At 67.5% G+C, this 57,671-nt stretch carries 46 protein-coding genes (1 of these 46 running past the window's edge); 27 read left to right on the top strand and 19 right to left on the bottom strand.

Going from position 1 to position 57,671, the window contains the following annotated elements; translation table 11 throughout:
• The 4 genes in view from N5D91_RS14395 to leuB are tightly spaced (at most 60 nt apart) and all read left to right on the top strand, a layout consistent with a single transcriptional unit that may run on beyond the window.
• Nucleotides 1–579, top strand: the 3' portion of a protein-coding gene (locus tag N5D91_RS14395; RefSeq protein WP_110713567.1) for a class I SAM-dependent methyltransferase. 201 nt of this gene lie to the left of the window's left edge; only the last 579 of its 780 coding nucleotides appear in the window; its start codon lies off the left edge, out of view; the stop codon is at nucleotides 577–579.
• A 60-nt stretch (nucleotides 580–639) separates the two neighbouring features.
• Nucleotides 640–2,058, top strand: coding sequence for a 3-isopropylmalate dehydratase large subunit (gene leuC, locus N5D91_RS14390; protein ID WP_110713569.1), 1,419 nt, complete (start codon nucleotides 640–642; stop codon nucleotides 2,056–2,058).
• On the top strand, nucleotides 2,058–2,636 hold the full coding sequence (leuD, locus tag N5D91_RS14385) for a 3-isopropylmalate dehydratase small subunit (RefSeq protein WP_005410953.1): 579 nt from the start codon (nucleotides 2,058–2,060) through the stop codon (nucleotides 2,634–2,636). The genes leuC and leuD overlap by 1 nt, the downstream gene beginning before the upstream one ends.
• Nucleotides 2,626–3,687 carry a 3-isopropylmalate dehydrogenase gene (leuB, locus tag N5D91_RS14380; protein WP_180854343.1) on the top strand — a complete coding sequence of 354 codons (1,062 nt, stop codon included), beginning with the start codon at nucleotides 2,626–2,628 and terminating at the stop codon, nucleotides 3,685–3,687. The genes leuD and leuB overlap by 11 nt, the downstream gene beginning before the upstream one ends.
• 107 nt (nucleotides 3,688–3,794) lie before the next feature.
• Here the strand turns inward: leuB and N5D91_RS14375 are convergent, their stop codons facing one another.
• Nucleotides 3,795–4,568, bottom strand: coding sequence for an SDR family oxidoreductase (locus N5D91_RS14375; protein ID WP_100473855.1), 774 nt, complete (start codon nucleotides 4,566–4,568; stop codon nucleotides 3,795–3,797).
• A 117-nt stretch (nucleotides 4,569–4,685) separates the two neighbouring features.
• Between N5D91_RS14375 and N5D91_RS14370 the strand changes: the two genes are divergently transcribed.
• A complete protein-coding gene (locus tag N5D91_RS14370) occupies nucleotides 4,686–5,591 on the top strand; it encodes a LysR family transcriptional regulator (RefSeq protein ID WP_180854344.1) in 906 nt (301 codons plus the stop codon).
• A gap of 158 nt (nucleotides 5,592–5,749) precedes the next feature.
• Here N5D91_RS14370 and N5D91_RS14365 read toward each other — a convergent pair whose 3' ends face one another.
• Nucleotides 5,750–8,911 carry an efflux RND transporter permease subunit gene (locus N5D91_RS14365; protein ID WP_180854345.1) on the bottom strand — a complete coding sequence of 1,054 codons (3,162 nt, stop codon included), beginning with the start codon at nucleotides 8,909–8,911 and terminating at the stop codon, nucleotides 5,750–5,752.
• Between the two features lie 4 nt (nucleotides 8,912–8,915).
• Nucleotides 8,916–10,046, bottom strand: a complete 1,131-nt coding sequence (locus N5D91_RS14360) for an efflux RND transporter periplasmic adaptor subunit (RefSeq protein ID WP_180854346.1) — start codon at nucleotides 10,044–10,046, stop codon at nucleotides 8,916–8,918.
• Nucleotides 10,047–10,165: 119 nt separating this feature from the next.
• On the opposite strand from N5D91_RS14360, the gene N5D91_RS14355 reads away from it, so the two are divergent.
• From N5D91_RS14355 to N5D91_RS14345, 3 genes are all read left to right on the top strand, one after another.
• Entirely contained in the window at nucleotides 10,166–10,843 is a 678-nt protein-coding gene (locus N5D91_RS14355) for a TetR/AcrR family transcriptional regulator (RefSeq protein ID WP_153854477.1), read from the top strand.
• A 140-nt stretch (nucleotides 10,844–10,983) separates the two neighbouring features.
• Nucleotides 10,984–11,631 (top strand): protein-L-isoaspartate O-methyltransferase, encoded by a 648-nt coding sequence (locus N5D91_RS14350; RefSeq protein WP_005414414.1) that lies wholly within the window; start codon nucleotides 10,984–10,986, stop codon nucleotides 11,629–11,631.
• A gap of 16 nt (nucleotides 11,632–11,647) precedes the next feature.
• Nucleotides 11,648–13,006: a TolC family outer membrane protein gene (locus N5D91_RS14345; RefSeq protein ID WP_110713581.1), complete on the top strand. Its 1,359-nt coding sequence runs from the start codon at nucleotides 11,648–11,650 to the stop codon at nucleotides 13,004–13,006.
• Nucleotides 13,007–13,074: 68 nt separating this feature from the next.
• On the opposite strand, the gene N5D91_RS14340 is transcribed toward N5D91_RS14345, so the two are convergent.
• Entirely contained in the window at nucleotides 13,075–14,295 is a 1,221-nt protein-coding gene (locus N5D91_RS14340) for an APC family permease (RefSeq protein ID WP_180854347.1), read from the bottom strand.
• 215 nt (nucleotides 14,296–14,510) lie between these two features.
• Entirely contained in the window at nucleotides 14,511–15,809 is a 1,299-nt protein-coding gene (waaA, locus tag N5D91_RS14335) for a lipid IV(A) 3-deoxy-D-manno-octulosonic acid transferase (RefSeq protein ID WP_110713584.1), read from the bottom strand.
• A gap of 60 nt (nucleotides 15,810–15,869) precedes the next feature.
• Between waaA and N5D91_RS14330 the strand changes: the two genes are divergently transcribed.
• Complete coding sequence (locus N5D91_RS14330) at nucleotides 15,870–16,787, top strand: LpxL/LpxP family Kdo(2)-lipid IV(A) lauroyl/palmitoleoyl acyltransferase (RefSeq protein WP_110713586.1); 918 nt, start codon at nucleotides 15,870–15,872, stop codon at nucleotides 16,785–16,787.
• A gap of 100 nt (nucleotides 16,788–16,887) precedes the next feature.
• On the opposite strand, the gene N5D91_RS14325 is transcribed toward N5D91_RS14330, so the two are convergent.
• Genes N5D91_RS14325 through N5D91_RS14315 form a run of 3 tightly spaced genes read right to left on the bottom strand, consistent with a single transcriptional unit; the run spans nucleotide 16,888 to nucleotide 19,528 of the window.
• Complete coding sequence (locus N5D91_RS14325; RefSeq protein ID WP_164162356.1) at nucleotides 16,888–18,219, bottom strand: O-antigen ligase family protein; 1,332 nt, start codon at nucleotides 18,217–18,219, stop codon at nucleotides 16,888–16,890.
• A complete protein-coding gene (locus tag N5D91_RS14320) occupies nucleotides 18,200–19,315 on the bottom strand; it encodes a glycosyltransferase (protein WP_110713589.1) in 1,116 nt (371 codons plus the stop codon). Before N5D91_RS14320 ends, N5D91_RS14325 begins: the two co-directional genes overlap by 20 nt.
• A 15-nt stretch (nucleotides 19,316–19,330) precedes the next feature.
• The gene (locus tag N5D91_RS14315) at nucleotides 19,331–19,528 is read right to left on the bottom strand and encodes a zinc-finger domain-containing protein (RefSeq protein WP_005410967.1); all 198 of its coding nucleotides are present in this window, start codon (nucleotides 19,526–19,528) and stop codon (nucleotides 19,331–19,333) included.
• Between the two features lie 422 nt (nucleotides 19,529–19,950).
• Between N5D91_RS14315 and N5D91_RS14310 the strand changes: the two genes are divergently transcribed.
• Entirely contained in the window at nucleotides 19,951–23,295 is a 3,345-nt protein-coding gene (locus N5D91_RS14310) for a GH92 family glycosyl hydrolase (protein ID WP_180854348.1), read from the top strand.
• A 481-nt stretch (nucleotides 23,296–23,776) separates the two neighbouring features.
• Here the strand turns inward: N5D91_RS14310 and N5D91_RS14305 are convergent, their stop codons facing one another.
• Entirely contained in the window at nucleotides 23,777–26,068 is a 2,292-nt protein-coding gene (locus N5D91_RS14305) for an NADP-dependent malic enzyme (RefSeq protein WP_032959490.1), read from the bottom strand.
• Between the two features lie 230 nt (nucleotides 26,069–26,298).
• Nucleotides 26,299–27,642 (bottom strand): dicarboxylate/amino acid:cation symporter, encoded by a 1,344-nt coding sequence (locus N5D91_RS14300; RefSeq protein WP_110713592.1) that lies wholly within the window; start codon nucleotides 27,640–27,642, stop codon nucleotides 26,299–26,301.
• Between the two features lie 332 nt (nucleotides 27,643–27,974).
• On the opposite strand from N5D91_RS14300, the gene N5D91_RS14295 reads away from it, so the two are divergent.
• The gene (locus N5D91_RS14295; protein ID WP_180847767.1) at nucleotides 27,975–29,144 is read left to right on the top strand and encodes a porin; all 1,170 of its coding nucleotides are present in this window, start codon (nucleotides 27,975–27,977) and stop codon (nucleotides 29,142–29,144) included.
• Between the two features lie 66 nt (nucleotides 29,145–29,210).
• The gene (locus N5D91_RS14290; RefSeq protein WP_180854349.1) at nucleotides 29,211–31,853 is read left to right on the top strand and encodes a PAS-domain containing protein; all 2,643 of its coding nucleotides are present in this window, start codon (nucleotides 29,211–29,213) and stop codon (nucleotides 31,851–31,853) included.
• Nucleotides 31,854–32,491: 638 nt separating this feature from the next.
• Here N5D91_RS14290 and N5D91_RS14285 read toward each other — a convergent pair.
• From N5D91_RS14285 to N5D91_RS14270, 4 genes are read right to left on the bottom strand one after another with little or no spacing between them, the layout of a single operon-like run.
• Nucleotides 32,492–33,142, bottom strand: a complete 651-nt coding sequence (locus N5D91_RS14285; protein WP_049421862.1) for a response regulator transcription factor — start codon at nucleotides 33,140–33,142, stop codon at nucleotides 32,492–32,494.
• 28 nt (nucleotides 33,143–33,170) lie between these two features.
• Entirely contained in the window at nucleotides 33,171–34,226 is a 1,056-nt protein-coding gene (locus N5D91_RS14280) for an ABC transporter substrate-binding protein (RefSeq protein WP_110713599.1), read from the bottom strand.
• Complete coding sequence (locus N5D91_RS14275) at nucleotides 34,223–35,614, bottom strand: sensor histidine kinase (RefSeq protein ID WP_164162877.1); 1,392 nt, start codon at nucleotides 35,612–35,614, stop codon at nucleotides 34,223–34,225. Before N5D91_RS14275 ends, N5D91_RS14280 begins: the two co-directional genes overlap by 4 nt.
• Nucleotides 35,607–36,296: a response regulator transcription factor gene (locus tag N5D91_RS14270; protein ID WP_110713600.1), complete on the bottom strand. Its 690-nt coding sequence runs from the start codon at nucleotides 36,294–36,296 to the stop codon at nucleotides 35,607–35,609. Before N5D91_RS14270 ends, N5D91_RS14275 begins: the two co-directional genes overlap by 8 nt.
• A gap of 242 nt (nucleotides 36,297–36,538) precedes the next feature.
• Between N5D91_RS14270 and N5D91_RS14265 the strand changes: the two genes are divergently transcribed.
• The 6 genes from N5D91_RS14265 (at nucleotide 36,539) to N5D91_RS14240 (ending at nucleotide 43,651) form a co-directional block, all read left to right on the top strand.
• A complete protein-coding gene (locus N5D91_RS14265) occupies nucleotides 36,539–37,678 on the top strand; it encodes a porin (protein WP_153854486.1) in 1,140 nt (379 codons plus the stop codon).
• 75 nt (nucleotides 37,679–37,753) lie between these two features.
• Complete coding sequence (locus N5D91_RS14260; RefSeq protein WP_012481220.1) at nucleotides 37,754–39,082, top strand: CitMHS family transporter; 1,329 nt, start codon at nucleotides 37,754–37,756, stop codon at nucleotides 39,080–39,082.
• Nucleotides 39,083–39,107: 25 nt separating this feature from the next.
• Nucleotides 39,108–39,848: an acetoacetyl-CoA reductase gene (gene phbB / locus N5D91_RS14255; RefSeq protein WP_005419193.1), complete on the top strand. Its 741-nt coding sequence runs from the start codon at nucleotides 39,108–39,110 to the stop codon at nucleotides 39,846–39,848.
• A gap of 207 nt (nucleotides 39,849–40,055) precedes the next feature.
• Nucleotides 40,056–40,676 (top strand): hypothetical protein, encoded by a 621-nt coding sequence (locus tag N5D91_RS14250; protein WP_228756285.1) that lies wholly within the window; start codon nucleotides 40,056–40,058, stop codon nucleotides 40,674–40,676.
• The gene (locus N5D91_RS14245; RefSeq protein WP_110713604.1) at nucleotides 40,651–41,193 is read left to right on the top strand and encodes a hypothetical protein; all 543 of its coding nucleotides are present in this window, start codon (nucleotides 40,651–40,653) and stop codon (nucleotides 41,191–41,193) included. Before N5D91_RS14250 ends, N5D91_RS14245 begins: the two co-directional genes overlap by 26 nt.
• A 160-nt stretch (nucleotides 41,194–41,353) precedes the next feature.
• Nucleotides 41,354–43,651: a TonB-dependent receptor gene (locus tag N5D91_RS14240; protein WP_164162879.1), complete on the top strand. Its 2,298-nt coding sequence runs from the start codon at nucleotides 41,354–41,356 to the stop codon at nucleotides 43,649–43,651.
• Between the two features lie 440 nt (nucleotides 43,652–44,091).
• Here N5D91_RS14240 and N5D91_RS14235 read toward each other — a convergent pair whose 3' ends face one another.
• Both N5D91_RS14235 and rsgA read right to left on the bottom strand, forming a co-directional pair.
• Entirely contained in the window at nucleotides 44,092–45,345 is a 1,254-nt protein-coding gene (locus N5D91_RS14235; protein WP_110713608.1) for a flavohemoglobin expression-modulating QEGLA motif protein, read from the bottom strand.
• A gap of 209 nt (nucleotides 45,346–45,554) precedes the next feature.
• On the bottom strand, nucleotides 45,555–46,664 hold the full coding sequence (rsgA, locus tag N5D91_RS14230; protein WP_110713610.1) for a ribosome small subunit-dependent GTPase A: 1,110 nt from the start codon (nucleotides 46,662–46,664) through the stop codon (nucleotides 45,555–45,557).
• A 114-nt stretch (nucleotides 46,665–46,778) separates the two neighbouring features.
• On the opposite strand from rsgA, the gene N5D91_RS14225 reads away from it, so the two are divergent.
• From N5D91_RS14225 to N5D91_RS14215, 3 genes are read left to right on the top strand one after another with little or no spacing between them, the layout of a single operon-like run.
• The gene (locus N5D91_RS14225) at nucleotides 46,779–48,053 is read left to right on the top strand and encodes a pyridoxal phosphate-dependent aminotransferase (RefSeq protein ID WP_110713611.1); all 1,275 of its coding nucleotides are present in this window, start codon (nucleotides 46,779–46,781) and stop codon (nucleotides 48,051–48,053) included.
• A gap of 3 nt (nucleotides 48,054–48,056) precedes the next feature.
• Entirely contained in the window at nucleotides 48,057–48,674 is a 618-nt protein-coding gene (locus N5D91_RS14220; protein WP_180854350.1) for an SGNH/GDSL hydrolase family protein, read from the top strand.
• A gap of 4 nt (nucleotides 48,675–48,678) precedes the next feature.
• A complete protein-coding gene (locus N5D91_RS14215; protein ID WP_153854489.1) occupies nucleotides 48,679–49,398 on the top strand; it encodes a class I SAM-dependent methyltransferase in 720 nt (239 codons plus the stop codon).
• Nucleotides 49,399–49,543: 145 nt separating this feature from the next.
• Here the strand turns inward: N5D91_RS14215 and N5D91_RS14210 are convergent, their stop codons facing one another.
• Nucleotides 49,544–50,323, bottom strand: a complete 780-nt coding sequence (locus N5D91_RS14210) for a polysaccharide deacetylase family protein (protein WP_180854351.1) — start codon at nucleotides 50,321–50,323, stop codon at nucleotides 49,544–49,546.
• A gap of 59 nt (nucleotides 50,324–50,382) precedes the next feature.
• Between N5D91_RS14210 and grxD the strand changes: the two genes are divergently transcribed.
• On the top strand, nucleotides 50,383–51,309 hold the full coding sequence (gene grxD / locus N5D91_RS14205; protein ID WP_049421809.1) for a Grx4 family monothiol glutaredoxin: 927 nt from the start codon (nucleotides 50,383–50,385) through the stop codon (nucleotides 51,307–51,309).
• 77 nt (nucleotides 51,310–51,386) lie between these two features.
• Here the strand turns inward: grxD and N5D91_RS14200 are convergent, their stop codons facing one another.
• Nucleotides 51,387–51,926, bottom strand: coding sequence for a DUF924 family protein (locus N5D91_RS14200; RefSeq protein ID WP_110713615.1), 540 nt, complete (start codon nucleotides 51,924–51,926; stop codon nucleotides 51,387–51,389).
• Between the two features lie 43 nt (nucleotides 51,927–51,969).
• Nucleotides 51,970–52,746, bottom strand: coding sequence for an AMP nucleosidase (locus N5D91_RS14195; RefSeq protein WP_005414446.1), 777 nt, complete (start codon nucleotides 52,744–52,746; stop codon nucleotides 51,970–51,972).
• A 154-nt stretch (nucleotides 52,747–52,900) separates the two neighbouring features.
• Here N5D91_RS14195 and N5D91_RS14190 point away from each other — a divergent pair, with 154 nt between their 5' ends.
• The 5 genes from N5D91_RS14190 to N5D91_RS14170 all read left to right on the top strand — a co-directional run.
• Complete coding sequence (locus tag N5D91_RS14190; protein WP_153854492.1) at nucleotides 52,901–54,310, top strand: amidohydrolase; 1,410 nt, start codon at nucleotides 52,901–52,903, stop codon at nucleotides 54,308–54,310.
• Nucleotides 54,310–55,593 (top strand): amidohydrolase family protein, encoded by a 1,284-nt coding sequence (locus N5D91_RS14185; RefSeq protein WP_180854352.1) that lies wholly within the window; start codon nucleotides 54,310–54,312, stop codon nucleotides 55,591–55,593. Before N5D91_RS14190 ends, N5D91_RS14185 begins: the two co-directional genes overlap by 1 nt.
• A 20-nt stretch (nucleotides 55,594–55,613) precedes the next feature.
• Entirely contained in the window at nucleotides 55,614–56,246 is a 633-nt protein-coding gene (locus N5D91_RS14180) for a 2-hydroxychromene-2-carboxylate isomerase (protein WP_110713620.1), read from the top strand.
• Between the two features lie 95 nt (nucleotides 56,247–56,341).
• Entirely contained in the window at nucleotides 56,342–57,283 is a 942-nt protein-coding gene (locus tag N5D91_RS14175; RefSeq protein ID WP_164162269.1) for a DegV family protein, read from the top strand.
• 77 nt (nucleotides 57,284–57,360) lie between these two features.
• Nucleotides 57,361–57,671 (top strand): hypothetical protein (locus tag N5D91_RS14170; RefSeq protein ID WP_279922696.1); only part of this gene is annotated, 311 nt, incomplete at its 3' end.

Raw genomic sequence — 57,671 nt, 5'->3', positions numbered from 1 at the left:
CACATCCACGGCGTGGATGCCTCACCGGAACTGGTGATCGCCGCGCGTGCGCGCGGCGTCGATGCGCAGGTGATGGATGGCCACGCACTGACCTTCAACGCCGAGTTCGATGCGGTGTTCAGCAATGCGGCGCTGCACTGGATGGGCACCCCGGACCGCGTGCTGGAAGGTGTGCGCCGCGCCCTGCGCCCCGGTGGCCGCTTCGTCGCCGAATTCGGCGGCCATGGCAACGTGGCCACCATCATCGCGGCGGTGCAGGCCGCGCGCGCGGCCCACGGCCACGGCGCCAGTGCCTTCCAGTGGTACTTCCCCACTGCCGATGCCTATGCCGACCGCCTGCGCCAGCATGGCTTCCAGGTTCAACTGATCGAGTGCACACCGCGCCCGACCGCACTGCCGACCGGCGTGGCCGGCTGGCTGCGGGTATTCGCTGCGCCGCTGCTGGACGACCTGCCGGCCGAGGCACGCGCCACCGTGCGCGAGGCCGCCACCGCATTGCTGGCCGAGCTGCCGCGCAATGCCGCCGGCCAGCCGCTGGCCGACTACGTGCGGCTGCGGGTGCTCGCCCGCCGTCGCTGACATGACCTTTTCGCTATCTTTCCTGATGTCCGCTATTTCGTACTTCTGCCAGGCATACGCATGACTTCCGCACCCCGCACCCTGTACGACAAACTGTGGGACGCCCACGTGGTGGTTCCCGAATCCGACAGCGCGCCCGCCGTGCTGTACATCGACCTGCACCTGATCCACGAGGTCACTTCGCCGCAGGCGTTCACCGAACTGCGCGAGCGCGGCCTGTCGCCGCGCCGCCCGGATCGCACCAAGGCGACGATGGACCACTCCACGCCGACCCTGCCGGCCGCCGCCGATGGCACGCTGCCCTATGCCAGCGCCGCCTCCGAAGCCCAGGTCGCCACGCTGGCACGCAACTGCGCCGAGCACGGCATCGAGCTGTTCGACATGGCCTCGGACAATCGCGGCATCGTCCACGTGATCGCGCCGGAACAAGGCTTCACCCAGCCGGGCATGACCATCGTCTGTGGCGACAGCCACACCTCCACCCATGGTGCGTTCGGTTCGCTGGCGTTCGGCATTGGTACCAGCGAGGTCGGCCACGTGCTGGCCACGCAATGCCTGCTGCAGCGCAAGGCGAAGACGTTCGCGATCACCGTTGACGGCGCGCTGGCGCCGGGCGTCGGTGCCAAGGACGTGGTCCTGCACATCATCGGCGTGATCGGCGTCAACGGAGGCACCGGCCACGTGATCGAATTCCGTGGCAGCACCATCGAAGCGATGGACATGGAACAGCGCATGACCCTGTGCAACATGTCGATCGAGGCCGGCGCACGCGCCGGTATGGTGGCGCCGGACCAGGTCACCTTCGACTTCGTCGCCGCGACCCCACGTGGTCCCAAGGGCGCCGACTTCGACGCTGCCGTGGCGCGCTGGCAGCAGCTGCGCAGCGATGAGGGCGCGCGTTTCGACAGTGAAGTGCACATCGACGCTGCCGATATCCGCCCGACCCTGACCTGGGGCACCCATCCGGGCACCGCCATCGCAGTGGATGCGCCGATTCCGGCGGCCAACGATGCTGCCGCACAGAAAGGCCTGGACTACATGCATTTCCAGGCCGGCAAGGCGCTGGCCGGAACACCGGTGGACGTGGTGTTCGTCGGCTCGTGCACCAACGGCCGCCTGAGCGACATGCGCGAAGTGGCGCAGGTGCTGCGCGGTCGCCGCGTCGCCGAGCGGGTGCGCATGCTGGTGGTGCCAGGCTCGGAGATCGTCAAGCGCGAAGCCGAAGCCGAAGGCATCCATGAGATCGTGCGCGCGGCCGGTGCCGAATGGCGCGAGCCGGGCTGTTCGATGTGCATCGCCATGAATGGCGATCTGGTCGCACCCGGCCAGCTGGCCGTGAGCACCAGCAACCGCAATTTCGAGGGGCGCCAGGGCCCCGGTTCGCGCACGCTGCTGGCCTCGCCGATGAGCGCGGCGTGGGCCGCGGTGAACGGGCACGTCGCCGATACCCGCGAACTGTTCGCACAGGAGGTGGCGTGATGGCTGGTTTCCGTACCCTGACCTCGGCCAGCGTGGTGCTGCGCCAGACCAACATCGACACCGACCAGATCATCCCGGCGCGGTTCCTGTCCACCACCGAGCGCGCCGGCCTGGGCCGCAACGCGTTCAATGACTGGCGCTGGCAGGCCGATGGTTCGCCGGTGGCCGACTTCGCCTTCAACCAGCCGCACAACGCCGGCCGCAGCATCCTGCTGGCCGGCCGCAACTTCGGCTGCGGTTCCTCGCGCGAGCATGCACCGTGGGCGCTGACCGACCTCGGCCTGCGCGCCATCGTCAGCAGCGAGATCGCCGACATCTTCCGCGGCAACTCGCTGAAGAACGGCCTGCTGCCGATCGTGCTGGACGAGGCCGATGTACAGGCGCTGATGCAGCGCCCGGACGACGAGCTGACCATCGACGTGGCCGCGCGCGAACTGCGCACGCCCGATGGTCGCGTCTATTCCTTCCCGCTGGATGGCTTCTCGCAGACCTGCCTGCTGGAAGGTGTCGACCAGTTGGGGTATCTGTTGGGCCGTGTCCCTGAAATTGAACGTTACGAGAGTGAGCATGCACGCTGAAATTGTTGTCCTGCCCGGTGATGGCATCGGCCCGGAAGTCGCCGCCGCCGCGGTTGCGGTCCTGAAGACCGTCGCCGAACGCTTCAACCACACCTTCACCTTCAGCGAGCACGACATCGGTGGCATCGCCATCGACCGCCACGGTGAACCGCTGCCGGCGTCGACCCTGGCGGCCTGCCAGGCCGCGAACGCGGTGCTGCTGGGCGCGGTCGGTGGCCCGAAGTGGTCCGACCCGAACGCCAAGGTGCGCCCGGAGCAGGGCCTGCTGGCGATCCGCAAGGCGCTGGGGCTGTATGCCAACCTGCGCCCGGTGCGTACCCATGAAGCCGCCCTGCACGCCTCGCCGATCAAGGCCGAGCTGCTGCAGGGGGTGGACTTCGTGGTGGTGCGTGAACTGACCGGCGGCATCTACTTCGGCGACAAGACCCGCGATGCCGACAGCGCCAGCGACCTGTGCCGCTATACCGTGGCCGAGATCGAACGCGTGCTGCGCAGTGCGTTCCGCCTGGCGCAACAGCGTCGCGGCAAGGTCACCTCGGTGGACAAGGCCAACGTGCTGGAAACCTCGCGCCTGTGGCGTAACGTGGCCGCGCGCATCGGCCGCGAGGAGTTCCCGGACGTGGCGCTGGAACACCAGCTGGTCGATTCGATGGCGATGCACCTGCTGGCCAAGCCGCGCGAGTACGACGTGATCGTCACCGAGAACATGTTCGGTGACATCCTCACCGACGAAGCCTCGATGCTGGCCGGCTCGCTCGGCCTGCTGCCGTCGGCCTCGCTGGGCGAGCCCGGTGCGGTCGGTATCTACGAGCCGATCCACGGTTCGGCCCCGGACATCGCCGGCAAGGGCATCGCCAATCCCTACGCAACGATCTTCAGTGCGGCGATGCTGCTGCGCCATTCACTGGGGCTGGAAGCCGAAGCCGCCGCGGTGGAAGCCGCCGTGCACGTCGTGCTGGACGACGGCGTGTTCACCGCCGACCTCGCGGCGAAGGGAACGGCAGTGAGTACCGCAGCCGCCACGGATGCGGTGCTGGCGAAGCTGGGCTGACCTATCCGGCAACACTTGTAGAGTCGAGCCATGCTCGACTGCTGTTGCCTGAGTCGAGCATGGCTCGACTCTACAGGGACCTCGCGGCCACGCCCTGCGTGGCTGCGTTACTTGGTGGTGTACCCACCATTGACCAGAATCGTCTGCCCGGTCATCCACCAGCCGTCGGTGACCAGGAAGCGGATCCACGGCACGATGTCGGCGATGTCGGTCAGTCCGGTACGGGTGAACGCCGACAGTGCGGCCGCGGTCTTGTGATACGCCTGCGCATCGGCACTCTCGGCGGGATAGAAGAACGGCGTGTCCATCGGACCCGGGCCGATCGCGGTCACCGAGATGCCACGCTCACCGAACTCCTTGGACGCCGCGCGGGTGAAATGCTCGACCGGTGCCTTGGTGCCTGCATAGCTGGAATAGAACGGGGTGAACGCCCCCAGCAGCGAGGTGACCAGCGTGCAGATGCGGCCACCGTCGTTGACGTGGCGGCCGGCCTCCTTCAGGAAGAAGAACGCAGCCTTGGCATTGACCGCACTCATCTCGTCGTACTCGGCTTCACTGATCTCAAGCAGCGGCTTCTTCAGTACCTTGCCGACCGTATTGATCGCGATGTCAGGGCGACCGACTGCAGCCACGGCATCGGCGAACAGGCGCTCCATCGCTGCGGCCGACGTCAGGTCGCCCTGCAGCGCCACCGCCGTGCTGCCAGCGGCCTGCACGGCGGCGACGGTCGCCTCTGCATCGGCCTGGGTGGCGGCGCTGTTGTAGTGGATGACGATGGCTTTGGCGCCCTGGCTGGCGAAGTCGCGGGCGATCAGTCCGCCGAGGTTCTTGGCGCCACCGGCGATCAGCACGGTCTTGCCCTTGAGGGAATGGTCGGTCATGGCGTTTGTCTCGGGAGGGGGCTGCCCGGGGTGGCAACCCTGCCCTGACGACGATATCGTGCAGAAAAAGCGGATAAAGCCCGCCACATTGACTTAACTTTCCAGAGCCAACGAACAATGGACCGGATCGATCGCTTCCGCATCTTCACCCGGGTGGTGGAGTGCGCCAGCTTCACCCGCGCCGCCGACCAGCTCGGCCTGCCCCGCTCCACCGTCTCGGCGGCCATTGCGGAGCTGGAGCAGCGGCTCGGCACCCGCCTGCTGCAGCGCTCGACCCGGCGGGTCTCCACCACCCACGACGGCGACGTGTTCCATGCCCGCTGCCTGCGCCTGATCGCAGAGGTTGAAGACGCCGAATCGTTGTTCCGACAGGATGACGCACAGCCGGTGGGCCTGCTGAAGATCGACGTGCCCAGCCGCATCGGCCGCCGCATCCTCGCCCCGGCCCTGCCCGACTTCTTCGCGCGCCATCCGCAGGTTGAAGTGGACCTGGGCATGACCGACCGCGCGGTGAACCTGATCGAAGACGGCTGTGATGCGGTGCTGCGGGTCGGCCAGCTGGGTGACTCCAGCCTGGTCGCGCGCATGCTGGGACAGCTCGACTTCGTCAACGTCGCCGCGCCGGCCTACCTGCGCGAGCACGGCATGCCACAGCATCCTGCCGACCTGCAGCAGCATCGCGCGGTGAACTATGCATCGCCGACGACAGCGCGGGTGGAAGCGTGGGAGTGGCAGGACGGCAGCCAGCTGCGCACGTTGCCGATGCCCGGCTGGGTGCGGGTCAACAGTGCCGAGGCCTCGATCGCCTGCTGCGTGGCCGGACTGGGGCTGCTGCAGATTCCGCGCTACGACGTACAGGCTGAACTGCAGTCAGGCGCATTGGTGGAGGTGATGCCGCAGTACGTGGCGCAGCCGTTACCGGTGACCCTGCTGCAGCCGCACCGGCAACACCGCGCGCAACGCGTGCAGGTGTTCATCGAATGGCTGCTGCCGGTGCTGCGGAACGGCCTGCAGCTGCAGTAGATCGGCGCCATGCGTGGATGCACGCATCAGTGCCAACCAAGGTTGGCACCTACCAGGGCCAAGACCCGCTGCGGTAAATCCCCGCCATGCGTGGATGCGTGCAACAGTGCCAACCAAGGTTGGCACCTACCAGGGCAGTGGCCGCCGAACCCGGGGCGTTACGCCCCGGATTCGTCCGGCTTGACCCGGAACCACGCGGCGTACAGCGCCGGCAGGAACACCAGGGTCAGCACAGTGCCCACGATCAGGCCACCCATGATCGAGATCGCCATCGAGCCATAGAACGCACTGCGCGAGAGCGGAATCATCGCCAGCACCGCCGCCAGCGCGGTCAGCACGATCGGGCGGAAACGGCGCACCGTGGCATCGATGATCGAATGCCAGCGGTCATGCCCGGCATCGATGTCCTGCTGGATCTGGTCGATCAGGATCACCGAGTTACGCATGATCATGCCCGCCAGCGCGATCGTGCCCAGCAGCGCCACGAAGCCGAACGGCGCGCGGAACAGCAGCAGGAACAGGGTCGCACCGATGATGCCCAGCGGCGCGGTCACCAGCACCATCGCCGCACGCGAGAAGCTGCGCAGCTGCAGCATCAGCAGCGTGGCCACCACCACCAGGAACAGCGGCATGCCGGCCTTGATCGAGTTCTGGCCACGTGCCGAATCTTCCACGGTACCGCCGGTTTCCAGCAGGTAGCCGCTGGGCAGCTCGGCGCGGATGCCGTCGAGCGTCGGCAGGATCTGGTGCACCACGTCCAGCGGCTGCATGCCATCACTGATGTCGGCGCGCACGGTCACCGTCGGCAGGCGGTTGCGGTGCCAGATGATGCCGTCCTCGAAGCCGTACTCCATCGTCGCCACCTGCGACAGCGTGATGCTGCCGCCGTTGGCGGTCGGCATCGACAGGCTCGACAGCAGCTCCAGCTGGTTGCGTTCATCGGCCGGCCCACGCAGCAGCATCTCGATCTGGCGGTTGCCTTCGCGATACACACTCACCGACTGCCCGGCCAGCGAGCTGGACAGGAACTGGCTGACCTGGGCACTGCTCACGCCCAGCGCGCGGGCACGCTCCTGGTCGATCACCAGCCGCACCACCTTGCTCGGCTCGCTCCAGTCCAGGTTGACGTTCATCACGTGCGGGTTTTCACGCACCTTGGCCTCGACCTGGCGTGCGATCGCCTGCACCTTCTCGATGTGCTCGCCGGAGATGCGCATCTGCACCGGGTAACCGACCGGCGGACCATTCTCCAGGCGGGTCACGCGCATCTGCACGTCCGGGAACTTCGGGATCACCTCATGCAGCAGCCAGTCACGGGTGCTTTCGCGCGACTTGATGTCCTTGGCCAGCACCACGAACTGGGCGAAGTTGGTGGCCGGCAGCTGCTGGTCCAGCGGCAGGTAGAAGCGCGGCGAACCGGTGCCCACGTAGGACACATAGTTGGCGATGCCCTCGCGGTTGGACAGCAGTTTCTCCAGCTTCTCGGCCTGGGCCTGGGTCGAGCGCAGCGACGCGCCCTCGGCCAGCTCGATGTCCACCATCAGTTCCGGCCGGGTCGAATCCGGGAAGAACTGCTGCGGCACGAAGCGGAACATCATCAGCGAGAACACGAACAGGCCGATGGTCGCGGCGATCACCCACCAGCGATGACGCAGGCAGGCATCCAGGAAGCGGCGGAAGCTGCGGTAGAACGGGCGCTGGTACGGATCATGGTCGTGCCCGTGCTGTGGCGGTGCGATCAGGTTGGCCAGCGCCGGATAGCGGTCGGCCCACTGCTGGCGCTTGGCCAGCCAGCGCGCGGACAGGCTGCCCGGCTTCGGCGGCTGCGGATTGAAGAGGTCCGGCAGCATCTTGTCGCCCAGATACGGGATGAACAGCACTGCGGCAATCCACGACACCACCAGTGCGATGGTCACCACCTGGAACAGCGAGCGGGTGTATTCACCGGTGCTCGATGCGGCCGTGGCGATCGGCAGGAAGCCGGCCGCCGTGATCAGGGTGCCGGTCAGCATCGGGAACGCGGTCGATTCCCAGGCGAAACTGGCCGCACGCAGGCGGTCGTAGCCCTGTTCCATCTTGGTGGCCATCATCTCCACCGCGATGATCGCATCGTCCACCAGCAGGCCCAGCGCCAGCACCAGCGCGCCCAGCGAGATCTTGTGCAGGCCGATGTCGAAGTAGTGCATGACGAAGAAGGTCATCGCCAGCACCAGCGGGATGGTCACACCTACCACCAGGCCGGTGCGCAGGCCCAGCGAGAAGAAGCTGACCAGCAGCACGATCACCACCGCTTCGGTCAGCACCTGCACGAACTCGCCGACCGACTCCTCCACCGATTGCGGCTGGTCGGACACCTTGCGCAGCTGCATGCCGGCCGGCAGGGTCTTCTGCAGGCGTTCGAACTCGGCATCAAGGTTGGCGCCAAGCTTGAGAATGTCACCGCCGTCCTTCATTGCCACGGCCAGGCCGATCGCCTCCTCGCCCATGAAGCGCATCTTCGGCGACGCCGGGTCGGCGAAGCCGCGCTTGACCTCGGCGATGTCGCCCAGGTGCACGGTGCGGTCGCCAGCGCGGATCGGGAACTGGCGGATGGCGTCGATGTCATTGAACTGGCCGGTCACGCGCAGCTGCACGCGATCGGTGGCGGTCTCGAAGAAGCTGGTGCCGGTGACCGCGTTCTGGTCGGCCAGTGCCTGCTGCACCTGCTGCATCGACACGCCCAGCGTGGCCAGGCGGGTGTTGGACAGCTCGATCCACACCTTCTCGTCCTGCAGGCCGACCAGGTCGATCTTGCCGACGTCGGGCACGCGCTGCAGCTCCAGCTGGATGCGGTCGGCGTAATCACGCATCACCGCGTAGTCGAAGCCCTTGCCGGTCAGCGCATAGATGTTGCCGTAGGTGTCGCCGAACTCATCGTTGAAGAACGGGCCGACGATCTCGCGCGGCAGCGTCGGGCGGATGTCGCCCACGCGCTTGCGCACCTGGTACCACAGATCCGGAATCTGCTTGGAGCGCAGGCTGTCGCGCGCCATGAAGATGACCTGCGATTCACCCGGGCGCGAATACGAGCGGATGAACTCGTACTCGCCGGTGTTCATCAGCGCCTTCTCGATCGGCTCGGTCACCTGCCGCGAGACCTGCTCGGCGGTAGCACCCGGCCACAGCGTACGCACCACCATCGCCTTGAAGGTGAACGGTGGATCCTCGGACTGGCCCAGATGCTTGTACGACCACGCGCCGATCAAGGCGAAGGCGAGCATCGCGAACAGCACCAGGGGTCGGTTGGCCAGCGCCCACTCGGATAGATTGAAGCGGCGCACCGGCTTACTCCTTGGCCTTGGCGGCAGCCGCCGGCGCGGTCGGCTTCAGCACCGGGCGGTTCTGCCGATCCACGGCGATCACCGGCTGGCCCGCCCGCAACAGGTGGCCACCGGCGGCAACCACCCAGTCACCCGCGTTCACGCCGGACAGCACCGGCACGCTCTCGCTGCCAAACGCACCGGTGGTGACCACTGCGGCCTTCAGCGTGCTGTTGGCCGGATCGACCACCCACACGCTAGCGGCACCATTGGCACCGCGCTGCAGTGCGCCCAGCGGCAGCTGCAGGGTGCCGTGGCGGCCGGCGCTGCTGTAGACGCGTGCACTCTGGCCCAGCTCGACATCGGCCAGCGCATCGGCTGCCAGGCTGACCCGGGTTGCATAGGTGCGTGCCTGCGGATCGGCAGCGGCAGCGATCTCGCGGATCGTGCCCGGCAGGCGCTGGCCCGGGCGGTTCCACAACTCCACCTCGACCGGCTGGCCAACCGCATAGTCGCGGATGGTGGCTTCGGGCAGGTCGATCAGCACTTCGCGGCCACCGTCGGCGGCCAGATTGAAGATGGTCTGGCCGGCGGACACCACCTGCCCGGCCTCGGCCTCGCGGCTGGCGATCACGCCGTCGGCCGGTGCGCGCAGCTGCGCGTAGTCGGCCTGGTTGCGCAGCACATCGAGGTTGGCGCGGGCGGCGTTGGCCTGGCCCTGTGCCGCTTTGAACGCGGCCGACTGCTGGTCCAGCTGCGAACGGCTGACCAGTTGCTGGTCGGCCAGCACCTGGTAACGCTTGAGGTCATCGCGGGCACGCACCAGATCAGCTTCCGCCGCAGCCAGCTGCGCCTGCGAGGCGCGGGCCTGCAGCGCGAAGTCGGCCACGTCCAGCTCGGCCAGCACGTCGCCCTTCTTCACCCGTTGGCCGGCATCGACGTGGCGCTTGACCAGGTTGCCGCCAACGCGGAACGACAACGGGCTTTCCTGGCGTGCACGCACCGTGCCCGGGAACGCCGCAGGCGTCTGCCCGGCCTGCTCGCCCGGGTGAACCACCAGCACCGGCACGGCGGCCTGAGGCGCCTGTTCCTGTCCCGAACAGGCTGCCAGCGCAGCCACCCACACCATACCGCCCATCCAGCGCACGATCTTCATCGGTCAACGTCCTGAAAACGCAGGGTTGCAACTAAGGGGGGAGCCGCGACTGCCGGCCCAATTTAATAAACCGGCCGGTATAGTATAAATATCGAACCGCTTGGTCTAGTATTGTTGCGATGAGTTCTCCCACTTCCCGAAAGCCGTCGGCCAAGCCCGCTGCCAAGGCCGCCGGACCCGGGCGCCCCAAGGACCTCGGCAAGCGCGCGGCGATCCTTGAAGCAGCCAAGGCACTGTTCATCGAACAGGGCTATACCGGCGTGAGCATGGACGCCATCGCCGCTCAGGCCGGCGTCTCGAAGCTGACCGTGTACAGCCACTTCGGCGACAAGGAGACCCTGTTCTCCGAGGCCGTGCAGTCCAAATGCATTGAAATGCTGCCCGATGCCCTGTTCGTGGCCGACGCGGACGGCCCGCTGCGCGACCAGCTGATCGGCATCGGCCTGGCCTTCTTCGAGCTGATCACCTCCGATGCGGCGATCTCGATCCAGCGCATGATGATGGCGCCGGAGACCGATGAGCGCCTGCGCGAGCTGTTCTGGCGGGCCGGCCCCGAGCGCACCTGCGAGGCCCTGGCCGACTTCCTGCGCGCCCGCGGCGAACGCGGCGAGCTGGAGATCCCCGACTATTACCTGGCCGGCCAGCAGTTCCTGACCCTGGTCAAGGGCGAAGTGCACATGCATATGATGTGCGGCATGCCACTGTCACCGGTGGAGTGCGACCCTCTCACCCACGTGACCGCCAGCATCGACTTCTTTCTGCGCGCCTATGCGCCGCGAGGGGCCGGAACCGGCTGAAACGGCAAACCTGAATGAACCGGAGGTCGCGATGACTTCCGGCACTGCGACCCCGGCCACCCTGCAGCTGATGCTCTGGGCGCGCCGCCGGCCTCCGGCACCGGTAAAATGGCCGGCCCACTGCGCTGGATTTGAACCTCATGACGATTGATTACGCCCACGCCCGCGAACTGATGGTGGAACAGCAGATCCGTCCCTGGGACGTGCTGGACATCAAGGTGCTCGACGTCCTGGCCCGCCTGCCGCGCGAGGCCTTTGTCGCCGACGCGCACCGGGCACTGGCCTACGCCGATGTCGAACTGCCGATCGGCCATGGCCAGAAGATGATGAAGCCGGTCATCGAGGGCCGTACCCTGCAGGCACTGGATCTGCAGCCGGGTGACGAAGTGCTGGAAATCGGCACCGGCAGCGGCTTCCTGTCGGCCTGCATCGGCGCGCTGGCGCGCGACGTGCTGAGCCTGGAGATCGACCCGGAACTGGCCGCCGCCGCGCGTGCCCGCCTGGACGCCTCCGGCCTGGGCACCAACGTCCGCGTGGAAGTGGCCGATGCCCTGTCCTGGCAGACCGAACGCCGCTTTGACGTGATCTGTGTCACTGGTGCGGTCGACGTGGTGCCGTCACAGTTCGCCTCGTGGCTGCGTCCGGGTGGTCGCCTGTTCGTGATCCATGGCCGTTCGCCGGCGATGGAGGCCCTGCTGGTCAAGGCCGACGGCAGCACCGAGTCCCTGTTCGAGACCGATATCGATTACCTGCGTGGTGCCGCCCCGGCCCCCCAGTTCCACCTCTGAGTCCAAGGAAGCCGCAATGATCCGCCGATCCCTCGCTGTTGCGCTGGCCACTGCCCTGCTGCCGTTGTCCGCCCATGCCGCCGACCTGCTGCAGGTCTACGAAATGGCGCGCAATGGCGATCCGCAGCTGTCCGCCGCCGAATCCACCCGGCTGTACGACAAGGAAGGCGCCGTGCAGGCCCGCGCTGCCCTGCTGCCGCAGATCAACGGCCAGGCCACGCTGAACCGCTCGCGCAGCGAGGCGGACCATGACGCCAACTCCGGCACCGTGACCAGCAAGCGCCGCAACTACACGATCGAAGGGAGCCAGACGCTGTTCAACTGGACCCAGATCAACAACCTGCGTTCGCAGCGCGAGCTGAGCAAGGCGGCGGACTTCACCCTCGATTCGGCCAACGACAGCCTGATCGTGCGCACCTCGGCGGCCTACTTCAACGTGCTGGTGGCAATCGAATCGCTGAACGCCGCACAGACCAATGAAGCGGCTGCGAAGAAGCAGTTCGACTTCGCCGACAAGCGCCTGGAAGTGGGCCTGGCGCCGATCACCGACGTGCACGAAGCACGCGCCCAGTACGACCAGGCGCGCGCCAACACCATCGTTGCGCAGAACACCCTGGCCGATAACTACCAGGCCCTGACCGAACTGACCGGCCAGCCGGTGACCAACCTGCGTGGGCTGCCGGCCGACTTCCGCCCGGAAGTGCCGGCCAACCGTGGCAACATCGACGAGCTGGTGCACCAGGCCACCAACCAGAATCCGGCGCTGAAGGCCCAGGAACTGAAGGTCAGCGCCGCCGAGGCTGGCGTGCAGGCCGCTCGTGGCGGCCATTACCCGACCCTGTCGCTGGGCGGCAGCTGGGGCAAGAGCGCAACCTGGGGTGACAGCACCGGTGCCGGCTCGTTGTCGCCGGATGCACGCACCAACAGCATCGGGCTGACCCTGAGCGTGCCGATCTTCGCCGGTGGCGCCACCCAGTCCGGCGTCCGCCAGGCACTGGCCCAGCGTGACATCGCCCAGGATGGCTACGAGCAGCAGAAGCGTGCCCTCGACCGCAACACCCGCAATGCCTACCAGACCCTGGTGCAGGGCATCAGCGAAGTGGAAGCCCGCCGCCTGGCGGTGGTCTCGGCGCAGAGCGCGTACGACGCCTCGCAGGTCGGCCTGGAAGTCGGTACCCGCACCGTGCTGGACGTGATCCAGAACCAGCGCATCCTGTTCTCGGCGCAGCTGGACTACGCCCAGGCCCGCTACACCTTCCTGCAGAACCGCCTGCTGCTGAGCCAGTCGCTGGGTGCGCTGGACGTGGCCGAGCTGCAGGACGTCAACCGCCTGCTGACCCAGGACGCGGGCAACCCGGCAACGACCACGCACTGAGTCGTCGCCCTGCCGGCAATGAAGAAGCCACCCGCGAGGGTGGCTTTTTTGTTGCCTTTGCACGGCCGTCAGCCAGGCCAGGCGCGCATCCGCTCCACTGCGGCCAACAGGCACAGTACGGCGGCCATGGGCGCAAGCACCGGCAGGACGCGCGAGGGTGGCACCTGCACGTGAAGCACGGCCAGGCACAAGGCCGCCATCACCAGCAGGGTGGCCGGACCCGGCAGCACCGGCAGCGCACCGATGGGTGCCAGCAGCGCCAGCAGTGCCGCCGACAGGACCACCGCGACCCACGTCAGTCGCACCTGGAAGCCGGGCGCTGCTGGGCAGGCTGCAGACCGCAGCTGCGTCGCCAGGCGCGCGGCCAACATCATCAGTACCAGCAGCAGGGCCGCCAACCCTGCCGCGCCGGCCAGTGGCAGCAACGGCATCATCCAGTGCAGCTGCGGGTGCTGCTGCAGCGCCACCGACAACGGTCGCGTGCTGGCCAATGCCGGGAACTCCACTAGGCCCGCCTGCAACGCAGCAAGTACGATCAACAGCAGCATGGCCAACAGCAGCATCCCCGCCAGCAGCAGCGGCTGTCGTGCCCTCGCCTGCCGGCCCATGCCGGGAAATCCCAGCGCAAGGCCGACGCTGGCGAACACGCCGAGCAGCGGCACGCTCGCCGCCAGTACCCCACCCAGCCCGTAGCGATACGGCGCCGTGGCTTCCGGCAACCATGGAATCCAAAGTGCGTAGTGCACGTAACGGGCCGCCAGTGCCAGCAGCAGCAGGCCAATGCCGATCTTCACCGTCAGCAGCGCACAGACAATCAATGCGACGTGACGTGGCGGCAGCAGCACGACCATGCCAAGCAGCCATAGACCGGTGGCGGCCAGCAGCTGAACCGGCATCCCGTTTCCGGCCTCGATACCGCAGCGGGCCAGCAGCACCTGCAGGTGGCTGGCGATGGACTGCGCCACGCCCGCACTGGTCACCACCAGTTCCAGCAGCAACACGCCGCTGAGTACGCCCGCTCCCGCCCTGCCCCAGCTGGCCTGCAGCACGCCATGCAGGCCCCCGCCGGCGGGTCGCTGCTGGTTCAGGACATGCAGGCAATACAGCACCGGCGCAGTACCCAGCGCGGCCAATACCAGGCTCAGTACGATGGCCGGCCCCGCCCGCGCGGCGGTGTGCTGGCCGACCAGGGCGATCACGCTGCCTCCCAGCAGCAGCGCCAGTGCCAGCGCCGCGACATGATCCATGCCAAGGCAGGCATCCCGGTCGCGGCCGTTGTCGCTGTCCATCGCAAGTTCCCTTGATATCCGCCCAAGTGCGGTCGACAGCAGGCTGGCAGCCTGCGCCGAGGGGCGGTATCAGAAACCGTACCGGGGGCGCTGCGATGTGATCGAAGACACGATGAAAGGCCCGTACCCGGCCCTGCTGCGACAGGATTCCGATCGCTAAGCAGAATTGATGCAGTCGATCACGTCAGTCGACGCGCCGGCTGCCGGCGCCCGTCTCAGCTGCGCGGTGGCGGCAGATGCGGCGCGACCAGCGCCAGCGTGCGCTGCAGGGCGCCGCGGCCATTGCTCACCAGCGTGCAGCCAGCGCGCGCCATGTCTTCGCGTGCCTGTGCATCGTCGAGCAGGTGCTGCAACAGGTCACCGACCGCCTGCACGTCCTCACCGATCAGCAGTGCACCCGCCTCACGCATGCGGCGCGAGATCTCGGCGAAGTTGTGCAGGTGCGGGCCGGTCACGGCAGCGGTGCCCATCGCTGCCGGCTCCAGCAGGTTGTGGCCGCCGATCGGCTGCAGGCTGCCGCCGACAAAGGCGACCTGGGCACAGGCGTAGAACGGCATCAGTTCACCGAGGGTGTCGATGACGAACACGTCGGTGCCCGCTTCCGGCCACTGCTTCGCGCGCCGGGTGGCCACGTTCCAGCCCTGCTCGCGCGCCAGCGCCTCCACCTTCGGGAAGCGCTCGGGATGCCGCGGCGCCCACAGCAGCAGCAGGTCGGGATGCTGCTGGCGCAGGCGGCGGTGCAGGTCGACCACTGCCTGTTCTTCGCCATCGTGGGTACTGGCGGCGATCCACACCGGACGCCCGGCTGGCACCCGGGCATGAAACTGCTCGACGAAGCCCTGCACCTCCGGCGTGGTGATGTCGAACTTCAGGTTGCCCAGCGCCTGCACCTGCTCCGGGGCAGCGCCGAGCTGCACGAAGCGGTCCGCATCGTCCTGCGACTGCGCGGCCACGCAGGTGACGGTGCGCAGAGCGCGCCGGATCAGCGCCGCCAGCAGCCGGTAGCCGCGCAGCGAACGTGCCGACAGGCGCGCATTGAGGATGTAGACCGGAATCCCACGGTCACGGCAGCCGAACAGCATGTTCGGCCACAGCTCGGTTTCCAGGATCAGTGCCAGGCTGGGCCGGAAATGGCCGAGGAAGCGGTTGACGCTGCCCGGCACGTCGTACGGCAGGTAGACGTGGTCCAGCGCATCGCCCCACAGCGCGCGCACGCGCTCCGAACCGGTCGGGGTGATGGTGGTGATCACCCAGCGGATGTCCGGGCGCTGCTCGCGCAGGGCGTTCACCAGTGGTGCGGCGGCATTGACCTCGCCCACCGACACCGCGTGCAGCCAGACCCGTGGCTGGCCGGTCGGCTGTGGATAGGAGGCGTAGCGCTCGTCCCAGCGCCGGAAATACTCGCGAACCCGGAAGCCGCGCCAGACCAGGTGGTACACGGTGATCGGCAGCAGGATGTAGAGCACAGCCGAGTACAGGCCGCGCAGGATCCATTCGACAGGGTCTTTACGCATGCGGCAAGGATACGGGAGCCCCCCGGGAAAGACACGCGGCCGCCTTGGTAGAATGGCCCCATGTCAGATGCCTCCACCGCCGTCCGCCCGTCGCTGCGCGATCCGCGCAACTGGCCGATGTTCGCCGCCATGTTCGGCGCCTTCGCCATCGCCCGCCTGCCGTGGATGCTGCAGCGCGCGCTGGGCCGGGGCGTCGGCTGGATCACCTGGCGCCTGCTCGGCAGCCGCCGCCGCGCCGCCGAGGTCAACCTGCAACTGTGCTTCCCCGAGAAGGACGAAGCCTGGCGCCAGCGCCTGGTGCGCGACAGCTTCGATGCGCTGGGCGTGGGCGTGTTCGAGTGCATCCGCGCCTGGTGGGGCAGCATCGACAGCATCCGCCCGCAGGTGCGGATCGAAGGCCTGGAACACCTGCGGCAGATGCAGGCCGAAGGACGTGGCGTGCTGCTGGTCTCCGGCCACTTCATGACCCTGGAGATGTGCGGCCGCCTGCTGTGCGACTACGTCGACCTGTCCGGCATGTACCGCAAGCACAAGAACCCGGTATACGAGTGGGCGGTGAAGTTCGGCCGCCTGCGCTATGCCAAGGCGATGTTCGCCAACGAGGACATCCGCGCCACCGTGCGCCACCTGAAGAAGGGCGGCTTCCTCTGGTATGCGCCGGACCAGGACATGCGTGGCAAGGACACCGTGTTCGTGCCGTTCTTCGGCCACACCGCTTCCACCATCACCGCCACCCACCAGCTGGCGCGGATGACCGGTTGCGCGGTGATCCCCTATTTCCACCGCCGCGAAGGTGGGAAGTACATCCTGAAGATTGGTGCACCGCTGGAGAATTTCCCCAGCGAGGATGTGGAAGCCGATACCACGCGGGTCAACCAGGCCATCGAGGAAATGGTGCGCGAGGCGCCCGACCAGTACCTGTGGATCCACCGCCGTTTCAAGCGCCAGCCCGGCGGCCGGAGCGATTTCTACAAATAACCGGATGCGGTGGAAGGGCCGGCGTGCACATGGTAGTCGCCAACCTTGGTTGGCGCCGATGAACCGAGGCCGGTCCCGGGGAGCCAACCAAGGTTGGCAGCTACTGCATCGGCGGGGAATCGTCTGCGTCGCGGGCCAGCAGGCTGCCGGCGAACAGGGCCGCCAGCAGCACGGTCAGACCACCCCAGAACGCGGAATAGAACGCCAGGTGCGTGTTGAGCGGGAACACCGTGACTGCCAGCGCCAGCATCGCCGGCCGCGCACGCTCACGGGCGGCGGCCGGCGCGTAGCGCCATGCCCGCCAGGCCTGGGCGACCGCCGCCAGCCACAGCAGCAGGCCGAGCACACCGGTCTCCGCCAGGATCTCCAGCACGATCTGATGGGCGTGCAATGCCGGCGCACTGCCCCACACCGCCGGGTCTTCATCGGCCACGCAGGCCGGATAGGCATCGCGGAAGCCACGCGCGCCGACACCGTTGATCGGGTGCTCCTCGATCATGCAGACAGCCGCTTCCCAGATCCTCGCACGGCCGGACAGCGCCTCGTCGACACCACGGTCGCCGCCCTCCCAGGCCATCGCCGTACGTGCGAAGCGCTCACGCAGCTGCGGCACGCTGGCGGTCAGCACGCCAGCTCCGAGAACGGCCACCAGTGCCAGCACCGCCAACCGCTTCCAGCCGAACTGGCGCACGCCGCTGTAGGCCAGCACCAGTGCGAAGGTGATCCACGAGGCGCGCGAGCCGGCCAGCAGCAGCACACTTCCCAGCGTGGCGGCCGCCAGCAGCCAGCCCGGATTACCGAAGCGGCGCGCCACCGGCAGCAACAGGAACGGCGACAGGCTGGCCAGCACCTGGCCGAATTTCAGGTTGCACGGCCCCAGGGCGCCACTGAGCCGGTCGGCCAATGCGGCCTCATCTGCCGGGCACAGTGCACGACCGCTCACCGCAAGCTTCAGGTGTTCCAGCGACCAGAACCACGGGCTGGTACCCCCTGCCGCCTGCACCAGCGCATCCAGCGTCCACGCAGCGGTGATCAACGCAAGGCCACCGAAGGTCAGGCGTCGCCGTTCCGGCGTGGCCACCGCAATCGCCACCAGCCACATGAAGGGCAGGTAGCGCAGACCCGCAGCAGCCTTGGTCCAGGACGCCGCCGGATCAATGGCATCGATGGCCGAGAACGCCTGCGGCAGCCAGTAGCCGAGGAACAGGATCGAGGTCAGTGCCCAGGCTGCCGTGCTCAGCAGGTGCGGGCGGCGCTGCAGCCGGCGCATGACCATGCGCGCGGCGGCGTACAGCGCGCCAAGCCCGAGCACGGTTTCAGCGATGCCCGGCAGCGGCCACAGCGCCACGTACGCCAGCACCCACCAGGGCGCCCAGCGCCCGGCGCGGTCGTCGCGCAGGATGACGGCGGGATCAGCCGGCGAGATCGGCATAGAGGCGGAGGGTATCGCGCTGCATGGCCTGCAGGGTAAACGGGATGCGGGTCGGCAACGACGGTGGCTGCGCCAGCAGGGCCAGCGCACGTTCACCCAGCGCGCGTGCATCACCGAGCGGCACCGCGCCGCTGGGTTGCAGCTGCCGAAGCAGTTCGCCGACGCCACCATGGTCCCAGCCCAGCACCGGGCGGCCGACCGACAGCGCCTCGACCACGGTGCGGCCGAACGCTTCGGGCTTGTCCGACAGCTGCAGCACCAGGTCGCTGGCCGCATAGGCCTGGGCGATGCGCGCGGTCGGCGAGCTGATCTGCACGGCATCGGTCACGCCCAAAGCAGCGGCCTGCCGGCGCAGGTCGGCCACGTAGGCTTCACGGCCGGGTTCATCGGTGCCCAGCATCCACAGCTGTGCCGGCACGCCGGCGGCACGCACATCCGCCAGCAGCTGCAATGCATGTGCGTGGCCCTTCAGCCGGGTGCCGCGCCCCGGCAGCAGCAGCAGCGGGCCTTCAACCTGCGCCAGCCATGGGTAATCGGCCGCAAGCGCCAGCCGCGGACGGCGATCGGCACGCGCCACGCGTGGGAACTGGCCGACATCGACGCCACGCGGAATCACCTGCAGGGTCGCCTCGGGAACGGTCGGGTAATGCCGCTGCACGTAGTCGCGTACGGTATTGGATACGCAGATCACGCGTTCACCGCTGGTCATCACCGCGCTGTAGCGGCTGGGCGAGTTCAACCCGTGCACGGTAGTCACCCAATGCGGGCGCTGCGCGGCGGGCATCGCACGGATCGCGTACAGGCCCAGCCAGGCTGGCAGCCGCGAACGGGCATGCACGATGTCGGCGCCAACCTCGGCGAACAGGCGGCGCAGGGTCGGCAGGTGGCGCAGGGTCAGCAGCGACTTGCGGCCGATGTCGAGCGTGAGATGCTCGGCACCGCTGTCGAGCAGTGGCTGCACCAGGCGGCCACCGGCAGAGACCACCAGCGCACGATGGCCGGCGGCGACCAGGGCCGCAGCAATTTCCAGGGTCGAGCGCTCGACACCGCCGGAGTGCAGCGCCGGCAGCAACTGCACCACGGTCAATCGGCGCATCGAAGGGGCGGCCGCTTAGTCGGCCAGCACGAACACGGAACCGCAGTACGGGCACTGCGCTTCGCCGTTGGGCTCGTCTTCGATCGGCAGGTACACGCGCGGATGCGAGTTCCACAGCGCCATTTCCGGGGTCGGGCAGCTCAGCGGCAGATCGCTGCGGTGCACGGTGTAGCGCTTCTCGGCGTTGGCGGGCGCGGTGGCGGTATGGCTCATGGCGGATGTCGATGAACGGGTTGCGAGGCCTGTGATTCTAGCATCCGGGCCGCCTCGACATTGCGCCGCAACAGGCCTTTGCGTGCCGCCGGGCATTTCCTCGCAGCGATGCATGGCAGATCCAAGGCCGGGCACGGGCGGAAATTCTCCCATCGATCCTGCAGGTTCCCCCCGAAAACCTCTCGACCACGATATTTCCCGCATTTGGATCGAACTAAATGGCACTTGTCAGGCCGCTGCGGCTGTTGCAGGATCGGGCCAGGTCGCAGCCCGACCTGCCCAATCCGACCCGATCGCATGGCCCGCCCCCACCGGACCAGCATCGCCTCTTCCACTGCCATCCAGGCGGGCGGAGCGATGCTGCCCGTGGTGTCTGCCGATGCGGGTTCTGCCCGCCGCCTGCCCTCCCGGGAGACCCTTGCATGACCCTGTCCGATCCACGCCGCGCCCTGCTTCCGCTCGCCCTGGCCCTTGCCTGTGCGACCACTGCGATGCCGGTACTGGCACAGGGGCTGCAGACCTCGTTCGAACCGGGCCAGCCGGCTCCGGCACCGGCCACAGGCGCATTGCAGGTCACGATCGGCAACGGCCCCGCGGCGCCCTACGCCGCCAAGCGCAATGCCGGCTACAGCGGCCTGCACGCACTGCGCTACAGCAGCGAAGGCGGCAGCGCGCGGCGCGAGCTGTTCAAGGCGGACATGACCATCGAGGCCGATACCACCCTGTCGTGGCTGGTGCTGCCGGAGATCGTCGGCAAGGACACCGTGGCCTCGACCTATGTATCACTGGACCTGCTGCTGGACGATGGCAGTCGGGTTTCGGCCGGCACTGCACGCGACCAGCACGGCGTAGCCATCGGCGCACGCGCGCAGGGTGACTCGAAGACGCTGTACCCGCAGCAATGGGCACGCAAGGCGGTGCGGCTGGGCGATGTGCCCGCGCTGAAGGGCCGCCGCGTGGTGGCGATCGAACTGGAGGTGGCCAGTGCCGACGGCGCACCGGTCTCCGGCTGGATTGATGACGTGCGCCTGGACACAGTGCCACGTCAGCAGCCAGCGCGCGTCTCCGACTGGGTGCTGACCACCCGCGGCACCCAGGCCAACGGCACCTTCTCGCGCGGCAACAATTTCCCGGCCACGGCGGTGCCGCACGGGTTCAACTTCTGGACCCCGGTCACCGATGCCGGTGCGCTGAACTGGCTGTACCGCTGGAACGAGCAGAACGACGCGCAGAACCGCCCGCAGCTGCAGGCGCTTGCGCTGAGCCATCAGCCCAGCCCGTGGATGGGCGACCGCCAGACCTTCCAGGTGATGCCCTCGGCCAGTCGTGGTGTGCCGGAGGCCGACCGCCGCAAGCGCGCGCTGTCGTTCGACCGCAGCCATGAAAGCGCGCGCCCGTATCGCTACGACGTTCGCTTCGACAACGGCATCGCGGCCGCCATCGCGCCGACCGATCATGCCGCGCTGTTCCGCTTTGATTTCCCCGAAGGCGGCGACGCCAACCTGCTGTTCGACAATGTCGATGCACGCGGTGGCCTGACCCTGGACGCTGCCACGCAGACACTGTCCGGCTACACCGATACGCGCAGCGGGCTGTCCAACGGCGCCAGCCGCATGTACGTGGCAGCCAGCTTCGACAGGCCGTGGCGCAGCAGTGGGCGCCTCAACACCGGCCGACCGACCGGTTACATCAAGTTCGATGCCGGCAGCGACCGGCGGGTGACCATGCGCATCGCCACCTCGCTGATCTCGGTGGAGCAGGCACGGCACAACCTGGCCCTGGAAATCGCCGCAGTCGATACGCTGGAAAGCGTGGCCGGCCGTGCGCAGGATGCATGGGATGCGCGCCTGGCCCGTTTCGACATCGGCGATGCCAGCGACGACCAGAAGACCACGCTGTATTCCAGCCTGTATCGGCTGTTCCTGTACCCCAATTCCGGCCACGAGAACGTGGGCAGCGCCGCCGCACCGGAGTGGCGCTACGCCAACCAGGCCAGCGCCAGCGATGACAACACCGAGGGCAGCGCGACCCGCAGCTATGCCGCCGTGCGCGACGGCAAGGTATTCGTCAACAACGGCTTCTGGGACACCTTCCGCACCACCTGGCCGGCCTATGCGCTGTTCACTCCGGAGGATGCCGGGCAGCTGGTACAGGGCTTCATCGAGCAGTACCGTGCCGGCGGCTGGATCGCGCGCTGGTCGTCGCCGGGCTACGCCGACCTGATGGTCGGCACCAGCTCTGACGTGGCGTTCGCCGATGCCTGGCTGAAGGGCATCGGCGGTTTCGATCCGGCCGAGGCCTATGCCGCCGCGCTGAAGAACGCGACCGTGGTACCACCCGACCGCCATGTCGGCCGCAAGGGCATGGACCGTTCGACCTTCCGGGGCTACGCCAGCGCCGACGTGCATGAGGGCATGTCGTGGACGATGGAAGGCGCACTCAATGACTTCGGCATCGCCAACATGGCCGATGCCCTGGCCAAGCGCGCGACCGCACCTGCCGCACGCGAGCGCTACAGCACCGAGGCCGACTACTTCCGCCACCGCGCCGCCAGCTACGCGACGATGTTCGACCCTGCCGCCGGCTTCTTCCAGGGCCGCAAGGCCGATGGCCGCTGGCGCGTGGACGCCAAGGACTACGACCCGCGCGTGTGGGGCCACGATTACACCGAATCCAACGGCTGGACCTTCGCCTTCACCGCCGCCCATGACGGCGAAGGCCTGGCCGCGCTGTACGGTGGCCGCGAAAAGCTGGCGGCGAAGCTGGATACCTTCTTCGCCACGCCGGAAACCGCGGATCCGGCACTTGCGGGCTCCTACGGCGGCACCATCCACGAGATGACCGAAGCACGCGACGTGCGCATGGGCATGTACGCGCACAGCAACCAGCCTGCGCACCACATCCCGTGGATGTACCTGTATGCCGGGCAGCCGTGGAAGACCCAGCAACACGTGCGCGAGATCCTGTCGCGGCTGTACGTCGGCAGCGAGATCGGCCAGGGCTATCCGGGCGATGAGGACAACGGCGAAACCTCGGCATGGTACGTGCTGGCCTCGCTGGGCCTGTACCCGCTGCGCATGGGCGCCCCGGAGTACGTGATCGGCTCGCCGGCATTCGAGCACGCACGGGTGGAGCTGCAGGGTGGCGCAGTGCTGACCGTGAACGCGGCCAACAACTCGCGCGAGAACGTCTACGTGCAGTCGCTGAAGATCAACGGTACGCCGTGGACGAAGACCTGGGTGCCGCACGACCTGATCGCCAAGGGCGCGACCCTCGACTTCGTGATGGGACCCCGTCCCTCGCGCTGGGGCAGCGGCGTGGACGATGTGCCGCGCTCGTTGACCGCGCGCGGCCAGCGCCCGCAGCTGCTGCACGACCTGCTCGGCAGCGGCGCGAAGGCGACGCTGGCCGATGGCCGTGCCCTGCCCGCACTGGTCGATGACGATGCGAGCACCACCGTGGGCCTGGGCGGCGGCGCAACCATCGCGCTGACCGGACTGAGCGACGGCACGCCGACGATGTACACGCTCTCCAGCGGTGACGGCCGCATCCAGGGCGGTGAGTGGACGCTGGAGGCGCGCAACGGCGGCGGCAGCTGGACCGTGCTCGACCAGCGCAGCGGCGAAGACTTCGCGTCTGCCCGCCAGACCCGTCCGTTCCGCATCGCCAAACCCGGCCGCTACAGCGAATACCGACTGCGCCTGGTCGCACCGGGCCGGATGCCGCTGGCGGAGATCGAGCTGCTGGCGCCGAGCACGGCGCAGTAAGCCGCGTGCACGATGGGCACGGATGCCCGACGTGCCGTGGCAGCTGGCGGCCTCAGCGCGACCGCACGAAACCGGCGTAGAGCGCGAACAGCTGCTGGAAGTACCGCCGGGTCACTCGATTGCGCATGACACTTTCGCCGATGGGGAGATGGTCGGGCCCAGGGTGGGAAGGCCGGTCCGGTCCCTTCCCACGGCCGGGCCGCGTGGGCGTATTGGGCCGCAATGGCGTTGCAGGGAAATGACCGGGCTGCGTAGCGCGTGTGGCACGGACCGGGGTAGAGCCGGCCGCTGGCCGGCTGTCGCGGCGTGTCCGATCCCGGTTGTAGTTGCCCTACGGTAGAGCCGGCCGCTGGCCGGCTGTCGTCGTACCTGGACATCATTGTGGTTGCCGGCCAGCGGCCGGCTCTACCCGTTTCCGCTTCGCGGAAACAGAAACGCGCCCCATGGGGCGCGTTTCTGCAGCTGTCGCTGGAAAGAAGGCTTACGCCTTCTTTTCCGCTTCCAGCTGTTTCCTGATCTGCGCATCGACCGCAGCGATCGCGGTCATGTTCAGGATCCGGCGCGAGGTCGCGCTGGTGGTCAGGATGTGCACCGGCTTGTTCACACCCATCAGGATCGGGCCGATCGCCACGCCGTCGGTGAACACGCGCACCAGGTTGTAGGCGATGTTGGCCGCTTCCAGGTTCGGCAGCACGAACAGGTTGGCGCGGCCCTGCAGGGTCGAGCCCGGCAGCAGCTTCTGGCGCAGCGCTTCATCCCACGCGGTGTCGCCCTGCATTTCGCCATCCACGTTCAGACGCGGGTTGCGCTTGAGCAGCAGCTCGCGCACCTGGCGCATCTTCAGCGCGTCCTTCGAATCATGGCTGCCAAAGTTGGAGTGCGACAGCAGCGCGACCTTCGGCTCGATGCCGAACAGCTTCATGCGGTAGGCCGCCTGCAGGGTCGCTTCGCACAGCTGCTCGGCGGTCGGGTCTTCCTGCACGTGGGTATCGACGAAGAAGAACACGCCCTGCTGGTTGATCACGCCGGTCATCGCCGAGGTCGAGGTGACCTTCGGCTCCAGCGGCAGCACGCTGCGCACGTAGCCCAGCTTCTTGTGGAAGCGGCCGACGATGCCGGTCAGCATCGCATCGGCTTCGCCACGCGCCACCATCACTGCGGCGATCAGGGTCGGGCGCGAACGCATCAGGTTCTTCGCCGCGGCCACGGTCACGCCACGACGGCCGGTCAGGCCGTGGTAGTACTGCCAGTACTCGTTGAAGCGCGGGTCGTCGTTGATGTTGGTGACTTCAACGTTCTCGCCGATCTTCAGGCGCAGGCCGAGGCGCTCGATGCGCGACTCGATCACTTCCGGGCGGCCGATCAGGATCGGGTGCGCCAGGCCGTCGTCGACCACGTTCTGCACTGCCTGCAGCACCACTTCCTCTTCGCCTTCGGCATACACCACGCGCTGCTTGTCGCTGCGCGCGCGGTCGTAGACCGGCTTCATCATCAGGCTGGTGCGGTAGACGAACTGGGCCAGCTTGTCGCGGTAGGCGCCCATGTCGTCGATCGGGCGCGAGGCCACGCCCGAGTCCATCGCGGCCTGGGCCACGGCGGCCGACAGCTCCACCAGCAGGCGGCGGTCGAACGGGCGCGGGATCAGGTATTCACGGCCGAAGCTCGGGGTCTCGCCACCGTAGGCCGAGCCCATGTCGGTGGCCGCACGGCGTGCCAGCGCGGCGATGGCACGCACGCAGGCGATCTTCATTTCCTCGTTGATCGCGGTGGCACCCACGTCCAGCGCACCGCGGAACAGGTACGGGAAGCACAGCACGTTGTTGACCTGGTTCGGGTAATCCGAACGGCCGGTGCCGATGATCGCGTCCGGACGGGCGGCGCGTGCCAGTTCCGGCATGATTTCCGGGGTCGGGTTGGCCAGCGCGAAGATCACCGGATCCGGCGCCATGGTCTTGACCATGTCGGCAGTCAGGATGCCCGGCGCCGACAGGCCCAGGAAGATGTCCGCGCCGTCGACGATCTCGGCCAGGGTGCGCTTGTCGGTGTCGCGCGCATAGCGCTGCTTTTCCGGGTCCAGGTCGGTACGACCGGTGTGGATCACGCCCTCGCGGTCGAAGGCCAGGATGTTCTCCGGCTTCAGGCCCAGCTGCACCAGCATGTTCACGCAGGAAATGCCGGCTGCGCCCATGCCCGTGGTCGCCAGCTTCACGTCCTCGATCTTCTTGCCGGTGATCGCCATGGCGTTGAGCACCGCTGCGCCGACGATGATCGCCGTGCCGTGCTGGTCGTCATGGAACACCGGGATCTTCATGCGCTCGCGCAGCTTGCGCTCGACCACGAAGCATTCCGGCGCCTTGATGTCTTCCAGATTGATGCCGCCGAAGGTCGGCTCCAGCGAGGCGATGATGTCGACCAGCTTGTCCGGGTCGGTTTCGTCCACTTCGATGTCGAACACATCGATGCCGGCGAACTTCTGGAACAGCACGCCCTTGCCTTCCATCACCGGCTTGCCGGCCAGTGCGCCGATGTTGCCCAGGCCCAGCACCGCGGTGCCGTTGGAGATCACCGCCACCAGGTTGCCGCGGGCGGTCAGCTCGCTGGCCTGCTGCGGGTCGGCCTTGATCGCTTCACAGGCGTACGCCACGCCCGGCGAATACGCCAGCGACAGGTCGCGCTGGGTCAGCATGGGCTTGGTAGCGGAAACCTTGATCTTTCCCGGCGGGGACATCCGGTGGTAATCGAGGGCGGCCTGTTTGAAATCTTCGTTGGACATCGATGTGGGTTACATGAATGGGCAGAAGGGACAGGGGATGATACCCCCGTTGGAGCGTCTGGACCTGTCGCTATCCTGTCGCAAGCATGCTGCGACCGCACAATTCCGTGCCGTATGCGACGGTACCGCGAGACCAGCTTCGGCGCTCCGCATGACAGCCATGGGTCGCCTTGAAACGCCGCGGGGCCGTACCACTGTCGTGATCGGCCCCGCGGTACCACACACCTGGATCAGCCCTTGGCCGGCAGCGCCTCGGGCAGCGCATCGACCGGCGGCGGCAGTTCGCTCTCGCGGCCATCCAGCGCCAGCTGCAGGCGGTTGCGGTCCAGTGCGCCTTCCCAGCGCGAGACCACCACGGTAGCGACCGCATTGCCGATGAAGTTGGTCAACGAGCGGCATTCGCTCATGAAGCGGTCCACGCCCAGGATCAGCGCCATGCCGGCCACCGGCACTTCCGGCACCACGGCCAGGGTGGCGGCCAGGGTGATGAAGCCGGCGCCGGTGACGCCGGCCGCGCCCTTGGAGCTGAGCATGGCAACCAGCAGCAGGGCGATCTGGTGGCCCAGGGTCAGTTCGGTGTTGGTGGCCTGGGCGATGAACAGCGCGGCCAGCGTCATGTAGATGTTGGTGCCGTCCAGGTTGAACGAGTAGCCGGTCGGAACCACCAGGCCCACCACCGACTTGCTGCAGCCGGCACGTTCCATCTTCTCCATCAGCGACGGCAGCGCCGACTCCGACGACGACGTGCCCAGCACCAGCAGCAGTTCGGCCTTCAGGTAGCGTGCCAGCTTGAACACCGAGAACCCGCACAGGCGGCAGACCACACCCAGGATCACCGCCACGAACAGGAACGCGGTGAGGTAGAACGAGCCCACCAGCCAGGCCAGGTTGACCAGCGAACCGACGCCATACTTGCCGATGGTGAAGGCGATCGCGCCGAAGGCACCAATCGGGGCAGCCTTCATCAGGATGTGCACCAGCTTGAACACCGGGGCGACCAGCGCCTCCAGGAAATTCAGGATCGGCTTGCCCTTCTCACCCACCGATGCCAGCGCGATGCCGAACAGCACCGCGATGAACAGCACCTGCAGGATGTTGCCGTCGACGAAGGCGCTCACCAGCGTCTTCGGAATGATGTCCATCAGGAAGCCGACCAGGGTCAGGTCGTGCGACTTCTCGACGTAGCTGTGCACCGCTGTCTGGTCCAGCTCTGCCGGGTTGATGTTCATGCCGGCGCCGGGCTGCACCACGTGCGCCACGACCATGCCGACGATCAGAGCCAGCGTGGAGAAGAACAGGAAGTATGCCATCGCCTTGGCGAACACGCGGCCCACCGTGCGCAGGTGGGTCATGCTGGCGATACCGGTGACGATGGTCAGGAAGATCACCGGCGCGATGATCATCTTCACCAGGTTGATGAAGGCATCGCCGAGCGGTTTCATCTTCTCGCCAACCAGCGGCTCGTAGTGGCCGAGGATGGCGCCCAGGACGATCGCCACGATCACCTGGAAGTACAGCTGGCGATAGATCGGCAACGGCTTTGCAGGCGCCGGGGCTGCGGTCGGGATGTGCATGGCGTACTCCGGAAGGGGCGTTTTCAGGCACGTACGGCCCCGGGACAGCGCGGGAACCGTTACCGTGGAAACTGCTCGCAGGCCCTGTGCAGCACGCGCAGGGGGTGCGACCAATGGACGCCTTTGTACGCGCCGGGCACGCCGGCGCAGATAACCTATTGGTACTAGCCCCCCGGTTCAGGTGGCCACGGTGCCTACACTGGCGCCGCACCGCCCGATCCTGGGGAGGCCGGTGGCCCGAGCTGAACGGCCGGGCGCGTCTATGCGAAAGTTCCGGCCCTTGCGGCCGTTGTTGTCCTGTCCACACGCAATCTGAGAGAGCCGCACCCAACATGCGCCCGATTCCCACCTTGCTGGCCCTGTCGCTGGCCGCCCTTCCCGCCTTCGCCTCGGCTGCCGATTTCGACAACTGGCCGACCAAGTACACCTTCGGCGATGGCACCGAGCTGGCGGCCACCGCCAACATCGCCTACGACTACAACGACTTCTCTTCGGCCAGTGGCCTCGAGGACGACGATGCCGTGCGCCGCAAGGAATTCGGCGCGACGCTGAAGAAGAAGGGCGTCTACGATGCAATGGTCTACTACGACTTCCAGGCTGACACCTGGCTGGACGTATTCGTGCGCTTCGAGAGCAAGGCGTTCTTCGGCCGCGACGTCGGCCGTTTCCGCTTCGGCTACATGAAGACCCCGGTCGGCCTGGATGCGAATACCTCTTCGCGTGCCGGCAGCTTCCTTGAAACCTCCTTGCCGGTGCAGGCCTTCTACGAGGGCCGCCGTACCGGTGTGGAATGGGTGCTGGAGCGTCCGCAGTACCTGCTGCAGGCAGGCGCCTATGGCGGCAAGGACCTGCAGGGCGACAACCCCGGCACCACCCAGGCTGTGCGTGCGGTATGGACGCCGGTGAAGGCGCCGGGTGATGTGATCCACCTGGGCCTGGCCTACTCGCAGGAAAACCCGCGTGGCTACAGTGATGGCCGCGACGTGCACCACGAGGCCAGCGCCCGCCTGCGCGCGCGCCCGGAAGCCGGCCTGACCGACATCCGCTACGTCGATTCCGGCGCGCTGGTCACTGCCGACCAGATCCGTCGCACCGGTCTGGAAGGCATCTGGATCCGCGGCCCGTTCTCGCTGCAGGCCGAAGCGCTGCGCGCCACGGTCACCCGCCATGACGGCAAGCCCGACTACACCGGCAGCGGCCAGTACGCGATGGCCAGCTGGGTACTGACCGGCGAATCGCGCCCGTACAACGCCGGCGCGGTGGCCAACATCAAGCCGGCGCACAACTACGGTGCGGTGGAACTGGTGGCCCGCTACAGCCGCCTGGATCTCGATGACGGCGACATCCTCGGTGGCCGCCAGCATGACCTCACCCTGGGTGCGAACTGGTACCTGACCAGCCACTTCAAGTTCCAGGCCAACTACGTGAAGGTCGACGCCAGCCGTCGTGGCGTGCACAGCACGCCGGAGATCTTCGAGCTGCGCGCGCAGATGCACTTCTGACCCCTTCCACGTCAGACCCCGGCGGGCGTGCACGCCACGCCCGCCGGCCCTGCGTAGACTGCCGCCATGTACTGGCTCAGCCGACATCGGATGCTGTTGCTGACCCTGCTGGTGATGGTCGGCGGTACCGCGCTGTGCGCGGTCGCGGCAGGCCACTACGCCTGGCGCCGCGCGCTCGGCGAGGAAAGCAGCCAGGTGCAGCGCCAGCTGCAGCTGTACGGCCAGGGCCTGCAGCAGCGCATCGACCGCTTCGGTACGTTGCCGCAGGTGCTGGCGCTTGACCCGGACCTTCTGCACGCACTGCGCGTGCCGCCCTCCCCTGTTGAACGGCAGCGGCTGAACCTCAAGCTGCAACGCGCCAACGAAGTCACCCGCACTTCCACCCTGACCCTGGTCGGTCACGATGGCGTGGCGGTGGCGGCGAGCAACTGGAACCAGCCGACCACCAATGTCGGCGAGAACTACAGCTATCGCCCCTATTACCGCCAGGCGCTGGCGCAGGGCCGCGGCCGCTTCTACGGCATCGGCATGACCACCGGCGTTCCCGGTTACTACCTGTCGCAGGCCATCGAGGAAGACGGCAAGCGGCTCGGCGTGGTGGTGATCAAGGTCGAGCTGTCGGCACTGGAGCAGGAGTGGCTGAGCAGCCCGGATGTGGTGCTCGCCAGTGACGACCACGATGTGGTGTTCCTGGCCAACCGTGACAGCTGGCGCTACCGCCTGCTGCGCCCACTGGGCGCCGATGAGCGCCGCGAAATGCTGGACGCCCGCCAGTACGCCGACCGCACCCTGCAGCCACTGCGCGCACGCACCGAGGATGTACTGGCCGACGGCGGCCGCATGGTACGCCTGCTGGATCCGGCGTTGCCGCAGCCGATGCTGTGGCAGAGTCTGCCGCTGCCCGCTGAGGGCTGGAACCTGCACCTGCTGCACGACGCCAGTGCGGCCACCACTGCCGGCCGTGCGGCCGCACTTACCGGCGGTGCCGCGTGGCTGGCGCTGGGCTTCCTGGTGCTGTTCGTACAGCAGCGCCGGCGCCTGGCCAAGCATCGCCTGCGCAGCCGCCGCGAGCTGGAAACCCTGCTCAAGCAGCATGCACAGGAACTGCGCACCGCGCAGGATGGCCTGCTGCAGGCCGCTACCGATGCCGACAGCGGCCTCAGCCGCAGCCTCGAACACCTGCCGCAGGGCGTGGTGGTGATCGACCGCGAGCTGCGTCTGGTCGCGTGGAACTCGCGCTACCTGGAGCTGTTCCGCTTCCCGGTGGACCTGGTACGCGTGGGCCGGCCGATCGAAGAACTGTTCCGCTTCAACGCACGCCGTGGCCTGCTCGGTCCCGGCCCGGTGGACGAGGCCATCGAGCGCCGCCTGAACCACCTGCGCAGCGGCCGCCCGCACATGCGCGAGAGCGAGAAGGACGACGGTACGGTGCTGGAAATCCGCGGCAATCCCCTGCCCGATGGCGGCTTCGTCACCAGCTACGCCGACATCACCAGCTACAAGAACGCCGCGCGCGAACTGCGCTCGCTGGCCGATGCACTGGAACACCGCATCGCCGAGCGCACCCACGATCTGGATGAAGCACGCCGCGAAGCCGAACAGGCCAACCGCTACAAGACCCGTTTCGTCGCCTCGGCGGTGCACGACCTGCTGCAACCGCTCAATGCCGCGCGCATGTTCGTCTCGGTGTTGCGCGGCAAGCTGAGCGACCCGGCGCAGCAGCAGACCAGCGATCACATCGACGCTGCACTGGCCGCGCAGGATGCGATCCTCAATAGCCTGCTGGACATAGCGCGGCTGGAATCGGGCAGCCTTCCCACCCGCGTGCAGGCGTTCCGGCTGGGGCCGCTGCTGCAGACGCTGGCGCGCGAGTTCGGCATCGCCGCGCACTCACGCGGCCTGGTGGTCGACTGGGTTGATACCAATGCCGTAGTGGTCAGCGATGAAGCGCTGCTGCGCCGAATCCTGCAGAATTTCCTGTCCAATGCACTGCGCTACAGCGAGCGCGGCCGCGTGCTGCTCGGCTGCCGTCGCCGCGAAGGCATGCTGTGGATCGAAGTGCACGACCAGGGTCCCGGCATTCCCGATGCGCTGCAGGGCGAAATCTTCGAGGAATTCCGCCGCCTGCACGACGGCCAGCAGCGCGGTGCCGGCCTCGGCCTGGCGATCGTCGACCGTATCGGTCGCCTGCTCGGCCACCCGATCCGGCTGCGCTCGCAGCTTGGCCAGGGCAGCGTGTTCGCGGTGGGTGTGCCGATCGGCGACGCCAGCGCGATTCCCGCCACGGCACCCGCGCCCGTGCTGGTGCAGGAACCGGCGGCGGACAATCCGCTGCGTGGGCGCCGGGTGTGGGTGATCGACGACGATCCGCACGTCTGCGCAGCCAGCCGCGCGTTGCTGGAGCGCTGGGGCTGCGAGGTGGTGCTGGCTGACGGCCCGCAGGCAGCGCTGCAGTTGGCCACGACGGCAACCGTGCCGGAGCTGGTGCTGCTGGATGTGCGCATGGGTGACCACCATGGCCCGGTGCTGTACGAGACATTGGCAGAGCTGTGGCAGGCCCGTCCGCCGGTGGTGCTGGTCACTGCCGAGCGCGATGCGGGATTGCGTGAGATGGCCGCCGAACGTGGCTGGGGAATGATGGCCAAGCCGGTGAAGCCGCCGGCGCTGCGGGCGCTGATGAGTCAGTTGCTGGTGCGGCATCGCGGGTGATTCCAGCCAACGGCGCAGCCCCTCGTGGGTGGGGTTGTTTGGTGCGCTGAAAGCAAAAGCTGCGAGTGGGTCGGTCGGGTTGGGTGCGCGGGGGACGCCGTGAATCCGTCCCTGGAGGCTTGTCAGCCGCATCCATGCGGCTGACACCCCCGCGAACCCAACCCGACCGGCCTCTGACAGATTTCGGTGGCCTGCCACCCACGGAGAAGAAAAAGAAGATCAAAAGCGGATCGCGCGCTGCGCTTGCTCGTGTAAAGCCGAGCCCATGCTCGGCTTCGCGGACCGGCCGCAAAGCAGCCGAGCGTGGGCTCGGCTCTACAAAAGGCAGCCTGCCAGGCTGCCTTTGCTTTTGATCTTCTTTTCTCTTCCGTGGATGGATGCGCACGGAACCTGTCCGTGGCCGGGCAGGTGGGCTGCGCAGGGGCATGAGCCGCATGGGCCCGAGGCATGCCTCGGGCGGGTTGGGCAGGACGCCCAACCCCGGTCTTGCCGTGTGCGCAGGACTGCGCACACGAGCAAGCGGCGACCGAGCTTACATGGACGTACTTGCAGCGGCCCCTGCGCAGTCCACCTGCCCGGCCTCACTCATGAACTACTCTACGTGTCCACCCACGAGGGGCTTCGCCGTTGGTTGGAAACTACAACCCGATACCAGCGTCGCCCTCGGGCTCCAGCGCCTTCACCAGCACTGCCGCCTGCGTTCGGCTATGGCACTCGAGTTTCTTCAGGATCGCGGTGACGTGCACCTTCACCGTGTTCTCCGCCAGCCCCAGCGTATAGGCGATCTGCTTGTTGAGCAGGCCATCGGCCAGGCACAGCAGCACGCGGAACTGTTGCGGGGTCAGCTGGGCCAGGCGGCTGGCCAGCAGTGCGTCGGCCTCCGAACGCTCGGCGGCCATCGCCGGGAACCACAGGCCACCATCCAGCACCGCCTGCAGGGCCTCGCCGATGGTCTCGGCCGGCGCCGACTTCGGGATGAAACCGGCTGCGCCAAACTGCTGCGCGCGGCGGATCACCCGCGGATGGTCGTTGGACGAGAGGATCACCACCGGGATGTCCGGATGCGAGCCGCGCACGTGCAGCAGCGCGGAGAAACCGTGAGCGCCGGGCATGGTCAGGTCGAGCAGCACCAGGTCCACATCCGGGTGCGCGTCGAGGGCTTCGGCCAAGGCTTCGGCGCTGGCCACCTCACGCACCTGTGCCAGCGGCAGGCTCTGCCGCAATGACTGCACCACCGCCGAACGCAGCAGCGGATGGTCATCGGCGATCAGGATGGTGTATTCGCTCATGCCGCCATTGTACGGGCAGGCCGCCGCGTCAGCGCCCTGCCGGCTCCACGCTGCTGCGCCAGGCATCGAGGAACTGGCGGCGCTTGAGCGCGTCCAGGTACACCAGCAGGCCCGGGCCGAGCTGGATCGGACGGCGGCTGCGGCCGGGCGCATCGTCGCCACGTGCGTTGCCGGTCACGATCGGCATCAGACGCGCTTCGCGCGACAGCACCTGCTGGCCTCGCGGCGACAGCAGGTAGTCGAGGAAACGCCGTGCCTCCTCCGGATGCGGGCCGGTACGCGGAATCACCGCGGTACGCAGCACCACCAGCGTGTAATCCTCGGGTTCGACGATGGCCAGCGGCGCGCCGGCATCGACACGTGCCTGCGCATAGGAGCCAAGTACGTTGTAGACCAGCGACAGCTGGCCACTGGCCAGCTGGTCCAGCAGCACGCCAGTGCGCTCCTCACGCACCACGTCGTTGTCGCCGAGCGCGCCCAGCAATGCGCCGGCGATGCTGCCACGCTGCGCATCCTGGGTCGCCAGCAGGTAGCCGACACTGCTGCGCTCGATGTCATAGGTGCCGACCTTTCCGCGTAGCGGTGCGCCCTCCGCACGCAGCCGGTCCAGCAGCTGGCGGCGCGTGTGCGGCACCTTCGCCGACGGCAGTGCGCGGGTGTTGTAGACCATCACCACCGGCTCATAGCTGATGCCGAATGCCTCGTTGCGCCACTGCGCCCAAGCCGGCAGCGCGGCGGTCTGTGCCGAACGGTGTGGCAGCGCATGGCCATCGTTGACCAGCTTGGTCTGCAGGTCCATGCCACTGGAGATCAGCAGGTCCGGCGATGCCGGCCCGCCGCGGTCGTGCAGGTACCGCGCGTACAGGTCCTGGGTGATGATGTCCTCGTACACCACTTCGGTGCCCGGGTGCAGGCGCTGGTAGTCGGCGATGACCACCGCGAACACTTCGATGTCGGTGGTGCCGTGGATGCGCAGCTGTGCCATGGCGGCTCCCTGCGCAGGGAAACGGCGCACATCGCCCGGTGCGGCCAGCACCGGCAGGGCCAACAGCAGGGCAACGGCGGTGGCGAACAGGCGGATCATGAACTGCTCCGGGGCAGGCGGATGGTAGCGATCAAACCACCCTGCGGACGGTTGCTGAGATCGATGCGGCCGCCATGGCTGTCGACCACGCGCTTGACGATGGCAAGGCCAAGCCCGGCGCCGCCGGACGGCGCGCCCTCGCCACGGGCGAAGCGCTCGAACACGCGTTCGGCATCGCCAGGCGCGATGCCCGCACCGTGATCGGCGATGGTCAGCACCGCCTGCCCACCTTCCACGGTCAAGGCAATCTGCAACGGGCCATCACCACCGTACTTCAATGCGTTGTCGACCAGGTTCTTGATCGCCTCGCGCAGCAGCAGCGCATCGCCATGCACCTGTACCGGCTCGGCGGTCATCGCCAGCTGCACGCGCGGCGCAGGGCCGGCCTGCGGCAGCGCTTCATGCAGGGCCTGGTGCACGGTCTCGGCCAGATCCACTGCAGCAAAGCGCTGCAGGTGCGAACGATGGATCACGCTGGCATCGCTGAGCAGCTGGTTGAGCAGGCGGCTCATGTGGGTGGCGTTGCGTTCGATCGCCTGCAGGCTGCGCCGCATGTCCTCCGGGTCATCATCGTCCAGCGCCAGCTGTGCCTGCGCACGCAATGCCGCCAGCGGCGTGCGCATCTGGTGCGCGGCCTCGGCCATGAACGCGCGCAGCGTCTCGTTGCTGCTGGACAACCGCTCCATGAAGCGGTTCAGCGCGGCCACCATCTGGTCCATCTCGCGCGGCACGCGGGCGTCGAGCGGCTTCAGGTCGGACGGTTCCCGTCGCGACAGCTCGCGCTCCACCCGCACCAGCGGACGGAATGCGCGATGCACGCCGAAGGCCACCAGCGCCAGCAGCAGGCCGGACAACACGCCGATCGCCAACAGCGCGCGATTGACCATGTCCTGCGCGACGGCTTCCCGCGCACGCCGGGTCTGGCCCACCTGGACCTGCACCTCGCCCTGCGCCGACGCGGCGGCAAAACTGCGGCCGACCACCACGAAGCGCACGGTCTCGTCGCTGTAGGGGGCATCGAACAGCTGCGGTTGCGTACCGGGCCGTCGCGGCGGCGCGGGCAGATCGCCGTAGCCGGTAATCAGGTTGCCGCGGCTGTCGGCCACCCGATAGAACACGCGATCTTCCGGCGCCATCGCCAGCAGGTCCAGCGCTGCATAAGGCAGATCCACCTGCCACTGGCCATCAACCAGCGCCACCGAATCGGCGATGGACAGCGCCGAAGAGACCAACAGGTGATCGTAGGAACGATTGGCGGCGCGCTGGCCGTAGTCACGTGCAGCAAACAGCAGGGCCACTGCGAACACCGCCAGCAGTGCCCCGAGATAGAGCAACAGCGTGCGCCGCAGCGAGCCCGGTGCGGCGTTCGCAGCGCGGGCGTCAGCCATCGGCATCGGTGTTGCCGTCACTGGCTTCCAGCAGGTAGCCGACGCCGCGCACCGTGGTGATGCGCAGCGGCGCGGCGGCCAGCTTCTTTCTCAGACGCCCCACATACAGTTCGATGGCATTCGGACCGGCCTCATCATCGAAGCCGAACAGCCCGTTGCCGATCTCATCCTTGCCGACCACCTGGCCGAGACGACCGACCAGGATCTCCAGCAGCCGGTACTCGCGGTTCGGCAGTTCGATCGGTTCGCCGTCGAGGCTGACCCGGTGCGCGGCATTGTCGAACTGGAAGCCGCCGATCTGCACCACTTCGCTGGCCTGGCCGCGCGCGCGTCGCAGCAGCACGCGGCAGCGCGCTTCGAACTCGCGGAAATCGAACGGCTTGCCCAGGTAGTCGTCGGCACCCACGTCCAGCGCCTGCACGCGATCTTCGATGCCATCACGCGCGGTCAGCATCAGAACCGGTGTGCTGTCACCGCGCTCGCGCATGCCGGCCAGCACGCGCAGGCCATCAAGCTTGGGCAACCCGATATCCAGCACCACCAGGTCGAAGCTCTGGTAGCGCAGCACGCTGGCGGCGGCCAGGCCATCGGCCTGCCAGTCCACGGCGTGGCCGCTGCGACGCATGCGACGGATGATCGCATCGGCCAGATCCGGGTTGTCTTCGACCAGCAGCAGGCGCATGGGCACACGGGTGGGAGGGGAAACGAATGCTACCGCATGCCGCCGCCGCGCTTGCCGGGCGTGGCCCAGTGAGCGCAGCGGCCGGTTTTACGCTGCACCGCACAAACCGTTGACAGGACGATGACAGCTTGCCCGACCCAGACTGCGGCCGCGCACCGTCCGGTGCCCACGATTGCCGCGCGCCTGGCGCGCACCTGGGAGGGTTTGTGGAATTCACGTTTGCCTGGCGGCGTCCTGCCGCCATGATGGCTCTGGCTGCCCTGTCGGCGCCGGCCTTCGCCGCCGAAGACGACCGCCCGGTCACCGCCACCCTCGGTGGCCGCCTGCACCTGGACTTCGCCACCTTCGACAACGACAACCGCGGTACGCCGAACAAGGACGACACCGAGATCCGTCGCGCCTGGCTGGACGTGTCCGGCAAGTTCTTCGTGGTCGACTACAAGCTGGAAGCTGACTTCTCCGGCGACCGCGTCGAGGCCAAGGACGTGTACCTGGCACGCAGCTTCGGCAAGGCCGGCAAGCTGACCGTGGGCCAGTTCAAGCAGTACTTCTCGCTGGATGACCGCACCAGCTCCAACTACGGCAGCTTCCTGGAGCGCGGCAACGCCGGCACCACGCTGGCGCCGCTGTACCGCCTGGGTGCGTCGTGGCAGGCCAACCCCGGTGACTTCACCTGGGCGGCCAGCATCTACAGCCTGGAAAGCATCGACGCCTGGCAGGTGAAGGGCCGCGCCGCGGGTGGCCGCGTCACCTGGGCACCTTCGCCCAGCGAGGGCGACGTGCTGCACCTGGGCCTGTCGCTGGCCCGCGAGGCCTACGACAACCCCGGCGCCAACGGCACCCCGGGCCTGAGCATCCGCCCTCGCCCGGCCGGCCATCTGTCCGATGAAAGCCGCCTGACCCTGGTCAACTTCTCCGCCGGCCGCGATACCGACGTCAACAAGTGGTCGCTGGAATACGCGCAGGTGCGCGGCCCGCTGTCGTGGCAGGGCGAATTCAGTGGCGCCACCTTCGACGACGGCGCGCAGCGCGGTGACGTGATGGCCGCCTACGGCATGCTCAGCTGGTTCGTCACCGGCGAAAGCCGCGCCTACGACCGCAAGACCGGCCGCTTCGCGCGGGTGAAGGATATCCGCCACAAGGCCGGTGCCTTCGAAGTGGCGCTGCGCTACGACCAGATGTGGGGCGCACAGCACCTCGACGGTGCACCCGACCTGCGCCGCGGCAGCACCGAAGCGTGGACGCTGGGTGGCAACTGGTACCTGCGCGACAACCTGCGCTTCATGCTCAACGTGATCGAAAGCCGCAACCGCGACCGCCTGGCCGGGGTCACGGTGGACCGCACGCGCGCGGTCACCGGCCGCCTGCAGTACGACTTCTAAGCCCGGCATCCCGGGCACGCCGCCCGGGCCTTTTCCACTCCCCCACGTCCTGTTTTCGCAAGGAGTCCGCAGATGATGCTGAGCATCCTCGGCTTTGGCATGGTCATTACGTTCATGTACTTGATCATGAGCAAACGCCTGTCGCCGCTCGTCGCCCTGATCACCATCCCCATCCTGTTCGCGCTGATCGGCGGCTTCGGCGCCGGCATCGACGAGATGATGCTGGAGGGCATCAAGAAGATCGCGCCGACCGGCGTGATGCTGATGTTCGCCATCCTCTACTTCGGCGTGATGATCGACGCCGGCCTGTTCGATCCGCTGGTGCGGGTGATCCTGCGCTTCGTCAAGGGCGATCCGATGAAGATCGTGCTCGGCACCGCGGTGCTGGCGATGCTGATCTCGCTCGACGGTGATGGCTCGACCACCTACATGATCACCGTCTCGGCGATGCTGCCGCTGTACCAGCGGCTGGGCATGAACGCGCTGAACATGACCTGCGTGACCATCCTCGCCGGCGGCGTGATGAACCTGACCCCGTGGGGCGGCCCGACCGCACGCGCGGCCACCGCGCTGCACGTGGATCCGGCCGATGTGTTCGTGCCGCTGATCCCGTCGATGGTGATCGCCTGTGCCGGCGTGCTGCTGCTGGCCTGGTACCTGGGCCTGAAGGAACGGCGTCGCCTGGGCGTGGTGACCCTGCCCAAGGGCGGCAGCTGGATGGACAACAGCGTGTCCGACGACAGCAATCCGCTGCCGACGGTGGAAGACGCCGAGGACATCAAGCGTCCGAAGCTGCTGTGGGTCAACCTGGCCCTGACCGTGGCGCTGATGACCGCGCTGATCATCGGCGTGCTGCCGATGCCGGTGCTGTTCATGGTCGGCTTCGCCATCGCCCTGGTGATCAACTATCCGAACCTGGCCGAGCAGCGCCGCCGCGTGGTCAACCACGCCGGCAACGTGCTGTCGGTGGTGTCGCTGATCTTCGCCGCTGGCATCTTCACCGGCATCCTCAACAACACCGGCATGGTCGAAGCGATGTCGCACAGCTTCCTGGCGGTGATTCCGGAATCGTGGGGCCCGTACCTGGCGGTGATCACGGCGGTGGCGTCGATGCCGTTCACCTTCTTCATGTCCAACGACGCGTTCTACTTCGGCGTGCTGCCGATCCTGTCCGAGGCCGCCGGCAACTACGGCATCACCCCGGTGGAAATGGCGCGTGCCTCGCTGGCTGGCCAACCGGTGCACCTGCTCAGCCCGCTGGTGCCGTCCACCTACCTGCTGGTGGGCCTGGCCAAGGTCGAGTTCGCCGACCACCAGAAGTTCACCCTGAAGTGGGCCATCGCCATCTCGATGCTACTGATGGTCGGCAGCCTGCTGTTCGGCCTGTACCCGCTCGCGGCCTGATCCCTTACCAAAGGAGCCTTCTGCAATGACGCTTCGAATCGCTTACGTCACCAGCGGCATGGGCAGTGTCGGTACTGCCATCTGCCAGAGCCTGGCCCGCAGCGGCCACACCGTGGTTGCCGGCTGCGCGCCGAACTCGCCGCGCAAGGCCAACTGGCTGCGCGAGCAGCGCGAACAGGGCTTTGACTTCATCGCCTCCGAAGGCAACGCGACCGACTGGGCCTCGACCAGCGCGGCGTTCGCCAAGGTCCGCGCCGAAGTCGGCGAGGTGGATGTACTGGTCAACAATTCCGGCGGCAGCCGCGACCTGCTGTTCCGGCAGATGACGGTGGAAGACTGGAACGCGGTGATCGCTTCCAACCTCAATGCGCTGTTCAACCTGACCAAGCAGGTGGTCGATGGGATGGCCACGCGTGGCTGGGGCCGCATCATCAACATCGGTTCGGTCAGTGCGCACAAGGGCCAGATCGGGCAGGTGAACTACGCCACCGCCAAGGCCGCGATGCATGGCTTCAGCCGTGCGCTGGCCGCCGAAGTGGCCTCGCGCGGGGTGACCGTCAACACGCTGTCGCCGGGCTACATCGCCAGCCAGGCGATCAGCAGCTTCCCGCCGGATGTACTGGATCGGCTGGCCGCTTCGGTGCCGGTGCGCCGCCTCGGCCGCCCCGAGGAAGTGGCCGGCCTGTGCGCGTGGCTGGCCTCGGACGAAGCCTCGTACGTGACCGGCGCCGACTATCCGGTCAACGGTGGCCTGTACATGGGTTGAGCCCTCCCCCACGGAGTGCGTGGACCGCCTCCCCCACGGAGTGCGCGGGGCCGGTGAACCTTCGTTCGCGAGGGGGATCCGGCCCCTTTTTGTTTCTGCATTTCTGAGACGCACTTCCCGATACATCGGCAGAACCGGTGCTATACCTGCCAGCGCTCGCTGAGCCCGATGGATGAACGGCTGGAATCGCGGATCAAGGAGGTTGGCATGCGTGCATTGCTGATTGCGCTTCTCGTGGTCGCCACTACGCTGCTGGCGACACCGGCCCGCGCGGAGCCCCCGCCCATGCGGGTGATCACGGGTCTGGGCTGCCCCGACTGGCTGATCCCAGGCGCGCCCACGCTCGACGCGCAGATCACCGGCCATCCGGAGTGGACCTTCGCCTGGGCTCCCGCGTCCTATACCAATCGCAATCCCATCCGGATCTACATCCAGTCCTTCGACTGCGATTCCTCCGACATTGCAGGCTATTACTTCCGGATCGCAGCCATTGCCCATGAAGTGGGACACGCACTGTACTTCGAAGGTATCGCCTTGAGCACCCGAGGTGCGTTCATCCAGCACTTCTGCACCATGGAGGGGAAAGCGGTACTCAACAACCTCACCGCGCGCAGTGAGCTTCTGGTGACCAGCCTGGGGTACTACGACATCGGCGTAGCTGCATCCAACGGTCCTGGCCTCATCGCACAGGCCGATGCCGGCGGTGAAGACCTGGACCGGCGGGTAGGTAAGCTGTTCTGCGACAACAACGTAACTTCAACCACCGGCGAGAACTACAACGACTTCTACGGAAGAATCTACGATGAAGCGATCGCAGCCCGTCCCTGAACTTCTTCTGCTCCTGAGCCTGTTGGTTGCCGGTTCTGCAGCTGCAGCCACGTCCGCTGCCACTGCGGAAGAGGCGGACGCAACCTGGCGGCTCGTGGAGCGCTGGTCCTTGCAACTGGCACGCTCTGACCTTGTCGCGCAGCTGTCACCCCTGGCTCCGGCCGGCTCGCGTTCGGAAGCAAGAAGGGGCCGGGGCGACAGCGCCACCATCGATCTGGCGCCATTCGTGGTCGCTGGGAGGATCAAGGGGCCTTCTGGCCAGATCTACACCGATGCGTCGGGGCGAATCATCAAAGGCATTACGCTGTCGCTGGGCGGCGCCTGCATCTCGCGAAAGCAGATGGGTCGTCGCTACCCCGACTTCAACGTCCTTTCCGTCCCGTCAGGGCATAGCCTCGACGAGTCCACGGTGTTCGGTACGGTAGTGAACGGCATCCAGATCGGGTTCTCATTCTCCGAACATGACCGTGACTGCATGGACCAGCTCAAATTGAGCTGGCCAGGGGAGCGCTTCTGATTCCCACCGACATACCACCATGACGAACAGGTTGCAGGACGCACACCACTGCCCTGCATCGTTCGTTGGTTTTTCGTAAAGACGGTTTCATGTTCCGTTCGCATAGTGGCCATGCACCGCGCACGCGTGCCGGTGACCACCCCAAATGCAACGGACCACCATGCAGACCCGACACCTGACGATCGCCGTGGCGATCGCGCTCTCCGCCGCCGCCAGCGCCCATGCCGCCACCGCCGCCGATACCGGCGCCAGCACCGAGGCCGCGCTGAGCGCGCAGACGCTGGATACCGTCTCCGTGATCGGCCAGGGCGAGACCCGCCAGGTGCAGCGCATCACCACCGTCGACAAGCAGGTGCTGCCGCCGGGCACCAGCGGCCAGAAGATCCTCGACCGCCTGCCTGGCGTGTCGGTGCAGTCCAACGACGCCTTCGGTGCCAACGAGGAATCGCAGACCATCAGCCTGCGTGGCTTCGACAAGAGCCGCCTGGGCTACACGCTGGACGGCATCCCGCTGGGCGACAACAGCTACGGCAACTACAACGGCCTGAGCATCGCCCGCGCGATCATCGCCGAGAACCTGGCCGGTGCCGAGCTGTCGCAGGGCATCGGTTCGCTGGGCGTGGCCTCGACCAGCAACCTGGGCGGCACCATCCAGTATTTCTCGATGGACCCGTCCACCGAATTCGGTGGCCGCGCCAGCGTCACCGTCGGCGACAACAGCCAGCGCCGTGGCTACCTGCGCGTGGATACCGGCGACATCAACGGCTTCTCGGCCTATGTGTCCGGCGTGCACCAGGACCAGGACATGTGGGCCGCGCCGTACCAGAACCAGACCACCCGCCAGTTCAACGCCAAGGCGGTGTGGAATGTCGGCGACCACCGCTTCGGTGCGTTCGTGGCCACCTCGCGCGCCAGCCAGGCCAACTACGCCTACCTGTCCAAGGACATGCTGGCCCGCGGCCTGGGCTATGACTGGAACATCTATGCACCGGACTGGGATCGCGCCGTCGCCGCCGCGTACTGCGCGCCGGGCACCTACAACAAGGCGCGCTGCGCATTCAGCGGCGGCGTCAACAGCATCGACGATGCGTACTACCAGAGCCGTGCGCTGCGCGACGACAACCTGTATTCGGTGGATGCCGACCTGCGCCTGGGCGAGCAGGGCCGCCTGAAGCTGCTGGCCTATCACCACGACAACCGTGGCCAGGGCCACTGGTGGGCACCGGGCCAGCCGTCCTACCCGGGTACCGACAGGATGCTGCCGATCTCGATCCGCAGCACCAACTACACGATCAACCGCGATGGCCTGACCGCCGCGCTGTCGTGGACGGTGGGCATCCACGAACTGGAAGCCGGCCTGTGGTACGAGCAGAACGACCATAACGTGTCGCGCAACTTCTACTACATCAGCGGTCCGTTCCTGGACGACCTGTACCTGAAGAACCCGGACCGCCTGTTGTTCAACCAGGACTTCGACATCCGCACCCGCCAGTTCTACGTACAGGACCGCATGCGCTTCCTGGACCAGCGCCTGACCGTGGATGTCGGCATCAAGAGCCCCAACACCCGCATGCGCGCCACCGCCCAGCCGGGCGTGGAAACCAGCATCGCCTCGGGCACGCTGACCGCCAAGAAGTCGGTACTGCCGCAGGTGGGCCTGGGCTTCAAGCTCAACGCCAACAACGAGCTGTTCGCTTCGTACGCCGAGAACATCGCCGCCTTCGTCGGCGGTGGCAGCGGTGGCCCGCTGCAGGTGTCGCCGGAATCGTTCGCGGCCAGCGCCGGGCTGGAGCCGGAGAAGTCCAAGAGTCTGGAAGCCGGCTTCCGTACCTTCGGCGAGAAGTACCAGGCGTCGATCGCGGCCTACAACGTGAAGTTCGACAACCGCCTGCTGTCGCTGAACCCGTGCTCGAGCATCGAAGTCGGCACGCGTCCGGAGTGCGTGACGCGCTTCATCAACGTCGGTTCGGTGAAGAGCCACGGTGCGGAGCTGACCTTCATCCTCAAGCCGATCGACGGCCTGCAGTGGTACAACGCGCTGTCCTGGAACAAGACCACCTACGAGGACGACTACCTGTCCGGCGGTGCGGTGGTGCCGGTGGCCGGCAAGATCACCGTGGATACGCCGCAGCGCATGGCCTCCAGTGAAATCAGCTGGAACCGCGATGGCTTCTTCGCCAGCCTGCGAGCCAAGTACACCGGCAAGCGCTACTACACCTACACCAACGACCAGTCGGTGCCGGGCGTGACCACCTTCGACGCCGGTGCGGGCTACGATTTCGGCCCGGGCCTGGGCCTGCGCAACGTTCGGGTGTCGTTGAACGCGACCAACCTGACCAACAAGCGCTACGCCGGCCAGCTGAGCTCGTTCGCACCGACCGATCCGAAGGGCACGCGGTATGCGATCCATGCGAGCGCACCGCGGCAGTTGTTCATGACGGTGGCGGCGGAGTTCTAAATCGAAAGCGGGCGCTGCGGCGCGTTGATTGTTCCTGCATAGCGTGGGTAGGCAGGCCCATGCAGGACACGCCGTAAACCCATCCATGGGGGCTCGATCGGCGCATCCATGCGCCTCACGGTCCTGCATGGGCCTGCCTACCCACGCTGGACAGTTCCCCGCGCCGGCGCGGAGGCAATGGAAAGCAAGAGCAAGAGCAAAGAGCCGGGCACTGCCCGGCTCTTTGCTTTTCAAGCGCAATCCCTTCGGCGCGGTGATGTGCTGCCGCCCGCGCGGGAAACTGTCTGGCGGCGGTGGGGCACCCTGGCCAGGACCGTGAGGCGCATGGATGCGCCGATCGAGCCCCCATGGATGGGTTTACGGCGTGTCCTGGCCAGGGTGCCCCACCGCCGCCCAGCGATATCAATCGAGGCGCCAGCGCATCATCCCGCCAACGCATTTCATTCCGGCGCCAGCTGGTCCATCCGTATCCGGTTGGCGAACAGCGAGAACGCCAGCATGCCGGCCAGGCCGTTCGCCCGGCTCACCCAATGCGGCAGCCAGCGCGGCGGCTTCAGCACCCCCGCCTCGAACAACGGCGCGAACGCGATCGCATCGGTCAGGCTCATCTTGCCGGCGAACAACCAGCGGCAGACCTGCAGGCGGTCCTCGGCCAGCATGTGGCGGAAGAAGGTATGCACCGACACCAGGCCGCGCAGGTACACCGTGTCCTTGGTGAAGGCCAGACCGCCACTTGGCGGCACGCCGCGGAACACGCGCTGCGCCGAAGCGAAACTCTCTTCCGCGTTCTGCCCGGCATCACAGAAATAGCGGAACACTTCGATGAAATCGGCGCCTTCGCGCGCCATCGCAATCGCTTCGGTACGCAGGCTGATGCGCTTGAGGCGCTCGATGTCGATGCTGCCGGTGATCTGCTCGGCGAAGGTGGCCAGCCCTTCCTGGGTTGCCGTCACCCGCGGCGAGGACAGTGCCAGGCTCGGCAGCACCGGCTGCTCGCGGCCGTTCAGGGCGGTCAGCGAATGCACCAGCGCTTCATGGTGGAACAGCTGCGCGCGGTCGTAGGCACTGAAGCGCGCACTGGTGCGCAGGCGGATGCGGGTCGGGCCTGCAGCCGCCTTGGACACCAGTTCCGGATCCAGCTGCACCTGGATGATGCGTGATTCGAAGAAGGCGTCCAGATCGTTCTGCAGCTGCAGTTGCAGCGCGATGGCCGAGACCGGCACCTGCTCTTCCGGTGCCAGCAGTTCGTGGTCCAGCTCGGCGGCAATCTGGATGAAGTGGCGCGCCGCTTCGCGCGTGCTCGGGCCATTGCCCGGCAGCGGCTGCTCGGGGGCGCCGAACAGCTGCACCGAACAGGAGTCGACGGCAGCAGTGCCCAGCCCTTCCAGCAGCTGTGCAGCCAGGTCCCAGCTCTGCGCCGACTGCCGCACGTAGTGACCCAACGGATGGCTGTCGTCGCAGTCGGCGGCGATCGCGGCCAGTGCGCGGCGTTCTTCGCTGAAGTCCAGCTTCGGGTAATCCACCTTCGGCAGTACCGGCTGGCCACGCGCCACGCTGGCCAGGAACGGTGCCTGCACCGTTGCTGGCCAGCTGGTCAGGCCCAGCAGGCGGATGCCTCCCACGGCCTCGACCAGACGCGCATCGAGCGCTGCATGGTGGGCCACGTCACGGTCCAGCGTCGCGATCGGTTCCATGCGCGGACTATAGCGCTCTGCCCGCACGTTGGTAGGTGCCAACCTGGGTTGGCATCCGCCGAGGGCGGGCTGCGGACAGATTCGTGCCAACCAAGGTTGGCACCTACCAGGAGCGGGCAGTTGGCACCCACCCGAAGCAGGCAGACGCGGGTTCATTGCAGGGGTCAGAGCCCATTGCGGTGCAATGGGATCCGACCCCGCGATACCGATCAGCGCCGACGCGGCTTGCCTGCCGGGCGGAACTGCTGGCCCTTGCCCTTCTTGCCACCGCGTTCCTGCGCGGTCTCGGCCTGGCGCACCGCCAGCTTGGCGGCGGCGGCGGCGACTTCTTCCTTCAGCTTGAAGTAGTTCAGCAGCCGGCTCTCTTCGATCTCGCCGGCCTCGATCGCTGCACGCACGGCACAGCCCGGTTCCTGCTGGTGCTTGCAGTCGTTGAAGCGGCACTGTGCGGCCAGCGCTTCGATGTCGGCGAAGCCACCTTCGGACAGCGTCTCTTCACCGGTCGGCTTCAACTCGCGCATGCCCGGGGTGTCGATCAGGCAGGCGCCCATCGGCAACGGCATCAGCGCGCGGTGCGTGGTGGTATGGCGGCCACGTGAATCGTTGGCGCGCACTGCGTTGGTCTTCATCCGCTGCTCGCCGAGCAGGGTGTTGGTCAGCGTGGACTTGCCGGCACCGGAGGAACCGACCAGCACCACCGTGCGGCCCGGGCCCAGCCACGGCTGCAGCACCGCCACGCTGTCGGCATCCAGGCCGTTGATCGCATGCAGCGCGATGCCCTGCATCTCCAGCTCTTCCAGCACCGCCAGCGCATCCTCGCTGTACTCGGTCTGGTCGGCCTTGGTCAGCACCACTACCGGTTCGGCACCACCACCACCGACCAGCAGCAGGTAGCGCTCGATGCGGCGCGGATTGAAGTCGGCATCCAGGCCACAGACGATGAACACCGTATCGATGTTGGCGGCGATCACCTGCTGGTGATAGTGCTCGCCGGCCGCACCGCGCTTGATCGCGGTACGCCGCGGCAGCAGGGCGACGATGCGGATGCCGTCGAGCAATACCCAGTCACCTACCGCCGGCCGTTCATGGCTGGGGAAGCGCGGGCGCTGCCATTCCGGCAGCGACTCGGCCTTGATCGACGCATCCGGGCCATCGGCCACCACATAGTGGGTGCGGTGCTGTTCGATCACCCGCGCCGGGCGGGCCTGCGGGTGAGCGGCCATGGCGGCCTGCCAGTCGGCCTGCTGCGCCGGGCCCGGCCAGGGCCAGCCGATGGTCTGCAGGGCGATGAAATCGGGGGTCTGGGTCATCACTGCCATTCTACCTGTGCCGGCGCCCTGCCAGCCCAGCATTGACGGGGCCCGAGCCCTTGCCATGCATTGCAGCAATTCCGGTAGGATGGAAGCCCCATGCCTTTTGACGGCCCAGCTCCCATGTCCACCAACTCGCCCAAGCCCCTGGCCATCCGCGAGCGCCTTTCCGAAGTGCGCTACGAAATCCGCGGAGAACTGGCGCGGCGAGCCCGGGAGCTGGAGGCGCAGGGCCGCAAGCTGATCAAGCTCAACATCGGCAACCCCGGCGCCTTCGGCTTCCGTGCGCCTGAGCACCTGCAGCGCGCGATCGCCGATGACATGGGCCGCACCGACCCGTACACCCACCAGCAGGGCCTGCCGGTGGCACGTGAAGCCATCGCGGCGTACTACGCCCGCCGTGGCGCGCCCGATGCCCATCCGGACCGCGTCTTCCTCGGCAATGGCGTCAGCGAACTGATCGACCTGTCGCTGCGTGCGCTGCTCAATCCCGGCGACGAAGTGCTGGTGCCCTCGCCGGACTATCCGCTCTGGTCGGCCTCGACCATCCTCAACGATGGCCGCCCGGTGTACTACCGCTGCGCACCGGAGAACGGCTTCCAGCCGGACCCGAGCGAGATCGAGACGCTGGTGTCCTCGCGCACCCGCGCCATCGTGCTGATCAACCCGAACAACCCCAGCGGCGCCAGCTACCCGCGCGAACTGCTGGAGCGCGTGGTGGAGATCGCGCGCCGCCACAACCTGTTGCTGCTGGTCGACGAGATCTACGACCAGATCCTGTACGACGACGCGGTGTTCCAGCCGGTCGCACCGCTGGCCGGTGATCATCCGTGCCTGACCTTCAGCGGCCTGAGCAAGGTGCACCGCGCCTGCGGCTGGCGCGTGGGCTGGGCCCACCTCAGCGGCGATGATGCCCGCCTGGGTGACTTCCGCGCGGCGCTGGACCTGCTCGGTGCGCTGCGCCTGTGCGCCAATGTGCCGGGCCAGTACGCCATCGAGGCCGCGGTGAACGGCCCGGACACCATTTCCGAGCTGTGCACGCCGGGCGGTCGCCTGTATGAAACCCGCCGCGCGGTGATCGAGGCCTGCGAAGCCAGCGAGCACCTGTCGCTGGTCGCTCCCGCCGGTGCGCTGTACGCGTTCCCGGCCGTGGTCGGCGCTGCGGCGAAGGGCTTCGACGACCACAACTTCGCGCTGGACCTGATGAACAACGAGGGCGTGCTGGTGGTGCCGGGCTCGAGCTTCAACGTGCCCTACCGCCACCATTTCCGCGTGACCCTGATGCCGGAAGCCTCGGTGATGCGCGATGTATTCGCGCGCATTGACCGTGCCCTGGCCCGCCGTGCCGAGGACGCGACCAAGGTCGTGCCGCTGAAGCCACGCCGCTCGGTGGCCTGAGTGGTGGCGCTGTCCTACCTGGCACTGGGTGACTCGTACACCATTGGTGAAGCGGTTGCAGTCGAAGGCCGCTGGCCGCACCAGCTGGCCACCGCGCTGCGTGCGCAGGGCATTGAGCTGTCCGATCCGCAGACCATTGCGACCACCGGCTGGACCACCGACGAGCTCGATGCGGGCATCGATGCAGCCGCGCCGCAGGGGCCGTTCGATTTCGTCAGCCTGCTGATCGGCGTCAACAACCAGTACCGCGGGCGTCCACTGGACGAATACCGCAGCCAGTTCCAGGCCCTGCTGCAGCGGGCGATCGGCTTCGCTGGTGGTGATGCCGGCCGCGTGCTGGTGCTGTCCTTCCCCGATTGGGGTGCGACCCCGTTCGGCGCCAGCAGTGGCCGCGACCTGGCCGCCATCGAGATCGAGACCGACGAGTTCAACGCGGCTGCCGAGGTGATCAGCACCCAGCAGGGGGTGGCCTTCGTCGACATCACCGATATCAGCCGTGACCACGGTGACGACCCGGCGATGATTGCCGAGGACGGCCTGCATCCTTCGGCGCGGATGTACGCGCTGTGGAGCGCGCGCGCCCTGCCGGTGGCCGCGCACCTGCTTGGCGGCACGGACTGAGGCGATGGACGGCACGCCACGGACTGGCACGCCCCTGCCCTGCACTCCCCTGGCGGCCCCGCAAGCCCGCTTGATCGCCGACGCATTCCGGCCGGCGCAGGTCTGGGGGAGCCGCCGCGACTACTACTACACACGCGGCAAACTTGGCAGCGATCCGCTGTACGACGGCGTGCTGCAGCATCTGCCTGACGATGGGCAGCCGGTGCTGGACCTGGGTTGCGGCCTCGGCCTGTTCGCCCATGTGCTGCGCCAGCGCGGCGGTAGCCAGCGCTACCTGGGCCTGGACGTGGATGCCGGCAAGATCGCGCGTGCCAGGCGTGCAGCCGCCGACCTGCCCGATGTGCACTTCGACTGCCTGGATGTGCAGGCGCCGCTGCCGGCCCAATCCGGGCACGTCCTGCTGCTGGACGTACTGCAGTATCTGGACGCGGGGCCGCAACAGGCGCTGCTGCACGCGGCAAGCACACGGGTGGCCCCGGGTGGTCGCCTGCTGCTGCGCACGCCGCTGGCCACCGGCGACAGCCGCGACCGCACCACGCGGGTGGCTGACCGGCTGGCCTGGCTGGTCGGCTGGATGGGCACACGGCCGCGTCACTACCCCGATCCACAGGTACTGCAGGCGACGCTGACCGAAGCTGGATTGCAGGTGACTGCACCCCGGCCGTTGCACGGGCGTACCCCGTTCAACAGCTGGCTGCTGGTGGCCGAACGCCCTTCGTTGTAGCGCCGAGCTCACGCCCGGCTGCCCTCCGACGTCTTCCGGTGCTGCGCACCGCCGCCCGAGCATCGGCTCGGGCGCTACAGGATGATCGCCAGCCCTTGTAGAGCCGAGCCCATGCTCGGCTGCCTCAAGCGACCAGAACCCTGGGTTACAGGGCCGGCAGTTGCGCCTTCAGGCCACGCTCGTCCAGCGCCTGCAGCACGCGCTCGATGATCGACAGGTTGTGACCGTGGGCAGCCCCCTCATGCAGCAGCACGATGGCGCCCGGGCGCAGGTCGGGCAGCAGCCGATCGAGCACGCCCTGCGCCGTGCAGTCGATGCCGTCGAAGCCGCGCGCACTCCAGCCCACCCGGACCAGCCCCAACCGCTGCAGCACCGGCGCCACGAACGGATTGGTCATGCCCACCACCGAGCGGTACCAGCGCACCGGCTGGCCACCCAGGGTCTGCAATGCATGCTGGCAACCCTCGATCTCGGCGCGCATCGCGGCCGGGCCCAGCCGCCAGAAGCGTGCCTGCGGATGGCTGTGGCTGTGATTGCCGAGGTCGTGGCCACGGCGCAGGATCTCGGCTACCAGTTCCGGCTGCGCCAGCGCACGTTCGCCCACCAGGAAGAAGGTGGCGCGCGCCTGGTGGCGGTCCAGCAGGTCGAGCACGGCGCGGGTTTCCGGGCCGGGGCCGTCATCGATCGTCAGCCATACCGTGTTGCCGGCCTCCGGCAGCCGGCTCAGCACCGGCGCATAGAAGCGGCTGTTGGGCAGGAACACCGGCACCATGAACAGCGCATGGCTGGCCACCATCAGTGGCAGCCCCCAGTGCCAGCCGGCCAGGGCCCAGACCAGGATCACGGCCAGCTGCGACGCCACCAGCCAGGGCAGCCAGCGCCAGGGGCGGGCCGGGATGCGATGCAATGTTCCTGCGTTGCTCATCCCCCATGATGCCATGGGGGTTAGAATTGATGATTCGAATTCCCGGAACCCCGACGTCCATGTCCCTCGATCCCGCCCTGCGTTCGCGCATCGAATCCATCCTCAACGCCAACCGCGTCGTGCTGTTCATGAAGGGCCAGCCGTCGATGCCGCAGTGCGGCTTCTCGGCCAAGGCCGTGGGCGCCCTGCAGGACCTCGGCGTCGAGTTCGCCCACGTCAACGTGCTGGCCGACCAGGAAATCCGTGAAGGCATCAAGGCCTATGGCGACTGGCCGACCATCCCGCAGCTGTACATCGACGGCGAACTGGTCGGCGGCAGCGACATCGTGCTGCAGATGGCCGCCAGCGGCGAGCTGAGCAGCGTGCTGGGCCTGGCTGCGCCGGACCGTACCCCGCCGAGCATCACCGTCACCCCGGCCGCCGTGGAAATGCTCAAGGGTGCGCTGGCCGATGCTCCGGGCGCTGCCCTGCAGCTGTCCATCGACGCCGGTTTCCAGCCGAACTTCCAGCTGGCCCCGCACGACGAAGGCGCGATTGCCGCCGAGTCCAACGGCCTGCGCGTGCAGTTCGACCTGGCCAGCGCGCGTCGCGCCAACGGCATCACCATCGACTGGGTGGACGACATCCGCGGCAAGGGCCTGGCGATCGACAACCCGAATGCGCCCAAGCCGGTGCAGGAAATCAGCGTGCGTGATGCCGACGACCTGGTGCGTGCCGGCAACATCACCCTGGTGGACGTGCGCCCGGCTGACGAGCGCGCCATCGCAGCCGTCGGCGTGCCGTTCAAGAGCTTCGACGGCAACGGCCGCGCCGCGCTGGAAGCTCTGCCGAAGGACACCGCACTGGCCTTCATGTGCCACCACGGTGGCCGCAGCGCGCAGGCCGCCGAGCAGTTCCGCGCCCTGGGCTTCACCAAGGTCTTCAACGTCACCGGCGGCATCAACGCCTGGTCGGAAGACGTCGACAACGGCGTGCCGAAGTACTGATCGGCACCGAAAAAGGGGACGGAGGGGATTAAGTCGTTTGTGGCAAAAACGACTTAATCCCCTCCGTCCCCTTTTTCTTAGCCGGCGAAACCGCCTTCGGCCAGGTAATCCAGTTCTTCCGGCGAGGGAATGCGACCCAGCACGGCGTTGCGATGCGGGAAACGGCCGAAGCGGCGGATGATGTCGCGATGCAGTTCGGCGTACTGCAGGTATTCCTTGTCACCCAGCACGTCGAACATCGCCACCGAGCGGTCCTGGTCCAACGGGTCCTCGGAGTGCTCGAACGGCAGGTAGATGAAGGCACGCAGCTTCGGCACCAGCTGCAGGTCCAGGCCTTCCTCGATCGCGCGCATGGCGTAGTGCCGCGCCAGGCCATCGGTGGCGTAGGAATGGGCGGTACCGCGGAAGCAGTTGCGCGGAAACTGGTCCAGCAGCAGCATCAAGGCGAGTGCGCCCTCGGCGCTGCCCAGCCAATGCTCGCGCGCGCGCGACGCCGCAGCGAAATGCTCGTCCAGAAACAACTGGCGGAACTGCGCGTCGAACGCATCGTCGCGGGCGAACCACTTCGCCGGGCCCGCCTCCTTCCAGAAATCCACCACTTGCGCGGCAACGTCCATCACCTACTCCCCAGGGCCGGCGCGCTGCGCGCGGCCATCATCATCATTCGTCGAAGCGCAGGTGGCGGACCGACTTGCCGTTGCGCCGGATAAGCTTAAGCGCCTCGATACCGATCTGGATATGGTTTTCCACGAACTGGGAGCTGACCTTGGCATCGGAGGCCTCGGTCTTGACCCCGTCGGGGATCATCGGCTGGTCCGAGACCAGCAGCAGCGCGCCACTGGGGATGTGGTTGGCGAAGCCGGCGGCGAACACCGTGGCCGTTTCCATGTCGATGGCCATGCAGCGCATCGCCCGCAGGCGCTCCTTGAAGGCCTCGTCGTGCTCCCAGACCCGGCGGTTGGTGGTGTAGACGGTGCCGGTCCAGTAATCGTGGCCGAGGTCGCGGATCATGGTCGAGACCGCACGCTGCAGCGCGAAAGCCGGCAGCGCTGGCACTTCCGGCGGCAGGTAGTCACCCGAGGTGCCCTCGCCGCGGATCGCCGCGATCGGCAGCACCAGGTCGCCCAGCTGGTTCTTGCGTTTGAGACCACCGCACTTGCCCAGGAACAACACGGCCTTGGGCATCACCGCCGACAGCAGGTCCATGATGATCGCGGCATTGGGGCTGCCCATGCCGAAGTTGATCATGGTGATGCCATCGATGGTGGCACTGGCCATCGGCCGGTCCAGGCCGATGACGGGCGCGCCGGTCAGCTCCGAAAAGGTATGCAGGTAGCCGCCGAAGTTGGTCAGCAGGATGTGCTGGCCGAACTGGTCGAGGGGCACGCCGGTATAGCGTGGCAGCCAGTTGTCGACAATTTCCTGCTTGCTCTTCATGGCGGGGAACCGGTACGGCGGGGGGACCGGCTATTTTCGGTCAGCGGGGCGGTGCCGTCGAGCCGCCGTCGGCCAGCCTGTGAAGAAGGTCACTTGGCAACGCCCCGCCGCCCGGCTAGCGTCGGCGGCTGGATCACGCTGCAAGGGGAACTGCATGGCATCGACGTTGTTGCGCGCCGGGGTGGCACTGGCGCTGCTTTCATTGAGCACGGCACCGGCGGTGGGCGCCTCGCGCTTCGTCGCCGATCCCTACCCAAGCACCTACCAGGCGCATCCCGATGCGCCGGTGCTGATCCAGAACGCCACCGTGCTGACCGGCACCGGCCAGCGCCTGGACAATGCCGACGTGCTGCTGCGCGACGGTCGCATCGTCGCCGTCGGCCGCCAGCTGCAGACCGACGCCGGTGTCACCCGCATCGATGCGCAGGGCAAGTGGGTCACGCCGGGCCTGATCGACGTGCACTCGCACCTGGGCGTGTACCCCAGCCCCGGCGTTGGCGCGCACAGCGACGGCAACGAGATGACCGCACCGGTCACCGCCAACGTCTGGGCCGAGCACTCGGTGTGGCCGCAGGACCCGGGCTTCGCCACCGCGCTGGCCGGCGGCGTGACCAGCATGCAGGTGCTGCCGGGCTCGGCCAACCTGGTGGGTGGCCGCGGCGTGACCCTCAAGAACGTACCCGCGGTGACCTACCAGGCGATGAAGTTCCCCGGTGCACCGTGGGGCCTGAAAATGGCCTGCGGCGAGAACCCCAAGCGCGTCTATGGCGAAGGCAAGGGCGTTGCACCCGCCACGCGCATGGGCAACGTGGCCGGCTACCGCGCCGCCTTCATCGATGCCGCCGACTACATCGCCAAGAACAAGCCGAAGCCAGCCAAGCGCAAGGGCTGGTTCGGCAGTGACAAGGGCGACAGCGCCGGTGATGCCGGCGGCAAGCGCGATCTCAAGCTGGACACGCTGGCCGGCGCGATCGAAGGCGACATCCGCGTGCACATCCACTGCTACCGCGCCGACGAGATGGCCACCATGCTCGACCTGGCCAAGGAGTTCGGTTTCAAGGTCGCTGCGTTCCACCACGGCGTGGAGGCCTACAAGCTGGCCGACCGGCTGGCCGCCGACGGCGTCTGCGGTGCGCTGTGGGCCGACTGGTGGGGCTTCAAGATGGAAGCCTTCGACGGCATCCCGGAGAACATCGCGCTGGTCGACCGGCCGAAGAACAGCTGCGCCATCGTCCACTCCGATTCACCCGAGGGCATCCAGCGCCTGAACCAGGAAGCGGCCAAGGTGATGGCGTCCGCGCGCCGCGCGCGCATGCCGGAGATCACGCCCGAACACGCCATCACCTGGATGACCGCCAACGCCGCCAAGGCGCTGGGCATTGAAGGCCAGACCGGCACCCTGGAAGCCGGCAAGATGGCCGATGTGGTGGTCTGGAACGGCAACCCCTTCAGTTCGTATGCGCTGGCCGAGCAGGTCTTCATTGATGGCCGCAGGTTGTACGACCGCAGTGCACCGGCAGCGACGCCGCGTTCCGATTTCCAGCTTGGCCAGGAGGTGCGCTGATGGTGGTGCTCAAGCGATTGGCGCAGTCTGCCGCGAAGGGCAGCCGAGCATGGCTCGGCGCTACTGTCATGGTGTTGGCCTGCATCTCCACATCCGCGCAGGCACAGGACCTGCTGGTGCGCAACGCAACGGTGCACACCGCCAGCGCACGTGGCAGCCTGCAGAACGCGGACGTGCTGGTGCAGGGCGGCATCATCCGTGCGGTGGGCAATGGCCTGTCGGCGCCGGCCGGCGCCAGCGTGGTCGAGGCCAATGGCCGTCCCCTGACACCGGCACTGTTTGGTGGCATCACCGAAACCGGTATCGAAGAGGTCTCGGGTGAATCAAGCACGGTGGACAGTTCGTTGAAGCTCGGTGAGCAGCCGCTGCGCCCGGAATTCGACGTCACGCTCGCCTACAACCCGGCCTCGGTGCTGATTCCGGTCACGCGCCTGGAAGGCATCGGCTTCACTGCGCTGGGCGCTGCCACCGGCGGTGGTTTCGTCGCCGGCCAGGGCGGCGTGATGCGGCTCGATGGCAGCACCGATCCGATCGGCCCGCGTGCCCTGTTCCTGCGCATCGGCGCGGCAGCCTCCGAACTGACCGGGCATTCGCGCGCCGCGCAATGGATGCTGTTGCAGCAGATGATCGACGAAGCACGCGGCCAGGTGGCTGCGGACTCGCCGCACGCGCTGCTGACGCCGGCTGGACGCCGCACACTCAGTCGCTACCTGGCCGGCCAGGGCCGCATCGTGGTGGAGGTGGATCGCGCCGCCGACATCCGCCAGCTGCTGCGCTGGGCCACCCGCGAAAAGGTGAAGATCGCCATCGCCGGTGCCAGCGAAGCCTGGCAGGTGGCCCCGGAGCTGGCCGCCGCGCACGTGCCGGTGTTCGTCGACGTGCTGGCCAACCTGCCGGCGAGCTTCGACCAGCTCGGCGCCACCCTGGAAAACGCCGCGCGCCTGCAGCGTGCCGGCGTGGCGGTTTCCTTCGTGCAGCGCGGTGACGCCACCCACAACGCGCGCAAGATGCGCCAGCTGGCCGGCAACGCGGTGGCCAACGGTCTGCCGTGGGCCGATGGCCTGGCTGGGCTGACCCGGGTGCCTGCACAGGCATTCGGGGTGGCCGACCAGATCGGCAGCATCGAGCCGGGCAAGCGCGCCGACCTGGTGCTGTGGGAGGGCGATCCGCTGGACGTGGTGCACTATGCCGAGCAGGTCTGGCTGGGCGGCCGTGCGATGCCGATGCGCTCGCGCCAGACCGAACTGCGTGACCGCTACCTGCAGCGCAACGCGCAGCCCTGACCGCACACGAGGACACACCGATGGCGACGCTGCGCTGGTACTTCGACTTCATCTCTCCGTACTCCTACCTGCACTGGCAGAAGCTGAAGCGGCTGCCGCAGTTCGCGCAGATCCAGACCGTACCGATCGCCTTCGGTGCGGTGCTGCACCACCTGGGCAACCTGGGGCCAGCCGAGATCCCGGCCAAGCGCCGCTTCATCTACCGCCAGCTGCTGTGGACCGCACAGGCCGAGGGCACACCGCTGCGGTTCCCACCGGGCCATCCGTTCAACCCGTTGTCCGCCCTGCGCCTGTGCCTGGCCGCCGGCGCCAGCGTGCAGGCGGTGGACGTCCTGTTCGACTGGATCTGGCGCGACGGCAACGCGGCCGACAGCCCTGACGCCCTGCGCGAACCTGCTGCGCAGCTGGGTATCGAGGATGTCGCCAGCGCCATCGCCGACCCGGCGGTGAAGGAGCAGCTGCGCCGCAACACCGAGGCCGCGATCAGCGCCGGCGTGTTCGGTGTGCCGACCCTGGCGATCGACGATGAACTGTTCTGGGGCAACGATGCGCACCCGCTGATGGCTGCCGTTCTGGCCGATCCTGACCTGCTGCAGCAGCCCGAATGGCAACGGCTGGCCACCCTGCCAGTGGCGGTGCAGCGCAATCGCTGAACAGGGCGTGGCGCGTTTCCCTCGCGCGCCACGCCGGGTTTTGAGATAGATTTCACGTTTCCGAACCTACAACCGCCCTGGAGGGGGAGCCGCGGATGCGCATCGGAATCGTCGTCGACTCGGCCTGCGACCTGCCACAGGACTTCATCGCCGAGCACAACATCGTGCTGCTGCCGATCACCGTACGCATCGGCGAAGCCGTGCTCGCCGATCACCGCGATGAGCAGGCTACCCTCAGCTTCCTGCACGCGCACGTGGCCGAGCACGGCGCTGAAGCGGAGACCATCCCCTTCAGCGTCAACCAGATCCGCGACCTGTTCCTGCAGCAGCTGGTGATCGATTACGACCACGTGTTCTGCATGACCATCACCAAGACCCGCAGCCCGATCCATGACAACGCGCTGCAGGCCAGCTTCGCCATCCTCAACGACTACAAGCCGGTTCGGCAGGCGGCGGGCTACAACTCGCCATTCGCGCTGCGCGTGCTCGACACCCAGAACCTGTTCGCCGCGCAGGCGGTAACCGCGGTGGAAGCGGTACGCCTGCGCGACAGCAATGCCAGCGTGCAGCAGATCCGCGAACGGCTGGAAGAACTGGCCAGCAACGTGCACGGCTACATGGTCACCCGCGACCTGTACTACATGCGCGCGCGTGCACGGCACAAGGGCGACCGCAGCGTCGGCCTGCTCAGCGCCGCGCTGGGCAGTGCCCTGGACATCAAGCCGGTGCTGCATGGGTACCGGGGCGAGACCGGACCGGTGGCCAAGATCAAGGGTTTCGACAACGCCGTGCAGAAACTGTTTTCGGTGGTCGGCCAGCGCGTGCGTGCCGGGCTGATGACGCCGACGGTCTGCGTCAGCTACGGCGGTGAGCTGGACGAATTGCGCAGCCTTCCCGGCTACGCCCAGTTGAAGGAGGTCTGCGCCAGCCATGGCGTGACCGTGTACGAATCGGTGATGAGCCTGACCGGCATGGTCAACGTCGGCAAGGGCGCGGTCACCGTGGGCTTCGCCGATGGGCCGCATCGGTTCGAGTAAGGCCCCAGCGCGGCGCGGATCTGCACATCGATTCCACCGCGGTTGTGCCAGTCTTCCCGCACTTCAAGGAGAACTCCATGCCTGCGCAGTACCACATCAGCCTGCCCGATCCCTCCAAGGCCCGCGGCAACGACCCTGACCTGTCCTTCCATTCGCAGGGCGCCGCCGGTTTTGCCGAAGAGCTGCAGGACGCCCTGCGCAGCGGCACGCTGTTCGAGCGCTGGAAGGCCAAGCAGCCCGACCCGGATGCGGTGGAACCGCAGTGGGGCGTGACCGATCCGGATGCCACCGTGACCGGCGAACAGAAGGACCTGCGCATCAACCTTGTGGCCACCACGCGCATCGACAGCGATGTGTTCAAGCAGCGCCTGCGCCTGCTGGCCGGCAG

Origin of the sequence: Stenotrophomonas sp. GD03794, assembly GCF_029842145.1 — a bacterium.
Lineage (GTDB): Bacteria > Pseudomonadota > Gammaproteobacteria > Xanthomonadales > Xanthomonadaceae > Stenotrophomonas > Stenotrophomonas riyadhensis.
The sequence above is the reverse complement of the archived record's forward strand: the minus strand, read 5'-3'. Positions and strand labels throughout refer to the sequence as shown.

Bases quoted from the DNA above. Each gene is read 5' to 3' on its own strand.
- leuC (WP_110713569.1), top strand. From the start codon at position 640: ATGACTTCCGCACCCCGCACCCTGTACGACAAACTGTGGGACGCCCAC.
- leuD (WP_005410953.1), top strand. From the start codon at position 2,058: ATGGCTGGTTTCCGTACCCTGACCTCGGCCAGCGTGGTGCTGCGCCAG.
- leuB (WP_180854343.1), top strand. From the start codon at position 2,626: ATGCACGCTGAAATTGTTGTCCTGCCCGGTGATGGCATCGGCCCGGAA.
- N5D91_RS14375 (WP_100473855.1), bottom strand. From the start codon at position 4,568: ATGACCGACCATTCCCTCAAGGGCAAGACCGTGCTGATCGCCGGTGGC.
- N5D91_RS14370 (WP_180854344.1), top strand. From the start codon at position 4,686: ATGGACCGGATCGATCGCTTCCGCATCTTCACCCGGGTGGTGGAGTGC.
- N5D91_RS14360 (WP_180854346.1), bottom strand. From the start codon at position 10,046: ATGAAGATCGTGCGCTGGATGGGCGGTATGGTGTGGGTGGCTGCGCTG.
- N5D91_RS14355 (WP_153854477.1), top strand. From the start codon at position 10,166: ATGAGTTCTCCCACTTCCCGAAAGCCGTCGGCCAAGCCCGCTGCCAAG.
- N5D91_RS14350 (WP_005414414.1), top strand. From the start codon at position 10,984: ATGACGATTGATTACGCCCACGCCCGCGAACTGATGGTGGAACAGCAG.
- N5D91_RS14345 (WP_110713581.1), top strand. From the start codon at position 11,648: ATGATCCGCCGATCCCTCGCTGTTGCGCTGGCCACTGCCCTGCTGCCG.
- N5D91_RS14340 (WP_180854347.1), bottom strand. From the start codon at position 14,295: ATGGACAGCGACAACGGCCGCGACCGGGATGCCTGCCTTGGCATGGAT.
- waaA (WP_110713584.1), bottom strand. From the start codon at position 15,809: ATGCGTAAAGACCCTGTCGAATGGATCCTGCGCGGCCTGTACTCGGCT.
- N5D91_RS14330 (WP_110713586.1), top strand. From the start codon at position 15,870: ATGTCAGATGCCTCCACCGCCGTCCGCCCGTCGCTGCGCGATCCGCGC.
- N5D91_RS14325 (WP_164162356.1), bottom strand. From the start codon at position 18,219: ATGCCGATCTCGCCGGCTGATCCCGCCGTCATCCTGCGCGACGACCGC.
- N5D91_RS14320 (WP_110713589.1), bottom strand. From the start codon at position 19,315: ATGCGCCGATTGACCGTGGTGCAGTTGCTGCCGGCGCTGCACTCCGGC.
- N5D91_RS14315 (WP_005410967.1), bottom strand. From the start codon at position 19,528: ATGAGCCATACCGCCACCGCGCCCGCCAACGCCGAGAAGCGCTACACC.
- N5D91_RS14310 (WP_180854348.1), top strand. From the start codon at position 19,951: ATGACCCTGTCCGATCCACGCCGCGCCCTGCTTCCGCTCGCCCTGGCC.
- N5D91_RS14305 (WP_032959490.1), bottom strand. From the start codon at position 26,068: ATGTCCAACGAAGATTTCAAACAGGCCGCCCTCGATTACCACCGGATG.
- N5D91_RS14300 (WP_110713592.1), bottom strand. From the start codon at position 27,642: ATGCACATCCCGACCGCAGCCCCGGCGCCTGCAAAGCCGTTGCCGATC.
- N5D91_RS14295 (WP_180847767.1), top strand. From the start codon at position 27,975: ATGCGCCCGATTCCCACCTTGCTGGCCCTGTCGCTGGCCGCCCTTCCC.
- N5D91_RS14290 (WP_180854349.1), top strand. From the start codon at position 29,211: ATGTACTGGCTCAGCCGACATCGGATGCTGTTGCTGACCCTGCTGGTG.
- N5D91_RS14285 (WP_049421862.1), bottom strand. From the start codon at position 33,142: ATGAGCGAATACACCATCCTGATCGCCGATGACCATCCGCTGCTGCGT.
- N5D91_RS14280 (WP_110713599.1), bottom strand. From the start codon at position 34,226: ATGATCCGCCTGTTCGCCACCGCCGTTGCCCTGCTGTTGGCCCTGCCG.
- N5D91_RS14275 (WP_164162877.1), bottom strand. From the start codon at position 35,614: ATGGCTGACGCCCGCGCTGCGAACGCCGCACCGGGCTCGCTGCGGCGC.
- N5D91_RS14270 (WP_110713600.1), bottom strand. From the start codon at position 36,296: ATGCGCCTGCTGCTGGTCGAAGACAACCCGGATCTGGCCGATGCGATC.
- N5D91_RS14265 (WP_153854486.1), top strand. From the start codon at position 36,539: ATGATGGCTCTGGCTGCCCTGTCGGCGCCGGCCTTCGCCGCCGAAGAC.
- N5D91_RS14260 (WP_012481220.1), top strand. From the start codon at position 37,754: ATGCTGAGCATCCTCGGCTTTGGCATGGTCATTACGTTCATGTACTTG.
- phbB (WP_005419193.1), top strand. From the start codon at position 39,108: ATGACGCTTCGAATCGCTTACGTCACCAGCGGCATGGGCAGTGTCGGT.
- N5D91_RS14250 (WP_228756285.1), top strand. From the start codon at position 40,056: ATGCGTGCATTGCTGATTGCGCTTCTCGTGGTCGCCACTACGCTGCTG.
- N5D91_RS14245 (WP_110713604.1), top strand. From the start codon at position 40,651: ATGAAGCGATCGCAGCCCGTCCCTGAACTTCTTCTGCTCCTGAGCCTG.
- N5D91_RS14240 (WP_164162879.1), top strand. From the start codon at position 41,354: ATGCAGACCCGACACCTGACGATCGCCGTGGCGATCGCGCTCTCCGCC.
- N5D91_RS14235 (WP_110713608.1), bottom strand. From the start codon at position 45,345: ATGGAACCGATCGCGACGCTGGACCGTGACGTGGCCCACCATGCAGCG.
- rsgA (WP_110713610.1), bottom strand. From the start codon at position 46,664: ATGGCAGTGATGACCCAGACCCCCGATTTCATCGCCCTGCAGACCATC.
- N5D91_RS14225 (WP_110713611.1), top strand. From the start codon at position 46,779: ATGTCCACCAACTCGCCCAAGCCCCTGGCCATCCGCGAGCGCCTTTCC.
- N5D91_RS14215 (WP_153854489.1), top strand. From the start codon at position 48,679: ATGGACGGCACGCCACGGACTGGCACGCCCCTGCCCTGCACTCCCCTG.
- N5D91_RS14210 (WP_180854351.1), bottom strand. From the start codon at position 50,323: ATGAGCAACGCAGGAACATTGCATCGCATCCCGGCCCGCCCCTGGCGC.
- grxD (WP_049421809.1), top strand. From the start codon at position 50,383: ATGTCCCTCGATCCCGCCCTGCGTTCGCGCATCGAATCCATCCTCAAC.
- N5D91_RS14200 (WP_110713615.1), bottom strand. From the start codon at position 51,926: ATGGACGTTGCCGCGCAAGTGGTGGATTTCTGGAAGGAGGCGGGCCCG.
- N5D91_RS14195 (WP_005414446.1), bottom strand. From the start codon at position 52,746: ATGAAGAGCAAGCAGGAAATTGTCGACAACTGGCTGCCACGCTATACC.
- N5D91_RS14190 (WP_153854492.1), top strand. From the start codon at position 52,901: ATGGCATCGACGTTGTTGCGCGCCGGGGTGGCACTGGCGCTGCTTTCA.
- N5D91_RS14185 (WP_180854352.1), top strand. From the start codon at position 54,310: ATGGTGGTGCTCAAGCGATTGGCGCAGTCTGCCGCGAAGGGCAGCCGA.
- N5D91_RS14180 (WP_110713620.1), top strand. From the start codon at position 55,614: ATGGCGACGCTGCGCTGGTACTTCGACTTCATCTCTCCGTACTCCTAC.
- N5D91_RS14175 (WP_164162269.1), top strand. From the start codon at position 56,342: ATGCGCATCGGAATCGTCGTCGACTCGGCCTGCGACCTGCCACAGGAC.